The organism is Marinobacter daepoensis DSM 16072 (assembly GCF_000421165.1).
GTDB classification, from domain to species: Bacteria; Pseudomonadota; Gammaproteobacteria; order Pseudomonadales; family Oleiphilaceae; genus Marinobacter; species Marinobacter daepoensis.
In genome coordinates this window covers 286711-344026 of sequence record NZ_ATWI01000012.1, presented here as the reverse complement: position 1 = coordinate 344026, position 57316 = coordinate 286711, and the positions used below count along the sequence as shown (strand labels likewise).

Below are 57316 nucleotides of genomic sequence, written 5' to 3'. Positions count from 1 at the left end.
TAGTACAGCGCCGTCCGCCCACGATCCCGTTCCACTTCGTGCTGGAAACTCTCAAATGCCGTGTAGACACGGGGTTCACCACGACCGGAACGGCCTTCCAGCCAGCCCTCTACCTGCTCAATACTGAACACTTCATAGTGCTCCGGGCAGCGACTTGACGGGGATATGCGGTACTCGGTCTGGCGCCCGTTCAAATCGACCGGCTCACCTTCATGGCTGAACAGGTTGACCGCCGGAGTGCAGTACAATTGCAGGGAATCCCGGGTGACCCGGGTGTCCGGCGGAAGAATGCGGTTAAAGTGAAAACGCAGGCTGATCTCATCCGCCTGAACCGCCGGCAGCCTGGTTTTCAACCCTGTGATATCGACAAACCGGAAGGCCTCCGGAAAACTCAGGTACTCTTGAATAATCCGGTAACCGGCATAGGCATTCTTAGGGTAAGGCAAAATTGCCTCGTCGGCGGCAAACCCAACCGGGGTCAGAAGCGACGACGGCAGATTGAACACGCTGTCGCCCACCACCAGTTCCACCCGGCTGAGGTAATGATTGAGCCATAAATAAAGGGTTTCAGCGGTATGGTTGTCACCACCGAGGTAAAAGCGCAGGCTCTCTAGCCCGATGGCATTTAACGGTTGGTCGGTATGCAGTGCCAGGTCAACCGTCACGGATGAAACTTCCCGGGAATGCTCGGCACTGGCTTCCGCCACACTGATGGGGAACACATCCACCGCACGACAGGTGCGGAACCGGCATTGGGTCTGACGGCTGGAATCGCCCAGTGGGCGGCTCTTGATCTCCGTATGACGATCCACCACCTGGCGCTCACTGATGGCATGCAGCTGCGGATCAAATCGCATGATGGTGCAACTCGGCACCGGCCGAAGGTAATTGGGCCAGAGCATGTTCAGCAGCGAATGCGTCAGCTCCGGAAACTCATCCTCAACCTTTTCCCGCAGTTTGCCCGTCAGAAAGGCAAAGCCCTCGAGCAGGCGTTCAACATCCGGGTCGGTGCTTTGTTCAGACAGAAAGCGGGTGAGTTGCGGGTGTGCTTCGGCAAATTCCCTGCCCTGCAACCGGAGAAAACTCAACTCGTCCCTGTAAAAGCGATTCAACTTCATCGTTACTGCACCAGTCTGGCCCCGAGTAAGGGTGTGGTAGGCCTCACTCTATTCCTTGCCTTCAGGCTACTACCCATGACACTAGATCACGCGGTAGTACCGCTTATCATCCAAAACCAGGTCTATGGTCGTCCGATCATCGCTTCCCGCAACGTTCAGGTACACCGTCACCTGGAACTTCAATTGCAACGGATCCGGGCCTGGTGGCATGGCAACCACATCCACCCGCTTTACCCGCGGTTCAAACTTCTCGATACACTGACGGATCGCCCCGCGAATCTGGATACTCAGATCATGGGTACCCAGGGTGGCGTCGTTGAAATCCAGCAAGCCAAGGTCCGGTGCACTGCTGCTGTTGCCCGGATGGGCATTCAGCAGCCGTACCAGGTGGCGCTTGATGGACTCCACCACATGGGTGAACTCCCCCATGCTCTGACCAACCGGGGCAGCCGCCTGTTCGAGTCGCTCAAACAGGCTGCCGGTGTTGCGAACTCCGTCAGTGCCGAGGCCACTTGCCACGGATTAATCCTTGTCCAGCCGGCCAACCAGCGAGAGTTCAAAGTTGGCGCCCATGTACTTGAAGTGCGGGCGCACAGCCAGTGAGACCTGGTACCAACCCGGATCACCTTCCACATCGGAAACTTCTACTTTCGCGGCACGCAAGGGGCGGCGACTGCGAACATCTGCGGGCGGGTTCTCCTGATCAGCCACGTACTGGCGAATCCAGGTGTTCAGCTCCCGTTCCAGATCCTGGCGCTCTTTCCAGGAGCCGATTTGCTCACGCTGCAGCACTTTGATGTAGTGGGCCAGTCGGTTCACGATCATCATATACGGCAACTGGGTGCCCAGTTTGTAGTTGGTCTCCGCTTCCTTGCCTTCCTTGGTGTTCGGGAACTGCTTGGGCTTCTGCACCGAATTGGCAGAGAAGAACGCGGCGTTGTCACTGCCCTTGCGCATGGTGAGAGCAATGAACCCCTCTTCCGCCAGCTCGTATTCCCGGCGGTCGGTAATCAGCACCTCGGTCGGAATCTTGGCTTCCAGCTGGCCAAAGGACTCAAAGGTATGTACCGGCAGATCGTCCACCGAACCACCGCTCTGGGGGCCGATAATGTTCGGGCACCAGCGATACTTGGCGAAGCTCTCGGTCAGGCGCGTGGCCAGCAAATAGGATGTGTTGCCCCACAAATAATGCTCGTGGTCACCCGATACGTCTTCCTTGTAGTTGAAGCTGCGCACCGGATTCTCGGTAGGATCATAAGGCACCCGCAGCAGGAACCGGGGCGCGGTCAGACCCAGATAGCGGGCGTCTTCTGATTCACGCAGGGAGCGCCACTTGGCGTATTTCGGGCCTTCGAAAACGGCACTCAGCTCCTTGATGGCCGGCAACTCCTGATAGCTGTCGACACCAAAGAAAGACGGCGCAACGGAGGACAGGAAAGGCGCGTGAGACATGGCACCTACCGATGACACATACTGCAGCAGCTTCATATCCGGCGTAGACGGGCTGAAGGCGTAGTTGCCAACAATCGCGCCTACCGGCTCACCGCCAAACTGACCATACTCGGCCGCATAGATGTGCTTGTAGAAGCCTGTCTGGGTTACGTCCGGAGCAAACTCAAAGTCTTCCAGCAATTCCTGCTTGGTGGCGTGCAGGATATCCACTTTGATGTTCTCGCGGAAATCGGTGCGATCCACCATCAGTTTCAGGCCGCGCCAGGACGATTCCAGCTCCTGCAGCTGGGGAGCGTGCAGGATTTCATCCATCTGGGCGCTGATCTTGCGGTCAAGCTCGACCACCATCTGGTCAACCAGGGCCTTATTGACCGGCTGGCCTTTTTCGTCGCTCTTGAGCAAATTGGCAATAAACGTCGCAACCCCTTTGCGGGCGACATCGTACCCTTCGTCGGCCGGAGCCATACGGCTGTTGGCCATGACCTGGTCAAGCAGAGAGCCTTCTGCAACGGATTCGGAGGCAGCAGATTGCTGCACAGCAGTATCAGACATACCACATCCCTTCAGTACGTGATTGATAATTGGTATTGGTTACCGGATTCCGGTGGTGCGATTACTCGCCGCTGTCAGTCGCCAGTTCAAGTTCAGCCAGCAGTTTCTCCCGGGCATCGTCGTTATCCAGCAGCTCCTGCAGCTTGGATCGGAACGACGGCACGTTGCCCAGAGGGCCCTTGAGGGCAACCAGGGCTTCACGCAGCTCAATCAGCTTCTTGAGCTCGGGGACCTGGCGGGCAACACTGTCTGGAGAGAAATCATCAAGCCCCTGGAACTCCAGATTGACGGGGAGGTCGTCTGCACCGTCTTCAAGCTTGTTGGATACGCTGGTAGACAGCGTCAGGCCGGATTCCTTCATAACAGAACGAAAGTTGTTCTTGTCTACGGAAATGGCCTTGCGGTCTTCGATTGGCGTTTCTTCGGCATGCCCCTTGAAATCGCCAACCACAAACATCTTCAGTGGCAGTTCGGTTTCGGCCTGCTGATCGCCAGTGGCGGGGACATATTTGATATTGATGCGCTCTTTCGGCGCGACGGAACCGTCTTTGGCAGACATGGCGTGCTCCCTGTGCAAGTCATTTGCAGTTATATCGATCCTTGGTGCCTGCCCTCCTGGCAGACAACGGGTCAAACTCTACACAGGTCACCCTGTGTTCTCAAGCAAAAAATGGCCAGCATTAGCCCAAAGTGTGTACTCGGGCAAACTTTTGCCAGCTTGCCACCCCCACCCGCCTCACCGCAGTTTCGGTCAATGACGGGCGTCTGGGCCGGTTATATACTGCCGCAACCCTATGAAGGAAAGCACCACAAACACTATGGAGACACAACATGAGTGACCTGAAGAACAGATTTGAAGACGCGGTAAGCTATATTCAGACCGCCGAGGGGGATTTCAAACCCTCCAACGAACTGAAGCTGGAATTCTACGCCCTCTACAAGCAAGCCACGGAAGGTGATGTCAACGGCAAGCGCCCCGGTATGATGGACTTCGTCGGCCGCGCCAAATTCGACGCCTGGGACAAACTCAAAGGCCTGTCCAGCGATGAGGCCATGCAACAGTACATCGACAAACTTGAATCCCTGAAGTAATACCCCGCCCCGCTGCCGGCACCCTGGCAGCGGGGATCGCGTCCCTACCGCTCTTTGCGCCGTTCAAACGTTTGTCATATCATGCGCGCACCATAACAAGAACAAGTTCTCAAGCGAGTACACCGAATGGATATTACCGAGGCTCTGGAGCAGTCACGCCCAGGCATGATTGGCCAGGTACAGGCCGCCATCCGAAAACGTCAACTGAATCAGCGGGCCGAGCAAACCTACCTCCACTGGATCAGCCGTTTTGTTCTGTTCCACGATATGAAAGACCCGGACAACCTGGCCGAGGAAGATCAGAAAGCGTTTCTGACTTACCTGAGTGAGAAAATCAGCGTGTCCCGGGCCCGACTGAACCAGGCCACGCAGGCACTCTCCTTTTTTTACGAAGACGTGCTTGGCAAACCGGCAGCGGCGGACCCTGCCGCTGCCTGACAGAGCACAGCATCAGCGGCCGGTAAGATTAGTGTTCAGGGTGTCGTAGGTGCGATTCTCCGGAGGCCGGATCACGTAATTGTTACCGTGGGTCTGGCCCGGGATCACCTTGGGATTGCTGAAGCGAATGTCGACAGGAATCTCCGAGCGCCCCAGGTCTGTGCGGCTGTCTCTTGGCTGAAGCGCAAGCGGATCCAGATAAAAATCGTCATCCGTGGCCTGCTGAACAGGCACACCAGCCGCCGGGGCAGCCAATCCCCCCTCGATGACCGTATTGGCCAAAGCCTCTTCTTCGATGGAACGGAACGGTATGGTTTCAAGGGTCGACCGGGCTTCGTATTCAAAAGCCTCATCCTCACCGCTCTGCGCAATCGCCGATGGCGATGTTACGATTGACAGCATAAACAGCAACGATATCGCCCTGTTTGGTTGCCCGACGGTCTGTTGACTGACATTCATGGCACGTACCCTGACCTGATAGTCCATTACCCTTTCGGGTGACAATTTTTGATCAGTCTATCGCCAAACATGACGCTTTACCCAAGAAGAAGCCAGTTTTGTGACACTACTCACTTGTCGTTCGGGGCCTTCTGATAACGAATACCGGTGATCACCACCTGCTTCCAGTCTTCCGGGGTTTTCACCGATACATCATCATCCAGATGTTTACCGATGAGCGCCCTGGCCAGCGGCGAGTTAACACTGATATACCCCTTTTCAAGATCAAATTCGTCCGCCCCAACGATTCGGTACTCCTGCTCCTCGCCGTCCTCATCCTCGATTCGGACCCAGGCACCGAAGAACACTCGACTCTGATCGTCTGGCAGACGGTCGACAACCGAGACCTCATCAAGACGCTTGCTGAGAAAGCGAACGCGGCGGTCAATCTCCCGCAACTGTTTCTTGCCGTAGATATACTCGGCATTCTCAGAACGATCACCGAGAGCCGCAGCCTCACGCACCGCCTGTGTTACCTCTGGGCGCTTCTCTTTCCATAAATAGTGAAGCTCCTCCCTCAGAGCCTGCTCGCCCTCGGGTGTGATATAACGCGGCCGGTTGCTACCGGTAACAGTACGGTTGGTCATCGGCATCCTGATTACTGGCTTTGGATTCGGAACAGGCAAAAAAAAACCCCGTGTTCAACGGGGTATAAGGCTAGCGCTGTGCTGGAGGGGGAAGCAAGCAGATTGTCTGCCCGCTTCCGCATCTACACCCTCTATTCTGCATACCGACCATTACCTGCCTGTGGCCACCCGATTACCTTTTAGCAAGGGAGGCAACGGACTGTTTAGGTTGAACACTCTAGTAGAGCAGGATAGCGTTGCGAACAATGAAGCCTGACCCTTTTTACGGAGACACTCGGATGAACACCAAGAAACTGATGAATCTGGCATTGGAGAGTGTAGACAGTCTCGGATTTCAGTTGGACCAGATGGGTATTACCAACCGTCTTAACCGGCACAATCTGGCTGCTTTCCTGATGACCGAGCAGAAACGTCTTGAAGGAGAGTGGGACAGCCTCCAGGCAAAGGCAGATCGCCGGCGTGTCCAGCTTGATCAGTTCAGCCAGCTGATTGAATCCAGAGCGGGCGCCCTGCTTGGCCCGGTTCGCAACCGGCTCAACCGGCTACGCACCAGCCAGTAAACTCAGGCAGAGCCAGTTTCTGCAGCAGGCCGACCGTCTTCTGCAGAATGCCCCCCGTCGGGCTGAGCGGCCTTGATCCGTTTCTTGATGCCAGTGTACGCTGGCATCCGGACCGTCAAGGTCAGCCCCGGCAACTCTTCGCCTTCATGCGTATCACTCAGCAGTATCTGCCCCTGGTGTATTTCGGCCACGGCGTTCACAAGACTGAGGCCCAACCCATTGCCCGGCAGGGATCGACTCTTACCAACCCGGTAGAATCTCTGGAACACCTGATCTTTCTCGTCGTCGGGGATCCCGATACCGGAATCCTGCACTTCAAACAGCGCGTCGGTTCCTTCCCGGCGAACCACCACATTGATAGCCCCCTGCTCAGGGGTGTACTTGATCGCGTTGTCGATCAGGTTACTGATCATCTGGAACAACAGATCGCGATCCCCCTCAATCTGCACGCCGGGTTCCAGAGCCTGCGAGAAGGACTGCTCCTTATCTTCAGACAGCGCCTCATACAATTCACAGGCATCGCTGACCAACTCGTCCAGCGACAACACCTTCATATCTGCGGAATTCCCCCGGGTTTCAAGGCGCGCGATCCTCAACAGCGCGTTGAATGTGGCCAGCAGTTGATCCGCTTCCGCCACTGCCTGCCCGACATGGTCCCGGGCCTCATCGTTATCAACCGTGATCAGTGTATTTTCGAGCTGGTTTCTCAGCCGGGTCAACGGGGTTCTGAGGTCGTGGGCGATGCTGTCGGAAACGTGCCGGATCCCTTCCATCAGATAAACAATCCGGTCCAGCATCTGATTCAGGTTATCCGCCAACTGATCAAAATCGTCTTCCGTGCCTCGCGTAGGAATTCGTAACGAGAGGTGGCCATTCATGATGCGGCGGGAGGTGTTGTTGATCACCTCAATACGGCGGGTGGTGCTTCGGCTCATCAGAAAGCCGCCCAGCAGGGCCAGAGCCAGGGTAATACCCATACCCCAGTTTATCGCGGTCTCAATCACCCGTTTGAGGTTGGTGAGATCGTCCACATCACGCCCCACCAGCAGGCGCAGCCCTCCCTGCACTTCAAAGATCCGGGCACGGGCCAGACGTTCCGGCCCCTGCCAGCCCACTGCGGGATTCAGAGTGAAATTTATCCAGCCACCATCCGACGAACGGGTACCCTCCGGCCAGGTTTCGACGTTCCCGGCCAGTTTCAGAAAATCATCCGTGGTCAGCAGATAGATCGACTTGGCATTCGGATCCCTAGCCACCCGTTCCCGAATGATGGTAATCAAACCATTGACGCCACGGCTGCGGTATTGCTCCGCCAGCCCGGCAATTTCCGCCTCAATGGTCTCGTCGGTCTGGGCGGTCATGAAGCCGGCTGTACGCCAGTAGATAAATGCCAACAGCAGAAACACCGAGGTGGCAAACACCACCATATACAGCAGGGCAAGCTGGAAAGACGATGTTCTGAGCTGACTAAGCAGTTTCACGTAACATGTATCCCGCCCCCCGCACTGTCTGCAGCAGGGGTGTATCGAATTCCTTGTCGATCTTGGCACGCAGACGACTGATGTGCACGTCGATCACGTTTGTCTGGGGGTCAAAGTGGTAGTCCCACACTTTTTCCAGCAGCATGGTGCGGGTCACCACCTGCCCGGCATTGCGCATCAGGTACTCCAGCAACCGGAATTCCCTGGGCTGAACGTCGATACTCTGGCCAGCACGTTTAACGGTGCGGGCCAGCAGATCCATTTCCAGATCCGCCACTTTCAGGACCGTTTCTGTTTCTGCCGCCTGACGGTTACGTCGGATCAGGGACTCAATCCGGGCCAGCAGTTCGGTGAATGAGAACGGCTTGGTCAGATAATCGTCGCCACCGCCCCGAAGCCCTTCGACCCGGTCATCCACATCACCCAAGGCGCTGAGGATCAGCACCGGCGTCTGATTACCCGTGGCCCTCACGGTCTTGATGATAGAGAGTCCATCCATACCCGGCAGCATCCGGTCGACAATCATGATGTCGTATTCTTCACTGGCAGCCATCATCATGCCTTCCTTGCCGTCGGCCGCATGATCCACCACGAAGTCGGATTCCTTCAGTCCCTTAAGCAGATAATTTGCTACATCCCGATCGTCTTCGATTACCAGCGCTTTCACCGGTGCTCCTCCTGATAGCGGAAAACATTAACAACTAGGGTACGAAGAACACCCGGTACCGGCCAGTTACGATCTTGTAAGAGGGTGTCGCCTATGGCGACGGTCATCTCTGCTCCTGAAACCACGCCAGAGTTTGCTCTGTCAGGCCGGAGGGCCGGTATTCTGCGCTCACCCAGCCAGCATAGCCCAAGGCATCGATGGCGGAGAAAACATTCAAAAAGTTAATTTCCCCAGTGCCCGGCTCCTGTCGTCCCGGATTATCAGCAAACTGGATGTGGCCAATCCAGGGCATCAGACACTCCAGGCTCCGAATAAGATCCCCTTCCATGATCTGCATATGGTACACATCGTATTGCAGACGGACGTTATCGGCATCCACCGACTCGATCAAGCTCATCACCTTGCCGCTGGTGTCCAGCACAAAGCCCGGCATATCCACGCGCGAGTTAATCGCTTCCAGGCACAGGGTCAGACCCTCCCGGGCCAACTGCTCTGCCGCGTACCGAACGTTTTCCACCAGCGTTTCCCAGGCATCCTCCTCGCGGAGCGTCGCCGGTTTCAAACCAGCCAGACAATTCACCTGGCGACAGCCAGACAATTCACCTGGCGACAGCCAAGGGCTCGGGCATAACGAATCCCCTGCTCAACCCCGGCCCGAAATTCCTCCACCCTTTCCGGCAGGCAGGCAATGCCCCGCTCACCAACATCCCAGTCACCCGGAGGCAAGTTGAACAGAACCTGCTCCAGACCGTTAGCCCGCAACTGCACGGCCAGCTCCTCAGCCGGCCATTCGTAGGGGAACAGGTACTCAACGGCAGTAAATCCTGCATTTCTAGCTCTGGAAAAGCGCTCCAGAAACGGCACGTCCGTAAACAACATGCTCAGGTTGGCAGCAAAACGCGGCATGGCAGCTAACTCCCCGCTTTTTCCTGTTTTGGCCCCCGACCCAGGGACCCCATCAACGTACTGTTCAGGTGCTCAAGTTCCAGCAACAACCCGCTGTGATCCACGTCGCTATGGCCATTAGCCACCAGGGCCAGATACTCATTATGAACCTGCTGGGCCAAAGGCAGCGTTAACCCTTCCGAGCGGGCTTCATCCAGAATCATGCGAAGATCCTTGAGCTGAATCCGGGCCGGAGCGCCCGGCGCGAAATCCCGCTCAATCATACGCTGGCCATGCAACTCCAGAATCCGGCTGCCAGCAAAGCCACCCATCAGCGCCTCCCGGACCGCTGCCGGATCGGCCCCGCCTTTCGCCGCCAGCAGCAACGCTTCAGACACCGCCCCAATGGTGATCCCCACAATCGCCTGATTGGCCAGTTTAGCGAGCTGTCCGGCTCCTACAGGCCCAATACGCGTGCATTTGCCCAAAGCGCTGAACACCGGCACAGCCCGCTCGATATCCGCCTCCGAGCCACCCGCCATGATACTCAACCGGGCTTCAGCAGCCCCAACTGTGCCCCCGGAAACTGGCGCATCCACATAACCCACGCCACGCTCTTCAGCCAGCCCCCCATGGCGCCGAGCCACCGAAGGCTGCACGGAACTCATATCTATCACCAATGCCCCCGCCTTCACTGCGGCCAGAGCCCCCTGAATTACCAGCACATCGTCCACCACCTGGCCGTTTTCCAGCATGGTGATCACAATATCAGCCTCCGCCACCGCCTCGGCTGGCGTCCTGGCGATCATCGCTTCGCTGGCAAAAGGCTCGCATTTGCTGGCGGTACGGTTCCAGAGAGTCATGGAAAAGCCGGCGTCCAGAAGGTTACGGGTCATCGGTGCGCCCATCAGGCCGATGCCGAGAAAAGCAATACGAGGAGAATGTGCAGACATTTTGGGGAATCCCACTCAGAAGCCCGGTGAAGGGATTGGGGTAGCCTTTCCCTTCTTCCCAGCCACGTGAATTAAATGATTTGGGAGATTATACAAACAAAAACGCCACCAACCGCGAACGGTGGTGGCGTTTTTGTTTCCAGGCTGTTGGGAAAACCTCAGGCGGCCTCTGCCATCTGTGCCCGGATCTTTTTCATGGCGTTTTTCTCAAGCTGGCGGATCCGCTCAGCAGATACGCCGTACTTATCGGCCAGCTCATGCAGCGTCGACTTGCTTTCCGTCAACCAACGCTCACGCAGAATATCCTGGCTGCGCTCATCCAATTGTTCCAATGCCTGCATCAGACGGCCATTGGAGTCTTCAGTCCAGTCTGCGTTCTCCAACTGCACTGCGGGGTCACTCCGACGATCTTCCAGGTAGTAAGCCGGAGCCTGATAAGCGTTGTCGTCATCGTCGTCCATCGGGCCATCAAAGGCGGTATCCTGAGAGGCCAGGCGCCCTTCCATCTCCCGGACCACGTGTGGCTCAACACCCAGGTCGCTGGCCACGGCCTTCAGTTCATCGTGGTTCAGCCAGGCGAGTTTTTTCTTCTGGCTTCGCAGATTGAAGAACAGCTTACGCTGCGCCTTGGTTGTAGCCACCTTCACAATCCGCCAGTTACGCAGAATAAATTCGTGAATCTCGGCTTTAATCCAGTGCACAGCGAAAGAGACCAGACGCACACCGTACTCCGGATTAAAGCGTTTGACGGCTTTCATAAGGCCGACGTTGCCTTCCTGAATAAGGTCAGCCTGAGCCAGACCATACCCGGAATAGCTGCGAGCAATGTGGATAACAAACCGGAGGTGCGATAGCACCAGCTGACGCGCGGCTTCCACATCGCCTTGGTAATGCAGCCGCTCAGCCAGTTCCCGTTCTTCATCAACGGAAAGAACCGGAATGCGGCTTGCCGCCTGAATATACGACTCGAGATTCGCACCCGGAACCAGTCTGTCAACCAGCTGTAAACTCGTACCCATGCTTTAACCTCCGAACCTGACGGTCTCCAAATATAGCAATTGTCAGTATGACCGCCAAGCACTCAATAAGTTCCCGAATTCCCCAGTAAAACGTTACAAATCATACATCTGGGAAAATAGTCGTTGCTTGACTGGCTCTCAAACTACGCCAAGCCAAGCTTTTTCTTCCATACGGTTTTTCCGTGATCCGGATCAACCTCCTGCAATATCACCCGGCTCTATGTCATCCAGATGACGCTTCACCGCAACCCAGGCGCCCAGCCAGCCTAACAGCATCGCCACGATTATCAATGCCAGAGCGCCATCCACCCCGGGGCCCTGCAAGGTGAATTCACTGCGATACAACCCGGCCAAGCGCTCAATTGGGCCACTCAGCCACCAGAGGGATATCTGAATCAACAGCCAGGCGACGATACCTCCACCCAGGCCAAACCAGGCGCCAGTGTACAGGAACGGGCGACGTACAAAGGCATCCGTTCCACCAACCAGCTTCGCCACCAGAATCTCATCACGCCGGCTTTCAATGGCCAGACGCACGGTGTTACCAATCACCAGAATAACCGCGCCCCCCAAGAGCAGCGCAAGGGCCCAAACGGCACGGGCCAGTATGTCAGTCATGGCATTGAGTCGCTGCAGCCAGCCAAGGTCCACCTGAACCTGATCAACGCCCCGCAGTTTTTCAACAAACGTTACCAGTGCCTGAACACCATCCGCCGAACGGGCGCCGTCCTCCGGGGTCACCAGCAGAGTATGCGGCAGCGGGTTCTCTTCCAGGAAATCCAGAGCTTCATTGAGCCCGGAACTTGCCCGGAATTCCTCCAGGGCCTGGTCACGCTCCACCAACTGTACCGTCATCACCCGCCCATCAGCCCCGATTTCACGGGCCACGTTCCGGGCATCCGACAATGGCAGGTCCAAATCCAGATATGCGGTAATCCTTGCCGTACTCTCCCAACCGGCGCTCACGCCCTGCAGGCTGCTCAGCAGTAGCAACAGGGCGACTGGCAGGGCCAGGGCAACGCCCATAACAGCCCAGGTCATAGCACTGGCCACTGGGGAGGCCCACAGCCGTTGCATGGAGTCACGGGCGACTTTCCGGTGATGCCCCAGATAACTCCGGGCCTGGTCGCCCATCACGGAGCGGGCGCGGTTTGCACCCCGCTGCCCATCCGGTTTTTGCCGAGAGTCAGTGGCCACTCACACCTCCACCTGCAACCAGTTCGCCCTGATTCAGCGTCAAGGTGCGTCGGTTCATCGCATGAATCAGGGCGATATCGTGAGTCGCCACCAACACCGTAACCCCGACCTGACTGAACTGCGTGAACAGATGCATGATATCGGCAGACAACTCCGGGTCCAGGTTTCCGGTTGGCTCATCCGCCAGCAATACCGGAGGCTTGTTGACCACAGCCCTGGCAATCCCCACTCGCTGCTGCTCACCACCGGAAAGCTGCATGGGGTTCATTTTTTCCTTACTAAGCAGCCCCACCTTGTCCAGTGCGGCCCGAACACGGCGACCTGTGTCTTCCGGCGACGCCCCCATAACTTCCAGAGGCATGGCCACGTTGTCAAACACGGTTCGGTCAAACAGCAATTGGTGGTTCTGGAAGACCACCCCAATATGGCGCCGGATATAAGGTATCTGCCGGCGCGGCAAGCTGTTCAGTTTTTGTCCACCAACAATGACCTCGCCAGCGGTCGGGCGCTCCATCACCATCACCAGCTTCAGCAAGGTACTTTTTCCGGCCCCCGAATGGCCTGTCAGAAAAGCCAGTTCCCCGCGATCCAGGTGAAAATTCACATGCCTCAAGGCTGTGTGGTCGCTGTCGTAGCGTTTGGTTACCTGACGAAACTCGATCATCCGGGTACGATCTCCGTGTTATCGGGGTCAGTCTTCGAACAACGCGTCCACAAACGTTTCTGCATCGAAACTGCGCAGGTCTTCAGCCTGTTCGCCCACACCAATGAAGCGAATGGGCAACTGCAACTGACGAGCGATGGCAAAAACAATACCCCCTTTCGCCGTGCCATCCAGTTTCGTCAGCGTGATACCGGAAACCCCCACCGCCTGTTGGAACACCTGAGCCTGGCTCAGTGCATTCTGACCAGTGCCTGCATCCAGTACCAGCATGACTTCGTGAGGAGCAGAGTCATCCAGTTTTTTCATGACCCGCACCACTTTGGACAACTCATTCATCAGGTTGTCTTTGTTTTGCAGACGGCCGGCGGTATCGGCAATCAACACATCAACGCCACGAGACTGGGCGGACTGGATGGCATCAAAAATCACCGACGCACTGTCCGCGCCGGTATGCTGAGCCACCACCGGAACGTTGTTACGCTCCCCCCAGACCTGCAACTGTTCAACCGCCGCAGCCCGGAACGTGTCGCCCGCAGCAAGCATGACCGACTTGCCTTCGCTCTGGAATTTCTTGGTGAGCTTCCCGATGGTGGTGGTCTTGCCCACGCCGTTTACCCCCACCATCAAAATCACATAGGGCTGTTTGCCCGCAGCAACCTCCAACGGTTTGCTCACGTTCCTGAGCAGGCCATGCAGCTCATCACGGAGCGCCTGGCGCAGGGCCGCGCCATCTTTCAGTTGATTGCGCTCAAGCTTGTCCGTCAGGGCCTCGATAATTTCAGAGGTGGCCGTAACACCCACGTCGGCCATCAGCAAGGTGGTTTCAATCTCTTCCAGCAGATCTTCGTCGATTTTCTTACCAACGGAGAAAAGGTCCGCCAGCCCACCGGTCAGGCTGGCCCGGGTTTTACCCAGCCCCTGCTTGATCCGCTCAAAGACACTGACCCGGGACTCTGGCTCTGGCTCTGGCTCTGGCTCTGGCTCTGGCTCTGGCTCTGGCTCTGGCTCTGGCACAGTTTCTGCCACCACGTCCGGCTCGGGAAGGGGTTCCGCCGTCTCCGGTGCTGGCACGGCTTCGGGGGACTCAGCCTCCACGACAGGTTCTTCGGCCAGGTTTTCCGGTTTCGACTCAACCGGGGCAGGCCCTCTGGCCACGTCCGGTTTTTGTTGCGGGACCGGGTCAGGCCTCGGCGCTCGCTTGCGATTGCCAGCAATATCCAGCACAAAAAACAGAACAAGAAGGGCCAACAGGCCGACTGAAATCCACTCTGCCGTCATAATCTATCCATCTTTCTGAGAAGGGCGGGCGCTGGCCTCGGGCTCCGGAGCCCGAGGCTCGCCAAAACAAAGCGCACATTCTAGCAGACTGACGGGCGCAAGTGATGGGCTCAGGATTACCCGATGCGAGGGTTTCCGGTACCATAGCCGGAATTTCCAAACATCCGCACATTCCGGAGCCTGGCCCGCATGGCGCGAAGACCTTCAACCCGCCGAAAACCCACCGTCACCAACCGCACCGGGAAGAACGGCAGCACGGGCGAATTACGGATCATCGGGGGCGACTGGCGTAGCCGGAAACTGATGTTCCCGGATGCGGGCGGGGTGAGACCCAGCCCGGCACGTACCCGCGAGACCCTGTTCAACTGGCTTAATTTTCAGATAGCAGGCAGCCACTGCCTCGACCTGTTTTCCGGCTCCGGCGCTCTGGGCCTGGAAGCCCTGTCAAGGGGTGCCGCCCAGGCAACACTCGTCGACCACACCCCCGCTCTGGCAAAGGCCTTGCGAGACAACCTGAACCTGCTCAGAGCCTCCAACGGTGAAGTCATCTGTCAGGACGTCGAGACATTTCTGGCCAGCTCAGAAGGAACAAGCTTCGACATCGTCTTTATGGACCCACCGTTCCGGCAAGGCTGGCTGGAGAGGCTCATACCACTGCTGGATCAGCAGCACTGGGTAAAGCCTGGCGGCTGGATTTACCTTGAGCACGAGAGCGAGCGGAGCCTTCCTGCGGTACCGGCCCACTGGCACCTGCATCGCCAGAAATCGGCAGGTCAGGTGAGCTATTGTTTATTCAGGGTTCTGGAAGCGCAAAAGCAGGAAGCCGGCGAATAGCCGGCTTCCTGTAGTGATCGAAGGGGGGGGGTCAACCTGCCGGGCGCAAGGAATAAGCGCGCAGATGGGCGGCAAACTCCTCCAGATAGCGAATACCACTGGCCTCCGCTTCCCGGCACCACTCCATCAAGGCCTGCAGCTTCTCCTGAGGCTTAAGCCCACGCTGGCGCCAGAGCGCCTGCAGCTCGTGGCTCTTCTCATAAATCAGCCGTAACATTTCATGGCGCTCCAGCACCGTATCCAAGTGCTCCTTTTCCCTCGGCTTGATCAGGCTGACCTCACGTGACAGCAACTGCCGAAGCTTGCGATAACGCGGACGGATCTCATCGTCCATAAGAGCCTTTTGCTGTTTAAGCACCGGCTCCATAACCCGCTTGCGGTACTGGCGCATGATCACAAAACGGTTATTGGCAATGGCCTGCACCGTTTCCACGTCCACATCCTGCTTACCGGGCACGTAGTGCGCAATCGGGCGATAACCCTTGGGCGTGGCAAGACCAAACAGCTGGAACAACCGAATATAGCCCCAACCAATATCCACCTCGTACCAGCGACGGGACAGCTTGGCAGAGTTCGGATAGGTGTGGTGGTTATTGTGCAATTCCTCTCCGCCAATCAGGATGCCCAACGGAGAAATGTTGCGGGCATTATCGGCACATTCAAAATTCCGATACCCCAGATAATGGCCAATGCCATTCACCACACCGGCCGCCCAGACCGGAATCCACATCATCTGCACCGCCCAGATCCAGATACCGTGCACCCCGAACAGCACCAGATCAATCACGGCCATCAAGGCAATCCCCAAAGCCTTGTACCGGCTATAGACATTCCGTTCCACCCAGTCTTCCGGGGTGCGCTGACCATAACGCTCCAGCGTTTCCGGCGTCGCCGACGCGGCATACAACTCGGCGCCTTCAAACAGGACCTTACGAATTCCCAGAACGACCGGGCTGTGGGGATCCTCTTCGGTCTCACACTTGGCGTGATGCTTGCGATGGATAGCCGTCCATTCTTTCGTATTCTGGGCCGTGGTCAGCCAGAGCCAGAACCTGAAAAAATGCTTGAGCGCCGGATGCAGATCCAGCGCGTTATGGGCCGAATGACGGTGCAGATAGAGCGTGACGCTGACAATGGTGATGTGGGTCATGGCCAGAGTAACCGCTATCAGCTGCCATACGGACAGGTCCAGAAGACCGTTAAACCACATAAAAAATCCTCGAACTCAATGAACTTCGAAAGGCGATACTGCGAAAGGGATGTCGCTGGCACTCGAAGGGGTGATCGTTGACCTCAACTCTAGCTTACAGGTGTACGCCCGGACAACCGGGTTTGTCGGCTTTTTTGTTACCGATTACACTGTTCCGACCTGAAATCTGTCCATTGGCGGAACCAACGTGCCCGAATTACCCGAAGTTGAAACCACGCGTCAGGGCATTGCCCCTCACTGTGAAGGACAGACCATCCGACAAGTGGTCGTTCGCAACCCCAGGCTTCGCTGGCCAGTACCGGATGACCTGCCCCAGCAACTGGAAGGCCAGACCATCCAGACCGTTGAGCGCCGGGCAAAATACCTGTTCCTGCACCTGGATACCGGTTCGGTCATCGTTCATCTGGGCATGTCCGGAAGCCTGAGAGTGATTACCGACGACAGCGCGCCAATGCGCCACGACCACGTTGAGATCTTCCTTGATAACCACCGGAGCCTGCGCTTTAACGATCCCCGGCGTTTCGGATGCTGGCTGTGGACAACCGACTGGAGCCAGCACCCGCTGATCAGCCAACTGGGCCCCGAGCCGCTATCCGGTGACTTCAATGGCGCCTGGCTGTTCCGCCTGTCCCGTCAGAAACAGACCCCGATCAAGTCCTTCATCATGGACAATCATGTGGTCGTGGGAGTGGGCAACATCTACGCTAACGAAGCTCTGTTCAAAGCCGGAATACACCCCAAACGCAAGGCGGGCCGGATCAGTCTGGACCGCTATCACAGACTCGCCGATGCCATCCGGGAAACCCTCCAGGCGGCCATTCTGATGGGAGGCACCACGCTGAGAGACTTTGTGAACAGCGAGGGCAAGCCCGGGTACTTCGCCCAGTCACTTCTGGTGTACGGCAAAGGCGGCACCCTCTGCCCGGACTGCAACACCAGCCTGAAAGACATCCGCATGAACAACAGGTCCACGGTGTATTGCCCCCGATGCCAGCGATGAGATTCCGCCCTGGCTCACACTTTTAAACGAAAAACCGTTTGAAATTCAGGCAATATGATTCATAGTTAACACAGCATTAGCACCCGGTCACCCCGGCCAGCGCAACCACCTTGGTTCGCAACAGCAGAGACAGGCAAGCCCTAGCCAGCCGGGCTGATACGTTCAGGAGACAATCACATGACCCGCAAGATTTCCCATATTCTGGTAGCCACCGTTGCAGCCTGCCTGCTGGCCTTTTCATCGCTGGGCCATGCCCGCGCTGTAGACGAAAGCCCGTCGGCCATTGCCATGGCGACAGATGCCATCCTGCTGCGCCCCGCGCTGCTGGCCACCACCATCGTAGGCAGCGCCGTGTATCTGGTCTCCCTGCCGTTCTCCGCCCTGGGCGGCAATGCCGGTGAGGCCGGTGAAGTCCTGGTCGTCGGCCCGGCCAAAGCCACCTTTGTACGCTGCCTCGGCTGTACCCGCACCGGACGCAAGTCCGAAACCGTGGAACAGTCGGATAACTGATCAGCACTGTCCGTAAAATCCCGGCTTGCCAGCGGCCGGAATCTGAGGCAGCCTGAAGAAAATTCTTCAGGCTGCTTTGTTTATGGTGGATTGGTCAACCCTTGAGACGGTGTTCCTCGACATGGACGGGACACTGCTGGACCTGCATTTCGACAACCACTTCTGGCTTGAACATCTGCCCAGGCGCTATGCCGAGCAGTTCGACCTGCACCCCGCGGAGGCCAGAGACTACCTGATTCCGATGATTATGGCGGAGCGGGGATCACTGAACTGGTACTGCACGGACTACTGGAGCGAAAGACTGTCTCTGGACATCACCGGCCTGAAAGCCGAGGTGGGGGACCGCATTGGCTATCGCCCCCATGTAACCGACTTTCTCGCCTCCCTGCGCCAGGCCGGATTACGCTCGGTGATCGTCACGAACTGCCACCCGGACCCCCTTGCCCTGAAACTGCAGAAGACCGGGCTGGAAAAGCATGTTGATGGCATCATTTCCAGTCACGATCTGGGAAAACCCAAAGAAGATACCGACTTCTGGAAAGACCTGGGGCAGCGCGCGCCCTACCGGCACGAATCCACTCTGATGGTGGACGACAGCTTCCCGGTACTGGAAAGCGCACGGGCCGCTGGCATTGCCCAGTGCCTGGCCATCCTGTCTCCCGACAGCCAGCAACCGGCCCGCGACGGCCACACCGACATTCCTGGCATTCACCACTTCGATGAAGTTCTGCCCGATCTGCACACACGCCAGGCACTGCCATCAAACCGATGAGGCGGGTATAATCGAGACTGGTGTGGCACATGCCCGACAGGTGAGGAGATATGACGGCTGCGAACACTGACGATCAGAAAGTCCGGCTCGACAAATGGCTGTGGGCTGCCAGGTTCTATAAAACCCGCTCGCTGGCCAAAGAAGCGATTGAAGGGGGCAAGGTGCACTACAACAGCCAACGGACCAAACCCGGCAAAGTAGTCGAGACGGGGGCCAGGCTGACCCTGCGTCTGGGCTGGCAGGAAAAAATCGTGATTGTCGACGACATCAGTGATCGCCGCCGCGGCGCTCCGGAGGCCCAGAAGCTGTATCACGAAACCGACGACAGCGTAAAACGACGGGAAGACCTGGCCTGGCAAAGAAAAACCATGCAGGCGGCCCAGCTTCCTCCCGCGCGACGCCCCAGCAAGAAAGACCGTCGCGACATCCAGCGGTTCCGCAACCAGAACGGCCTGTAGCCGGCGGCCATCAACCACCAGAACACCTTACATTACCTAATTCCTGCAATCCCAGCCGGATCACAGAACAGCCCCAGGAGACATCATGGCATCCCGAGATCAGTTTCAGCGCTTCCTTTTTGAACACAGCCAGGTGCGGGGTGCCTGGGTACAGCTGGGCGACAGCTTTAGCGAGATTGCCCGCCAGGCGCCCTACCCGGATTCCGTCCGCGAACTGCTGGGTGAATCCCTGGTCGCCAGCGTGCTGATGAGCAGCTCGCTGAAATTCAAAGGCACCCTGTCACTGCAGGCTGCCGGCGAAGGCGCCCTGAACACACTGATGGCCGAGTGCAGCCATGACCGCAACATCCGCGGTCTCGCCCGCTTTGACGCAGACGCCGTCAGTGGAGAAACCCTGCACGAACTGCTGGGCAAGAGCCGGATGGCCATCACCATCACCCCGGATCAGGGCCAGCGCTATCAGGGTGTGGTGCCCCGGGAATCTGAAACCCTGGCAGGGTGCCTGAAAGAATACTTTGAGCGCTCGGAACAGCTCGCTACCACCCTGTTCCTGTTTGCCAATGACGACACCGCCGCCGGGCTGATGCTCCAGCGATTACCCGGGCATACCGAAGAAGATGACGAACTCTGGAATCGCATCAACCACCTGGCCGCAACCGTCGAGGCCGGGGAACTGCTCGGTCTGGACAGCGAAACCCTGCTGCACCGCCTGTTTCATGAAGAAACCGTGCGACTGTTTGAGCCCGAACCCGTGGCGTTCCGCTGCAGCTGCTCCCGCGAACGGACACTCGCCGCTCTGGAGGCCATCGGTAAGGACGAGTGTTACAGCATTCTGGAAGAGCAAGACAGCATCAACATGGACTGCCAGTTCTGTCATGCAAACTATCGCTTCAATAGAAATGACATTGATCATCTTTTCACCGGGCATACGTTACACTAACTGATCACCAGATTTGCCTGGAAGCCAAGCCTCTCAAGGCTTCCAGGGCAGTCGTTTTTTATGGGCGTCTCTGGCATAATAGCGCGCCTGAATTGACCCGATTGTTCAGTTTTCCGTCAATTTTCAGGGAGGCGGTCTGGGCAATCACGAAGACATCCCGAGGGCGAGGTCGAAGTGAGCAACACTTATCAAGATCTGAGTACAGCACGACTGGTCGAGCTGGCATTAGCAAGGAACGAAGGCCAGTTGGCTTCCAACGGTTCGCTGGTGGTTACCACCGGTGAGCGCACCGGTCGGTCTCCGATGGACCGTTTTATCGTCGAGGAGCCCAGCACCGCCGACGACATTCACTGGGGTCCGATCAACCGCCCATTCGACGCTGAAAAGTTCGACGCCCTCTGGGACCGTGTTGAAGCCTACATTGCTGAAAAAGACCGCTTCGTATCCCACGTTCACGTTGGCTCTGATCCCGAGCACTATCTGCCGGTAAAAATGACCACCGAGACCGCCTGGCAGAACCTGTTTGGCCGTAATCTGTTCATTCGCCCGGAAGGCTTCAACCCGGCCGACAAGCAGGAATGGCAAATCCTTAACGCCGCCAACTTCGAGTGTGTGCCTGAGCGCGACGGCACCAACTCCAATGGATGCGTCATCATCAACTTTGCCAAACGCAAGGTTCTGCTGGCAGGTATGCACTATGCCGGCGAAATGAAAAAAGCCATGTTCTCTGTGCAGAACTTCCTGTTGCCAGAGAAAGATGTTCTGCCCATGCATTGCTCGGCCAACGTCAGCGAAACCGGTGAAACCTGCCTGTTCTTTGGCCTGTCCGGCACCGGCAAAACAACCCTCTCCGCAGACCCGCACCGCTTCCTGATTGGTGACGACGAACACGGCTGGGGCCCTGGCACAGTCTTCAACATTGAAGGTGGCTGCTACGCCAAGTGCATCGATCTGAGCCAGAAGAACGAACCAATCATCTGGGACGCCATCCGTTTCGGCGCGATCGTCGAGAACGTCATGATCGATCAGGAGAGTCGTGAGCCGGATTACGCCGACGTATCCCTGACGGAGAACTCCCGTTGCGCCTACCCGCTGGAACACGTGGAGAAGCGCGTTCTGGAAAACCGCGCAGGCGAGCCGTCACACATCATCTTCCTGACCTGTGACATGACCGGCGTTCTGCCTCCGGTGTCGATCCTGAGCCGTGAAGCTGCCGCCTATCACTTCCTGAGCGGCTACACCGCACTGGTCGGATCAACCGAGATGGGCTCATCTTCGAAACTGAAGTCTACCTTCTCTACCTGCTTCGGCGCGCCCTTCTTCCCTCGTCCGGCCGGCGTCTACGCCGAGCTTCTGATGAAGCGCATTGACGAGTTCGGCAGCAAGGTCTTCCTGGTCAACACCGGATGGACCGGTGGTCCATACGGCGAAGGCAAACGCTTCAGCATCCCGACGACCCGGGGCATCATTGCCGCCATCCAGAACGGCGACCTGGACGACGCAGACACCGAACATCTGGATGCCCTGAACCTGGACGTGCCCAAGCATGTCCCGGGCGTAGACACCGAACTGCTGAACCCGCGCAACACCTGGGTCAGCCCGGACTACTACGACGGCAAAGCTCAGGAGCTGATTGTCCAGTTCGTTGAGAATTTCAAGAAATTCGACGTGGCCGATGCCATTGTTGAAGCCGGCCCCAAGCTTGGCTAACGCCGACGCCTGAGCCTGAAAAAAGCGCCTTGCGAAAGCCTGGCGCTTTTTTTGTATCTGGCAGATTACCGAAGGACCAAAGGGAAGCCCAACACGCCCCTCACCCGTTTGCGTAGAACAGCAATGGCACAAACGCCACCAGAATCAAAGAGATCCCCATCGCTATCAGCGGCATAATGATCCGTTCATGGCGTTGATAAAACGTTCCGGACTCCTGCTGTGCGGCCAGAACCTCGGCCTCCCCAACCACCTGCCGGGTCAGAAGGTGGTTCAGTGCAACCGGAGGGCTCAAATAGCCGAGTTCAAAGGCCACCAGCGTGACCATCCAGAAGTGGATCGGATGAATACCACTTGCGTAGGCGATGGTTGCCACTGTTGCCGTCACCAGAATAACGGCGCCGAACGCGTCCATGATCATCCCCAGAATCACCAGAATGCCCACCATCAGCAACATCGCCGACCAGGGGCTGTCAAACGCCTGAGGAAAAGCCTCCATAATGTGCGAACGCTCAATCACCCCGCCAATGCTGACCGAGAGCCCCAGCAACAGAAGCAAAGCCCCAATCTCAGCGGTGGTGTCATTGGTCGCCCCCCGGACACTACGTTCCAGGCCCTGATGACAAATCTCACCAGAGCCCCGGCCACGCCATGCTTTCAGGCTGACGTGCTCATACACCAGAATGGCCAGCATAATCACCGGCAACAGCCGGGGCGCAGAGAACTCATCCATTCTCACGTCCAGGGCAAACCGGTAGATCAGCACAACAACGGCAATGACCACCACATAAGGAATCAAAGGCCGTAAGGCCAGGACCGATGCAGGAAAAGCCTCGGCAGCCGGAGCCAGATCAAACCGGCTCTGCCGGTTGACCGTTAGCGCAACCAACGCAAACATGGTGGCCGTCAGCACAAACACCCAGATTCCCCAGCCAAACAACTCGTCAGTGGTAACCTCCCGGTTCAGGTAAGCAATCACCACCACAAGCAGGCAGGGCCGCAACACCACCCCCAAAGAACCAGACATGGCCGTGGCGGCCAAGGCCAGGTGACGGCGAGCGCCTGCTGCTCGCAGTTCACTGTAGATCACTGCACCCGCGGCAATGACAAAGATGCCCGATGCTCCGGTGTAAGCCGTGGGGACCGCCGCCACCAGGACCGCAACCACCGCCAGCATTTCTGGAGGCATCCGCCAGGGCCGGAAAATGTTGAACACCAACGTTGCCAGTCTCGTCTGTTTCAGCATCATGCCAACCCAGACGTACAGCCCCACGTTCAGGAACATGTCCGCCAGTTCCATCATCTTGCCAAGATAGATGCCTATGCCGGAAGAGTGGCCAATCAAGGCGAAGTACGTCCCGGAAATCAGACACATCACGGTATAAAGCGGGACCGACAGAAAAGCCTGGTTCAGGTTTCCACCAGCCGGAAGGGTTTCCGGGACGCGGAACAGCCGGTAGAGGCTCGCCAGAGTCAGACAGGCAAAACCGATAATCCAGAAGTTGTGAAGCAACAGCTCCTCACCTGAAACAGCGGTGCTGCTGGCCAGACTGGACTGCCGGAAGATCAGCGACGACCCCAGCAACATCGCATTGGCAATGCTCTGCAGAGTGTGGGACACCACATAATCCAGCCTGGTCTCCATGGCTCGCATGGCGATGTGGTGCCGGGTGAGGGTCGCCGTCACCGCGCATAACATCACCAGAATCACCAGAATATAGCGCTGCGCCTTAAGCCCAAAAGCTATCAGGTCGGCCACGAACAACTCCACCGCCCGATAAACCTTCACTCCAGGCGTGAGCTTGTCTTGCAGGCTATCATAACTGACGTGAGCAGCCCGACAATCGGCCACCGAGCGCTCAATCGCCAGGCGCACTTCTCGGGGATCTTTTTCGTGAGCCCCCAACAGGGCCGCCATCGGATCATTCTCCGGTGACGAGTCCGCGAGCTCGCGGACCACTTCCGCCTCAATGTCCCGGTCAGGATTGCACTCCGGCTTTACCGGATCCATTCGGAGCTTGTAATAGCCCCCCCAGAGCTGCTCACCACCTCGCAGCATCTGGTTGTGGATATCACTGCTGGTTGAAAACAACACCACAGCCAACAGCAAGAGACAGGCTGGCAGCGATGAGAACCACTCCAGACCACTGCGACGAAAACCACCCTGGGTCATAACGGCTTACTCGGGTTGATGGCTTACAAGAGATCGTCGAGACTCATGGTCTCTACAGGTTCGCGCTGATCGTCCCAAAATGCGCCAAACTGCCCCATCGGCGTCCGATGGCCGGTATGCTCCACCCACAGGCGGTCTGCGATGGCCACCAGCATGTTGGTAGCCATCGCATCAACGAACTGCCATTCTTGGCTGGCCTCATCGGCTTCCAGCGACTCGGCATGGCTCCGGATGACGGATTTCACAAAAGCATCATCATTCTTATTCAACGCAGCAATGGCCTGGAACACATGTCCGAGCCGAACCCCGGATTGCTCCCCCTGCTCCGCCGCAAGAGCCAGCCGCTCAAACGCATCCTCTCCCGCCGGCTGAGTACCAGGGATCATGGCCCAGACCGTCGCACGCAGGCCCATCGGAGCCCCCCACCACTTCTTGTTGTCCAGGCATTGAGTCGCCCGTCCCACAACAGAACCGGTATTGAACGGCACGCCAACCGAGGACGTCGACTGAATCTGGGCATTGAGCGCCTGCAGGCCCGACAACAGGCCTGCCATGTACATGAACTCATCCATGTCGTCGTCGAAGTCCGGGCACTCACTGGTATCCGGATTACCATAATGCGCATTGTGATGCTGCCACCCTTTCAGATAGCGCCGAGCCGCCAGTGCATGAGCACGCTTCTGTCGTATAAAGGCATCCTCAGCCGCTTCCGGCTCCAATGAGTACATGGCGGCCAGGCCGGCAAGCTCATGCTCTCTTGCCTGCTCCTCGGCACAACTGCCAGACGACAGATAGAGCATGATGGCCAACTGGTCCGGCTCATCGGTGACACGTCCAAATGACATTAGCAACGGGGCCGTCGCCTCACTCATGGAGCACCCCATGGCAAGGTCGTCCGATTCCATCAGGTAAGGCACGGTATGATTACGGGAGAACCCCTGCATGACATCGCCGGTGGTCTTGTAGATCATGTGGTTAACGGCACCACAACCACTGAGCAGAGCACCGGCAGCCAGCGCCCCCAAAACCCCGCGAACACCAGCCCCGGTTAACGGGCGTTTCCAGAAACCGTTCATACCTTTCAACCCTTTTCTTCTTGTGTTTTATTCAGACAACCGGGCCGTTAACCCCTATTGTTACGGCTTGTAACCTTCATTCATTATGACCAACTCCCTTTTCGCTTTATGAGACCGGCCCCGCAAATGACGCCCTGGAGAACACATCGTTACGCAAGAAGGTTTGCAGATTTACCGCAAAGCCACTATAGATTGCTTCAGCCACCGGGTTCGCCGGGGCAATCCTCAACAACAATCAGAACAAACCGTCAGGAGTATCCAATGCGCAAACCTGAACTCGCCGCTGCCATTGCCGACAAGACCGGGCTCACCCGGGAAAAGGCCGGAGAAGTGATCAATGCATTTACCGATCAGGTGTCGGCCGCCGCCGCCCGTGGTGAGGACATCTCACTGATTGGCTTCGGCACCTTTAACATCCGTCATCGGGAAGCCCGCAGCGGCCGCAACCCTCAGACTGGCGCAAGCATCCGGATTCCCGCCAGTAAGACCGTGGGGTTCAAACCGGGAAAAGCCCTGAAAGACGCCATCGGCTGATCGTGCCAGGCCCGCCCCGTGCGGGCCGATTGACTCATATCAGGAGGCGCACTCGGCACGCGAACCATCCACCCGGCAACGAATGGCCTTCATCAACTTGATCGCACGCTCGTCGTACACGCCATCGTCCAGCAATGACAGCCGAACCTGGCGCAGCATCTTGTCGTACTCGGCCACATCCTCTCCTGGCGGGTGCATCCAAACCTCTTGGGGAATCCCCGCCTCGGCCTCCGCGATGATCTCGTAGGCCTGATCAATCCGCTTAATGGCTTCATCCCGCACCATCTGCCCGGCATCCTCTGGGAAACGGTCGCGATGAATAATGACCTGGAAATTCATATACGCCAGCGCATACTTGAAGACTCCCCCAGCCTCGCGGACCCCCTTGTAGAGTTCCAGAGGCTGATAAGCCACCGCTGGCGCGTAGGCCAGATCCACGCTCCCATTATTGAACTTTCCGGCGAAGTTGGCCGAGTTGGAACCAACGACCGAGGCTCCCACATGGCGCACCATGCGCACAGACGCCGTGTCGTAATCGAGCGTGGCAATGCGTTTGCCCTGAAGCTTTTCAACAGAATCAATCGCCCGGTCACGGGTATGCAGATAAATCGCGCCCCCCGGGAAAACGCCAGCGACCTCGTAAGGACCATCAATCAGGAACGGACGAGCTTTGGCCTGGCTCAGGGTGTTGTAAAGCAGACGCATTTCCTCTTCACCCGGGACCGCCCCCATGGCTTCCAGGCTGCCTGTAAACTTATTGAATTCGCGGGCTCTGGTGCCCGTCAGGAGGACCGCATCGCACTGACCGGCCTTGAAATCTTCAGCGGCGACTTTTTCATCGGTGTAGGCGCGCAGATTCAGTTTGATGCCACGCTTCAGCGCCACGGGTTGAAACTCCCGGGTAATGGCGAACAACGGACCATTGGCACCAACGGGGTCAAACACACAGAAACTGCGGTCAAGGATATCGCCCTGGGCATGCGCCAGAGATGAGGCTAGCAGACTGCCACACAGGGCGGCCGCCAGAGCGAGCCGGCGGCGGAAACGGGCTGTATTCACGGGAAGGCTCCTGAGTTTTTATTGTCTGGCCGGTCACATCCGGCTGGCCGGCATACGTTATGCTGGCCTGACCGTAATGGACCGGGCCATAGAATACGTTGGCTCAGGTGCCTGACATCAAGAGATTTTCAGCAAAACCGGTGGATTCTGTGATGGCGTTGACAGAGGCCCGGCTACCTCTGCCTCATTTTCTCAGAGCACAACCTCTGACGCTCGCCACGCTTCCCGCCCTTCCACCAGCGTCAGCTTCACGACACCGGGCAGAGACCTATCCATCACCGGGGCGTGCAGACCTGCCGAAACCAGCGTCTGCGACGAAGGCAACCACCGGCTCCGGGGATCGAAAACACAAAGATCCGCCAGCGCCCCCTTCTGAAGCGCAAAGTGACGACCCAGAACCCGGGCCGGGCCCGTCGTTAATGCCGCCAGCAACCCGGAAAGCTCCAGCTCCCCCCGGTCAACCAGTTCCAGCCCCAGTGACAAGACGCTTTCAATGCTCGACAGCCCCGGCTCCGTGGCCGGCAGGGGCGCCTGTTTTGCCGCCGAGTCGTGGGGTTGATGCTGACTGACGATCGCATCAAGGATTCCGGCCCGGACACCAGCCACCAGCGCCTGTCGATCCGATTCACTGCGAAGGGGCGGACGAACATGGAAACGGCTGTCGAAGCCTGACAAGGCTTCCTCGGTAAAGGCCAACTGATGCATCGCGACGTCGGCTGTCACACTCACCCCGCGCTGCCGGGCTTCCGCCAGCATGTCCACACTCCGGGCGCAGGAAAGCTGACTCAGATGGAGACGCACACCGGTTTCTTCGGCCAGCAACAGCATTTCCATCACGGCAGCGGTCTCCGCCACCTCGGGAATCCCGAGCAATCCGAGGCGTGTGGCCACCTGACCGTCGTGAGCATAACCATCGGCAGCCAGGGCCGAGTTTTCCGGGCTGAACATCACAGTCAGTCCGAAGGTCTGGGCGTAGGCCATGCAGCGCCTAAGAATTCTGGCATTGCGCACTCCACGGGAACCATTCCCCACTGCGACGCAGCCCGCCGCACTCAGCCCGGCCATATCACTGAGCAGCTCACCTTCCAGGCCCCGTGTGATAGCGCCTATCGGGAGTACCCGGACGGCACCACGAGACGCCGCCCCATCCAGAATCAGGTTGGTGACGGCACCGGAATCGATGACCGGCGACGTTTCCGGTGAGGCGCATACGGTCGTGAAACCACCATGAGCCGCCGCCCGGGTTTCGGAGGCAATATTCCCTTTCTGGCCGTTGCCCGGCTCCCGGAGGTTACAGCACAGGTCGATAAAACCGGGTGCAATGACATGGCCATCAGCGTTCATTTCCGAGCCCGCCTCGGCTTCCTGAACGCTTGCACCGATCTCATCAATCCGACCGTTCCGGATCAACAGGCCGGGATTGGCTACCAGCCCGCGCTCCGGGTCAAACAACTGGCCACCCGTTAGTTTCAGGCCATTGTCATTATGGATATCCACCTGGCTCATGCCTGCTCCTCCTGCTGCTTCTGCTGACGCTCAGCCATCTGTCCACCCATGGCCATGGACATCACCGCCATCCGGATAGCAATGCCATTGGTCACCTGACTGAGAATGACGGACTGAGGCCCATCAGCCACCGCGGATTCAATTTCAACCCCCCGGTTGATTGGCCCCGGATGCATCACAATACAGCCGGGGTTTGCCAAAGCCAGCTTGTCCTGGTTCAGGCCATACTGTCGGTAAAACTCGCGCTCACTGGGCAGCAAGGCCCCTTCCATACGTTCTTTCTGAAGCCTCAGCATGATGACCACATCCAGATCTTTCATGCCCCGGGCCATATCGTATTCGACGGTGCATCCAAGATCTTCAACGTCCCGGGGCAGCAGGGTACCGGGCGCAATCACCCTGACCTCTTCCGCACCCAGCACATTCAACGCACGAATCTGGGAGCGAGCCACACGCGAGTGCAATACATCGCCGACAATGGCGACTTTCAGCCCGGCAAACCGGCCTTTGTGCTGACGAATGGTCAGCATGTCGAGCATGGCCTGCGTCGGGTGCGCATGACGCCCGTCACCGGCGTTAATAATGGCCACCCCCGGCGTCACACTTTCCGCGATAAAATGAGGCGCGCCACTTTGGGAATGACGAACCACGAACATATCGGAGGCCATCGCCTCCAGATTCAGCAGGGTATCGGACAGCGATTCGCCCTTGGACGTGGCGGACGTGGAAATATCAAGGTTCAGGACGTCTGCAGACAGTCGCTTGGCGGCCAGTTCGAATGTGCTTCGAGTGCGGGTGCTGGACTCAAAAAACAGGTTGACGACCGTCCGGCCTCGGAGCAAAGGCACCTTTTTGATGCGCCGCTCACCCACCTCGATAAACGAATCGGCGGTATCGAGGATGTCCGTAAGCAGCGCCTGGCTCAGGCCATCCAGTGTCAGGAAATGCCGCAACTGACCATCCCGGGTCAGCTGCAAGTGGTTCGGGGAAGGGTCGTTCGCGGTCATGGCTCGCCTGTTATCAGTTGGGAAGGTTTACTGCCCGGATTCCTGTAGTTCGATGCGCAATGGCTCGGGGCCACGCAGTTTTACTCGTTGATGGGCCTCCAGGGTCAGAGCCCGGCCAACCACATCCGGCTGGATCGGCAGCTCTCTGGCCCCCATATCGATCAGCGTGGCCAGTATGATACTGGCCGGCCGGCCATAGTCGAATATTTCGTTCATTGCAGCCCGGATGGTTCGGCCACTCATGATCACATCATCAATCAGGATGATGTCCCGGCCCTCGGTATCGAAGGGCAGACTTGAGGGTGTCACCCTGGGATTCAGGCCAATGCGACTGAAATCGTCCCGATAGAACGAAATATCCAGCTCGCCATAGGGTTGTTCAATGCCCAGGCGCTTGCCCAGAGCGTCGGCCAGCCAGACCCCCCCGGTACGGATACCAATCAGCAACGGGGACTCTACTCCACGCTCGCTCAGAATGCGGCGCAGACCAGATTCCAGAGCGTCCAGCAGTTCATCTATTTCAAGCAATGCGGTCATCACAGCCTCATTTATCAGGTCGGCCGGCCTGCTCCCGGCACCAGGTTTCCAATATCAGAACAGCCGCTCGATCATCCACACCATGACGACCAAAATCCCGGCTACCACCGCCCGCCAAAACCTCGCCCTTGGCTTCAAAGCTGGTGAGACGCTCATCCACCATCTCCACGGCAACGTGGTAACGGCCGTGCAACCGCTTCCCGAACTTACGGGCCCGGGCGCACATATCATTTTCGGTATCGTCCATATTCAGCGGCAACCCCACCAGCACGACATCCGGCTGCCACTCCTTCAGCAGTTGCTCAATCCGGGCCCAGTCGGGTATGCCATCCCGCGCAGACAGCATCGCCAGGGGTTGCCCGGTGCCCAGCATTTCCTGGCCGGAGGCCACCCCGATACGCCGGGTGCCAAAATCGAACGCCAGTATACGGCGGTTGCTTTCTTCAGGCATGGCCCACCGAGTCACTGAGCTGGTTCAGATCAATCCCCATCAGGCGTAGCACCGCCTCGTAACGCTGCCCGGCCGGCGTCCGGAACAGGATATCGGTGCTGGCCGGGCACGTCAGCCAGGCGTTGCTGCCCAGCTCCTCCTCCAACTGCCCCTCTCCCCAGCCGGAATACCCCAGGGCCACCAGAAAAGACGCTGGCCCCTCATCCCGGCCAATACTTTCAAGCACATCCCGGGACGTGGTTAACAGCACATCGTCGGTCACCTGAGCCGTGTTTTGCCACTGCCGGTCCGGAGAATGCAGGACGAACCCCCGCTCCGGTTGCACAGGACCGCCGGTATAAACCGGCAGGTCCAGTTCGCCGCCGTGCAGGTCGAGCTGCTCAAGAATCTCCCCAAGATGAATGTCCAGCGGCTGGTTAATCATGAGCCCCAGTGCACCCTCTTCAGAATGCTCACACAGATAGATCACCCCGCCATGGAAACGGGGGTCCGCAAGCCAGGGCGATGCCACCAGAAAGTGATGTCTCAGCGTCTCTGCCGCGTTCTTTTCCGTCATCATCCGGATGTCAGCCCCCGTCGCTGGAATGACCAGGTGCGTATGATTTCCAGCTCATCCACTTCCGCCCCCATGTCTTCCGGGAAGGGTGCAAATGGCGACGCCAGACGCACGATTCGAATCGCAGCATCATCCAGTACCGTACTGCCCGAGGACTGGAGGATGGCCACCTCCTTGATTGTGCCATCTTTCTTCAGGGAAACCAGCATTCGCAGGGTTCCGTGAATACCGGCCTGGCGGGCTTCCGTCGGGTAATTAATATTGCCAACCCGGGTAACCTTGCTGACCCAGTTCTGCACATACCAGGCATTGCTGGATTTCAGGGTGGAAGCCGCCGTCACCCTCATCACCCGGGGCTTTCGGGCGTAGGCTCGTTGCTGGGCATCGAAACGGGCCTCCAGGCTGGCGATCTCCAGGCTGCGCTCCATCAGGCTCTTTTTCTCACCTTGCGGTAAGGCCTCGTCCAGAGGCTCAGCCCGCTCCTCTGGCTGACGCACCTGTCGCTCAGCCTGACGCCGTGTGTGTACCTGAGCCCGATCCTGCTGAGGCTCTGGCCGAGTCGTGGTCTGGGGTACCGGCTGCACCTGAGCCGTATCCGGCTGACTGATTTCTGAAGGGGCTGGCGAGGTCATTTCCATGGCTTCCTCTTCCGACCCGCTGCCTTTCTGGTTGGTCTGCGCCAGGAAATCCGCTTTGTCCGGCGCATCCTGATCATCAAACTGAGACAGGGTGATTTCCATGGTCTGGGCGGAAGACCGGGGCGACTCCGGAGCAAAGGTAATACCCAGCACCACAATGGCGTGAACAGCCAATGCCATAAACAGGGTGAAGGAAAACCGATCGAAGTCGCTTACCTGGGTTGCCATGACGGTTTCTGAATCTCCTCTCACGTTCAACGGCTACAGCCGTCTTCAGGCCCTGGCCAGGCGACGCTCAATCGCATCCATCAGCAGGCCGGCAATGTCAATGCCAAAGGCGGCATCCAGCTCGCGAATGCAGGTTGGGCTGGTGACATTGATTTCGGTGAGGTAGTCACCGATTACGTCCAAACCTACAAACATCAGGCCTTTTTCTTTGATGACCGGCGCCACCCGCGCGCAGATCTGGCGATCACGTTCCGTCAGCTCCCGGCCCTCGCCGCGCCCACCTGCTGCCAGGTTGCCGCGATTCTCGCCCTGAGACGGTATGCGCGCAAGCGCGTAGGGCACCGGCTCACCATCAATCAGCAGAATGCGCTTGTCACCGTCGGTGATTTCCGGAATGAACTTCTGCGCCATGGCCTGATGCGCACCGTAGTTGGTCAACGTCTCAATAATCACGCCCAGGTTGGCATCGTTTTCCTTGACCCGGAATATTGATCGCCCGCCCATGCCATCAACCGGCTTCATAATAATGTCACCGTGTTCAGCGTAGAAATCCCGGAAACGCTGAGCGGACCGGGTGACAATCAACGGTGGCGTCAGGTCTTCAAACTGAGTGGCGAACAGCTTTTCATTGCAGTCCCTCAGAGTCGCAGCCGGGTTCACCACCAGAGCACCCTGCTGCTCAGCCGCTTCCAGAATGTATGTCGCCATCAGGAATTCCCGGTCCACCGGTGGGTCCTGACGCATCAGGATAACGTCCAGGTCTCCCAGCGCCCGGTCCTGACTGGCGCCAAAGCTGTACCAGTTGTCCGGGTCCATATGCACCGTCAGCCCACGGGTGTGGGCTCGGGCCTGTCCACCGGCGAGGTACAGGTCCGGCAGTTCCATGTACTCAATTTCCCAGCCACGCGTCTGAGCGGCGTGCAGCATGGCCAGAGAACTGTCTTTCTTGAATTGAATATCCTGTATGGGATCCATCACGATCCCCAGCCGGACTGTCATAGCGTCTCCTGGAACTGTCGGTATGAAAACACGAACCGGTCAGCAGAGCGAACCGGTTATTAAGTGCTATGCTGAGAGCTCAGATGGTATTGTACCCGAGCCGCGAATGCATCCGGAGAAATCCTCAGATCAATCCGTGACGGCTGCGACAGAAGTACATTTGGTCACAAACAAATACTTTTTATCCGGGCATGGATACTCTATAACTGATCGGGGTTTATAGAAGAACCTTAACGTTTATGTTAAAACCCCGTTTGAAAATAACGACAGTCGCTAGAGCGCAAAGGCAGTTGGACAATGGATGACAACTTCGAGAACCTGAAGATCATGGTGATTGACGACAGCAAAACCATTCGTCGCACCGCAGAAACCCTTCTCAAGAAGGTTGGCTGTGAGGTTATCACGGCAACTGACGGCTTTGACGCTCTGGCCAAAATTGCCGACTCCCAGCCGAACATCATTTTTGTGGACATTATGATGCCCCGCCTGGACGGCTACCAGACCTGCGCACTGATCAAGAACAATTCCTCTTTCAAGAAGACGCCGGTTATCATGCTTTCGAGCAAAGACGGTCTTTTCGACAAGGCAAAAGGCCGGATCGTAGGCTCGGACCAGTATCTGACCAAACCGTTCAGCAAAGACGAACTGCTCAACACCATCCGCCAGTATATGCCCCAGGCGGAACAGTAACTCCTGCTGACACACAGAACCATCGAGGAAACCATGGCCCGCATTCTGATTGTTGACGACTCGCCAACCGAAGTGAAGAAAATTTCCACCATTCTGGAAAAACACAAACACGAAGTGCTGACCGCAGATAATGGCGCTGATGGCGTCGCCAAGGCCCGTGCAGAAACCCCGGATCTGGTGTTGATGGATGTGGTCATGCCCGGCCTGAATGGTTTTCAGGCAACCCGTCAACTGACTCGCGCTCCGGAAACCGCCTCCATCCCGGTTGTGATCGTCACAACCAAGGACCAGGAGACCGACCGTGTGTGGGGAACCCGCCAGGGTGCCAAGGGTTATCTGGTCAAACCAGTTAACGAAGACGATCTGATCAAAACAATCAACAGTCTGATTGCCTGATCCCTAATCTTGGAGTACGCATGTCCGCCCAGGCCGCCCCTTTTGCCGTTCTGACGGATATCGCCCAGCGCAGCCGGTCCATGGCCGCCGGCCTGCCTGAACAACAGGAAGCCGTCGAGCTGTGGAACGGCATCGGTTTCATTCTCGCGGGGGAACGCTACGTTGCCCCCATGGGAGAAGTGACCGAGATCCTTCACGTGCCCCGATTCACTCACGTTCCGGGGGTTAGGTCATTCCTGATGGGCGCTGCCAACGTTCGTGGCCGCCTCCTGCCCCTGGTCGATATGGCCACCTTCTTCGATGTGCCTCGCTCTTCCCGCAGCCTGCGCGAGCGACGGGTACTGGTGGTCGAACAGGGAGATGTGTTCAGCGGGCTGGTAGTCGACAGCGTGCTGGGCATGCAGTATTTCGCCAAAGACAGTTTCAGGGCAAGCCCGGACAGGGTGCCCGAGAGCGTTCGTCCGTTTGTGAACGGCGGTTACGAGCGTAATGAGGAGGTCTGGAAAGTATTCTCCGCCACCGATCTGGTGGAAGATGAACGCTTTCTTGATGTCGCACAGTGGTAAGGGTGATGGCACTGGCAGGAACATCACCCTGACCCTCTGCAACCCGCTACACATACTTGCCATTTCCAGAAGAAAGAGGCCGGGAGCCAGAAAATGAAAAACAGAGCCGGAAGACTCAGTATGGGACAGGGAGGCAACAAACTGGTTGCCGGTCTGATCGCTGCGCTGATCGCACTTACCGTCCTGCTTGTTGTGGTACTGTTCATCCTTAACAAGGACAGCCAGCACGACCAGCAGTACATCGCCAACACCGCGGAAATGCGCGTACTCTCGCAGGAGATCGCGAAGAACGCGACTGAGGCTGCCGGCGGCACCGCCGAAGCCTTTGACCAGTTGCGTCGTTCGCGTGACGAGTTCCAGCAGCTCTGGACCACCGTCACCGAGGGCAACCCTGACACCGGCCTCCCGCCCAGCACACTGGCACAGCAAAGCGGTGTACAGGAACACTGGAATACCGTTCGCGAAAATGCTGACAGCATTCTCTCTACCCGCGAAGCGGTACTCGGCCTGCACGAAGTTGCCCGGACCCTGAACGAAACCATTCCCCAGCTGCAGGTGGAGTACGACGACATCGTACAGATCCTGCTGGACAACGATGCACCGGCCGAGCAGATTTCCCTGGCCCAGCGTCAGGCCCTGCTGGCAGAGCGGATCGTCCGCTCGGTCAACAACGTACTCTCCGGTGATGAAGACGCCGTTATCGCAGCCGACCGTTTTGGTCGTGACGCCAGCCTGTTCGGCCGGGTTCTTGACGGCCAGCTCAACGGCAATCCCGCGATGGGCATCTCCCGCGTAGCGGATGAAGATGCTATCTATGGTTTGGAAGCCGTTGATGAGCTGTTCCAGTTCGTTTCCCAGAACGTAGACGCGATCCTTGAAGCCTCTCCCGACCTCTTCAAGGTTCGTACTGCCGCCAGCGACATCTTCCAGAACTCCGAAAATCTGTTGGCCCAGCTGTCGAACCTGGCAAACGGTTTTGCAACCCAGTCCAGCTCACGCCTGATCAGCCCGACCCTGGCCTTTGCGATTCTCGCCGCCATGGTCGCGATTGTTGTCTTTATCGGTCTTGCCCTGTACCGGGATGCCCAGGAGCGCCTGAGTACCACCCAGGAACAGAACGAGCAGAACCAGAACGCGATCCTGCGACTGCTGGACGAACTGGCCGACCTGGCCGACGGTGACCTGACCACGGAGGCCACGGTAACCGAAGACTTCACCGGTGCCATCGCCGACTCCATCAACTACGCGATCGACCAGATGCGTGGACTGGTACAAGCCATTCGGGGAACCGCCGTGCGGGTCGCTTCCGCCGCCCAGGAAACTCAGGCTACCGCCATGCACCTGGCCGATGCGTCCGAGCACCAGGCCCAGGAAATTGCCGGCGCCTCCGCCGCGGTCAACGAGATGGCGGTGTCCATCGACCAGGTATCGTCCAACGCCGCTGAATCCTCTGCGGTTGCGGAGCGGTCGGTTGCGATCGCGAAGAAAGGCGCGGAAGTGGTACAGAACACCATCCGAGGCATGGACAACATCCGGGAGCAGATCCAGGAAACTTCCAAGCGGATCAAGCGTCTGGGTGAATCTTCCCAGGAAATCGGTGACATCGTATCCCTGATCAACGACATTGCCGACCAGACCAACATTCTGTCCCTGAACGCGGCGATTCAGGCCTCTATGGCCGGCGACGCTGGCCGGGGCTTTGCGGTGGTTGCGGACGAAGTTCAGCGCCTGGCAGAACGTTCCTCTGCGGCCACCAAACAGATTGAAGCGCTGGTTAAGACGATCCAGTCTGACACCAACGAAGCGGTTATCTCCATGGAACACACCACCGCCGAGGTGGTCCGGGGAGCCCGCCTGGCTCAGGACGCGGGTATCGCCCTCGAGGAAATCGAGAACGTATCCATGTCTCTGGCGGAACTGATCCAGAACATCTCCAACGCGGCCCGCCAGCAGTCGTCCTCTGCCGCGCACATTTCCAACACCATGAACGTTATCCAGGAAATCACCTCTCAGACTTCCTCTGGTACCAACGCCACTGCGAAGTCTATCGGTAATCTGGCAGAAATGGCGTCCGAGCTTCGGTCCTCCGTTGCCGGCTTCACCCTGCCGGATGAGGACACGGCCAACCAGGAACAAGAGGAAGACAGCGACGTACCGGTGGTCAGTTGATCACCGGCCCGGGGCAGATGACGGTCTATGGCGCATACGCATAACCAACTGTCACCCGCCGAAGGCATCTGGTCTCTGCGCCGACTTCCGGACATGGATGAGGCGCAGTTCAACCAGTGGCAGACTTTGCTGGAGCACCGTACAGGCATGACCCTGACCGCTGAGCGACGTTCGTTTCTGGAAACCAATCTGGGTATCCGGATGCGGGAAATCGGTTGCGGCAGCTATCAGGCCTACTACGAGAAAATCGTATCTGGCCCGGATGCTGTCAGGGAATGGTCAACGCTGGTGGACCGGCTGACCGTTCAGGAAACCCGGTTTTTCCGGGACCCGGACGCCTTCCGGCTGGTGGCAGACTATGTGCGGACCCGCCCTCGCGAACAGTTCAGGAAACGGGCACTTGAGGCCTGGAGTGTGGGCTGCTCTACCGGAGAAGAGCCATACACCCTGGCAATGATCCTGAACGAGGGCATCGCTCAGTTGGGCCTGCAACCGCTCTTTGGCGTGACCGGCTCGGACATCAGCCAGCCGGCCATCGAAAAGGCGCGCCTTGGCCGCTTCAATGCCCGCAAGTTGCTGGGAATGGATGAAAATCTGAAAGCCCGGTATTTCCGGCCCTCGGAACGGAATACCGTAGAAATTGTGAACAGCATCCGTGACCGGGTGTGCTTTACCAGGCTCAATGTTCTGGATCTGGACAAAGCCCCTATGCACGGGATGAACATCATCTTCTGCCAGAACCTGCTGATCTATTTCCGTCGCTGGCGCAGACGGGAGATTGTCAAACGGCTCGCAGAGCGTCTGGCACCGGGGGGGTTACTGGTGCTTGGCCAGGGTGAACTGACCGACTGGCAGCCACCTGGCCTGCAGAGGGTTCCCTCGGAACATGTACTGGCGTGGATCAAACGCCAGTCCGACGAAGAATAACCGGAGTGGTTATGGGCAATCACCATGACAGCATCGCCCTCGACTGGGTTCGGGGAGAAATACAAGACACACTGACCCAGGGCCAGCATGCACTTGAGGCCTATGTCGAGAATCGCGACGACATTGCGCGCCTGCGCTTCTGCCTGAACTACCTCCACCAGGTACACGGTACCCTTCAGATGGTGGAGCTTTACGGTGCAGCCTTGCTCACCGAAGAGACGGAGAAGCTGACCCAGGCCATTCTCAACGACACCGTCACAAACGTTGACGATGCCCTGAATGTGCTGATGCAGGCAATCCTGCAGCTACCTCAGTATCTGGAACATATCGGCAGCAGTAGCGATGATTTCCCCATGGTCCTGCTGCCTTTGCTGAACGATCTCCGGGCAGCCCGGGGCGAGTCTCTGCTGTCGGATACGTCTCTGTTCAAACCAGACCTGTCTCCGTCACGGCTCAATGTCAGCGGCAAGACATCAGACCGGTTGCACGACCCGAAAGTACTGGGACACCTCCGCAAGCTGCGCCAGATGTATCAGTTCGCCCTTGCCGGCGTCGTGCGCGAAGCCGATCTTGACGCCCACTTCGATTACATGCAGAAAGTGATCCAGCGTCTGATACGGCTGTGCCAGAACACACCGCGAGGCGAGCTCTGGAAAGTTGCCAGCGCCTTTGTGGAAACCCTCCAGGCCCGGGCAAACCCCGTCAATACCGCCGTTAAATCCCTGCTCAGGGAGCTGGATTCGGAAATCCGCCGGCTGACGGACGAACACGCCGATATCCTCCGGCAACCCGTGCCGGAGGCCCTGTTCAAACACTTGCTGTATTACGTGGCCCGGGCCCGGGATCTGGACCGCCCTCAGGTTAAGGCCCTGCGCGACGCCTATCAGTTAGACAACGCACTCCCTTCCGAAGACGACGTTGATGCTGCACGATCCCGCGTTTCGGGCCCGGGTCGGGACGCGATTCACTCCGTGGTCAGCGCGCTCAACGAAGAACTGGCGCGTCTGAAGGACCAGCTCGACCTTTTTGTCCGGGCGGAGCTGCGCCAGAACACCGAGCTGGACGAGCTGCTGCCGGGCCTTCGGCAGGTGGCCAACACTCTCGCCGTCCTCGGTCTTGGGATTCCCCGCAAAGTGGTGACCGACCAGATTGAACTGGTCGAGAAACTCTGCAATCAGTCTGACCCCGCAGACGATGGCACACTGATGGACATCGCTGGCGCTCTGCTTTACGTCGAAGCCAGCCTGGCCGGACTAGACAGTGACCGGCGCCCGGAACAGTCGTCCGGCTCCGCAGAAGAAGCATCCGCCATCCGCATGGGTTCACGCGAATTCGGGGAAGCCAGCGAAGCCCTGATTCGTGAATCCCGAAACACGCTGGAGCAGGTGAAATCTGCCATCGTCAATTTCATCGCCTCCCAGTGGGACACGCGTGAAATCGACCATGTGCCGGGATTGCTGCACAGTATCCGGGGAGGTCTGAGCCTCGTACCGCTGGAGCGCGTGTCAGACATGCTCGCATCAGCCGAGCGCTACGTAACCGATGTACTGCTCGGCAGCCAGCAGGTTCCGGACTGGAAACAGCTGGACACGCTGGCAGACGCCGTAACCAGCATCGAGTACTACCTCGAACGGCTGGCCGACGGCATCAGCGACAATGACGCGATTCTCAGGGTTGCAGAAAACAGCCTGACCAGCCTGGGCTTCCCGGTCGGCGAAGAGCCCACCTGGAATCTGACGCAGCCTAAAGAGCCATCCGTTGATGTCCCGGTCGTTGAGGAAACCATCGACGACCTCGTCGTTCCCGAACAGGAAACCAAAACTTCGGACACCGAACTGGTGGACGACGAAATCCTGGAAATCTTCGTCGAGGAAGCAGAAGAAGTCCTGCAGACCATTCACGAGTTCTACCCGCGGCTTCGTCAGAATCACGACGACCGGGAGTCCCTGACCGAAGTACGACGAGCCTTTCATACCCTCAAGGGCAGTGGGCGCCTGGTCGGCGCCACCAGTATTGGCGAGCTGGCCTGGTCCGTTGAGAACCTGCTCAACCGCGTCATTGATCAGACCATCAAACCGACCGATGACATGTTCACCTTGATAGACCAGGTGAACGACCGCATCCCATCACTGATTGAGGAGTTCCGCAGGGGTGAGCCCGGCGGCGACGTGGACGAGCTGATCGGGCGTGCCGAAGCACTTGCAACAACCCGCCGCGCGGACACGGACACGGACGCGAACACGGCCGAACAGCCTCTCGAAGACGAAGTGTCCCTCAGCGTTGAAATCCCGTTAGAAAGCCGCCCTGACGATGCCGACGTTATCGAGCCTCCAGTGGTTGTCGAAACAACGGCCCAGGAAGACGACAGCGATGACCTCATCGACGACGAAATCCTGGAAATCTTCATTGAAGAGGCGGGCGAGGTTCTCGACACCATTCGCGAATACCTCCCCATGCTGTTACGCCAGCATGATGACCGCAGCGCCCTGGCTGAAGTCCGCAGAGCATTTCATACCCTGAAAGGCAGTGGCCGGATGGTAGGCGCGGACGTGATTGGCGAACTGGCCTGGTCCGTCGAAAACATGCTGAACCGTGTCATCGACGGCAGCGTTTTCATGAACGACGACATTGCCCAGTTGCTTCAGGATGTAACCGACGCCGTACCAGCGCTGGTAGACGACTTTGAGCAGCGACAAGCGCCTGGCCAGGACACCTCCGTCATGGAAGCCCGCGCCAACGCACTGGCCAATGGCGAAATTCCTGATGCGACCACCATGCCCCTGATGGAGGGTGACTCAGAGACCCAGGAAGACGCCACTCAAGAAGCAAGCCTTGAATACGCGCCTCTCGACGGTGACGACGATGTCGACCCGGTCCTGCTGGATATTTTTGAGAACGAAACCGAGACTCACCTTCAGACCATCAAAGAATACCTGCAGGCCGTTGGCGACAAAGCGACCGCAGCCTACACCGACGACCTGTCAAGAGCGCTGCACACGCTTAAAGGCAGCGCAAATACGGCTGGCATAACACCGATGGCCGCGGTGATCACTCCGCTGGAGCGCTTCATCAAAGAATCCCGCGGACAGAACAAAAAGGCCGACCGCGAGGTACTGGCCCTGATGGCAGACGCCGTCGGTTTCCTGACGGAAGGCCTGGCCCAGATCCGCGAGAACCCCCAGGCGCCGCTGGCCGGTGCTGAGGAATATCTGGAACGCCTTCAGTGGATCAGCGATCAGACACTGGCCACGCACACCAACACGGACCAAGAACAGCCTGCGCAAAAGGCCTCGGCACCGCTGATTCAACTGTTCCTCAGCGAAGGACTGGACATCGTTCTGGACGCTGAAAGCATTCTGGATCGCTGGTCGGAAAATCCTCAGCAAGATAAAGACCTGGAGACCCTTCGGGCCGAAGTCGAACAGCTGACCCGGGGCGCCAACGATGCCGGCCTGCCCGATGTTTCTCATCTTGCTGCCGCTCTGACCCGAACCTACAGCGCGATTTCAGAACAGGGTCTGCCACCCGGCGAAGAAGTCTTCCAGACCCTCCACGCTGCTCATGAACAACTGATCAACATGATGGATCAGGTTGCGGCCGGCCTGTCGACAGACCCGAGCCAGGATCTGATTGAGGAACTGGAGGCGCTGACAAGCGCAACCACCGCCCTGCCTTCGGGACCGGATGAGTTTGAGCAGCAGTTCACCGATGATCTTGAAGAGATTGATCTTCGCCTCGAACTGGACGAACTTGATCAGCCTCAGGACAACCCGGAAGGCGAGGACACTCCCCCCTTGCCCGAAACCTCAGAAGACGACGACCAGGGTCTGGACGATGAACTGGCAGAGATCTTCCTGGAAGAAGCCCGGGACCTGATTGACAGCACGGCGGAGTCACTCCATAGCTGGAGTGAAGACACCGCCAACCTGGACCTCCTGCGGTTGCTTCAGCGCGATCTGCATACGCTGAAAGGCGGCGCACGACTGGCCGACATTCCAGCCATTGGGGACCTGTCTCACGAACTGGAAAACCTGTTTGAAGGTCTGACCGAGCAGAAGCTCTCAATCAACGAAGCGCTGTCAGATCTCCTGTTCCGGTGTCATGACCGGCTTGCCGGTATGGTCGAGGCTCTTGAAGCCAGCGAACCACCGCGCCCGGCGCCGGATCTGATTGCCGAAGTTCAAGAATACATGGACAGTGCACGGGGCACCCGCCCGGTTACCGACGTCCCGGTGGAGGAAGATCCGGACGCAGACGACGATACGCTGCCGCTCCCCGGGCTTGAACTGGTCATCGAAGAATCAACCGACGCCCCGGAAGCCGACACGGAAGATGAACCTCAGGCCACCGACCTGTCTCATCTGGACCCAGAACTGGTGGGTATCTTCCTGGAAGAAGCCTACGACCTGATTAACTCCACCGGCAGCGCTCTGCACACCTGGAGTGAAGACCCCTCCAATCGCGGCGTGGCGGCAGAACTGCAGCGAGACGTTCACACCCTCAAAGGGGGTGCCCGCATGGCCGGCGTCGAAGCCATCGGCGATCTTACCCATGTACTGGAGGATCTGTTCGAGAAAGTCGCTGAAGGGCAGCTCGACGCCAGCGGTGAGATGACCGATCTGCTTTTCGCCTGTCATGATCGCCTGGCCCAGATGGTCGAGCAGGTTGCGACCCAGAAGCCGTGCCCGCCGGCCGAAGCGCTGGTTGATCAGGTCACGTCGATCCTGCGCGGGGATGGCACCCCCTCGGCGGCAACGCAGCCCTCGGAGCCAGACGCCCCCGAGGCACGGGAAGTTGTCGAAGATCGCCAGCAACGCTTTGCCGATGACGACCTAGTGGGCATTTTCCTCGATGAAGGCCTTGAAATACACGAAGCCATCGTCGAGTGCCTGGATCAGTGGCGCGAGGAACCCGAAGAGCTCGCAGGGATTACCCGACTCCAGCAGGAGCTGCACACCCTGAAAGGAGGGGCACGGCTGTCCGATGTCGATCCGATCGCTGACCTGGCCGAAACCTGGGCCGATGCACTCGATCAGCTGATCGCGGGCCAGCGGGACCAGAAGGCCATGCTGGCTCTGAGCGACCGGGCCGCCACCGGCCTGAAGGCCATGCTGGATACACTTGAGGAAAGTCACCAGCCAGAAAGTGATGATGCCCTCCTGGCGTCGCTGCGCTCCGGTGCCCAGGCGCCATTTGCCAGTGCCGAAGCCGCATCGCCGGTGGCCACCGAAACCGAATCGGTCGACCCGGAAGTGCTGGAGATCTTCCTTGAAGAAGCAGGGGAGCTCATGGATCAGCTGGAACAGCTGCTTGATGACTGGCGCCGGGAACCGGGCAATGAGCATTTCAACCGGGAAGCTCAACGCGCACTTCACACCCTCAAAGGGGGCGCTCGCCTGTCACAGCTGGCCGAACTAGGCGACCAGGCTCACGCCTTTGAAACGCACCTGATCGACCTTGGCGGTAATGCTCCGACAGACGAACAGTGGCAGGCAATCACCAACGATCACGATGCCATCATTGCGCTGGTCGCCCATGTCCGGACACGCTTTGAATCCGGCGCAGCGGTGGTGGCCGGGCAACCCGGGGCAACCCCGGAAACACCGGCTCAGGAACCGATGCCGGAGCCCAGGACTGCCTCCGCGGCCGAGGGGGCATCACAACCCTCACCAGCGGAAGAGGCCAAGCCGGCCGCCAAGGCGCCGTCACAGGCTCGCAAGAAGCCCAGCGACGCACAGCGTGCTGCCCAGGAATCCATTCGGGTCTCTGCACCGCTGCTTGATGAGCTGGTCAACCTCGCGGGCGAGACCAGTATCACCCGGGGCCGACTGGAACAGCAGTCCAGCGACTTCAGCTACACGCTGGACGAAATGGCAGCCACCATCGAGCGCCTCCGGGAACAGTTGCGCCGGATGGATATCGAGACCGAAGCACAGATTCTGTTCCGGGCCGAGCAGGAGCATGGCCCCGACTACGGTGACGATTTCGATCCGCTTGAGATGGACCGTTACTCCTCCATCCAGCAGCTCTCCCGGGCCCTGAGCGAATCCACATCAGACCTTGCTGACTTGCGCGAGACCCTGTCTGAGCGGGTTCGCGATACCGAGACCCTGCTGGTCCAGCAGTCCAGGATCAACACGGAGCTCCAGGAAGGCCTGATGAAGACCCGGATGATTCCGTTCTCGTCCATGGTGCCCCGTCTGCGCCGTATTGTGCGCCAGATCAGCGGCGAGCTTGGCAAGAAAGTCGATTTCGACGTTCGTAATGCCGAAGGCGAGATGGACCGGAATATACTGGAACGCATGGTCGCACCGCTGGAGCATATGCTCCGAAACGCGCTGGACCACGGTATTGAAACACCGGAAGACCGCAAGAAGGCGGGCAAACCCGCCACTGGCGAAGTCACCCTGTCACTGACCCGTGAGGGCGGCGATGTGGTGCTGAGAATGATGGACGACGGCAAAGGGATTCCAGCCGAAGTGATCCGTGACAAGGCCATCCGCCAGCGACTGATGCGGGCAGATGAAGACCTTTCCGAACGGGAAATCCTGCAGTTTATCCTGCAGCCCGGTTTCTCCACCGCCCAGCAGGTCACCCAGATTTCCGGCCGTGGCGTTGGTATGGACGTGGTCGGCAGTGAAATCAAACAGCTTGGCGGTAGCCTGGATATTGATTCCACGCTGGGGCGCGGCACCACCTTTACCGTGCGCCTGCCGTTCACCGTCTCGGTCAACCGTGCCCTGATGGTTTCCACCGGCGAGGACTTCTATGCCATTCCGCTCAATACCATTGAGGGCATCGTCCGGGTCAGCACCTACGAGCTGGAGGAATACTACAAACCCGATGCCCCCATGTACGAGTATGCCGGCCAGGAATACCGCCTGCAGTATCTGGGCAGCTTGCTCAACAGCGATCATCAACCCAAACTGCAAGGCCAGGCCCTGCCGCTACCGGTAATCCTGGTACGTGGTGCAGAGCAACCCATGGCGCTGCAGGTCGACCAGCTTATGGGCAGCCGGGAAATCGTGGTTAAATCGCTGGGACCACAGTTTAGTTCGGTCCGTGGTGTCTCCGGGGCCACCATCCTCGGTGATGGTAACGTGGTTGTGATTCTCGATCTGCCTGCCATGATCCGCTCCGACATCCTGTCTGAGCGCCAACGTCTGGCCAACCTTGAAAAGGCACGGGACAACGCCCGTTACGAAGAGAAAGCCACCACCGTTATGGTGGTGGACGACTCAGTCACCGTGCGCAAGGTTACCTCGCGCCTGCTGGAACGAAATGGCATGGAAGTGGTCACTGCCAAAGACGGTCTGGACGCCGTTGCCCAGCTTCAGGATCACCGCCCGGACATCATTCTGCTCGATATCGAGATGCCCCGGATGGATGGTTTCGAAGTCGCCAGCTTTGTACGGCATGACGACAACCTGAAGGAAACACCGATCTGCATGATCACCTCCCGGACGGGCGAGAAACACCGGGAACGGGCACTGGCCATCGGTGTCAACGAGTATCTGGGCAAGCCGTTCCAGGAAACCGAGCTGCTTGACACCATCAAGCGGCTGACCGGAAACCGGTGATGACCGGCCCGAACGGTCGGTCCGGCGTCGGGATTGTGTCCGACGTGGTCCTGCAGCGGCATCGCCTGCAGGCCGCCACCGGAAAGTTTGGCCTTGAGGTCAGATTTTCCGGTGACCCGGACCGCCTGATGGGATATCCCTCCTTTCCGGAGGCCGCGCTCTGGCTGGTCACTCTGGAAGACGAGGCGGACCATCCGGCGCTGTTCGAGCACTTGCTCGACAATACCGAAGCGCCGGTCCTGTTTGGTCTCGACCAGGCACCAAAGCCCGGCACAACCGAGTATTTTCGCTGGGAACGGCGCCTGCTCGACAAACTGGAAAAGCAGCTTGGCCATCTGGAACAACTGGACACAGCCAACGACATAGAAGAACTGGAACAAACCGCCCCGGATGCCGTACCGCCCCCCGCACTGCCCCACTGGATTACGCCGGCGGCGCCGGGTTCGGTGGCAGAAGAAATCTGGATTCTCGGGGCATCACTGGGCGGGCCTGCGGCGGTCAAAACCTTTCTTGACCACTTGCCTCCGGGGCTTCCGATCGGTTTTATCTACGCCCAGCACATTGATGGTCACTTCACAGAGGTACTGACCCGGGTGCTCGGCCGCCATGCCCATTACACCCTGAAACGGGCAGAAGAAGGCTACCGGGTTCGCAATGGGGATGTCGTCCTGATGCCGGTTGAACGGGAATGGTTACTGGATGAGCAGGGGCAGCTCACCGAACAGAATCATCCCTGGCCAGGCCCTTATGGTCCATCCATCGACCAGGTTTTACTGAACGTGGCCGATCACTACGGCAAACACTGCCACGCCATTCTGTTTTCCGGCATGGGTAACGATGGCGCCATTGCCGCCCCCATGCTGAAAGCCTATGGCAGTCAGATCTGGGTTCAGGAGAGCCACAGCTGCGGCAACAGTTCCATGCCAGACTCCGTCGCTGCCACGGGGTGCTCGAGTTTTTGCGGCACCCCGGAACAACTGGCCCGGGAACTGGTAAAAATTATTGAGAATAACTGCCTGCTCAAGGGTCGGCAAAAACGGGATTCCGCCTGAGGTAACAAGCATGAGTGAGAACAGCCAATCCCTGTCCTGCGTTATGATACCGGTCTCTGATCGTCAGCTTCTGCTGCCCAACGTCTCGATTGCCGAGGTGGTGGATTTCACCAGCACCGATGCCGGCACCAACACACCAGACTGGCTGGTAGGCTATCTGGACTGGCGAGGCCTGACCTTGCCGGTGATTTCCTACGACGCCGCCAATGGCAACGCCCTGACCGTTCCCGGTGATAACCGCGGCCGGATCATCATTCTGAATACCATCGGGCCTCATCATCAGAGCACCCCATTCATGGCGATGGTAACTCAGGGTATCCCCAGTCAGGCCCGCCTGACCCAGGATCAGATTCGTCAACTGGAAGGCGAGGCCGGGCCTGCCGACCTGATGCAGGTGGACGTGGATGGAGAGCCCGCCTGGATCCCCAACCTCGAGTACCTCGAATCTCTGACCACCGAGCTCCGTCACTAACCCTGTGCCCGGCATGGCATGAGCGTCCGCAAATGTTATAATGTTTCAAACTTTGCAGGACCCACACCATGCCGGAACACGCACTTCCCTATCGCCCCCATAATCATCAGGCCTGTGTGACCCAGGCGCTTGCCGACGCCCGTTCAATCTGCCGCCAGGCCAACGCCCGGCTGACACCGATCCGGGAACGTGTTCTGGAACTGATCTGGCAATCCCATAAGCCTCTGGGAGCCTATGACATTCTGGCCAAGCTGGGTTCCGACGGTCACAGCTCCGCGCCCCCAACCGTGTACCGGGCGCTGGATTTCCTGCTTCAGTATGGTTTGATTCACCGCATCGCTTCACTGAATGCCTTTGTCGGCTGCGCTCATGCCGGAGAGCGACACCGGGGCACCTTCCTGATCTGCCGCACCTGCGGAACCGTGCTTGAACTCACCATGCCAGATCTGATGCAGGCCATTGAAACCGCCGCCCGCACCGAGGCTTTCCAACCGGATGACGTAACCCTGGAAGTAGCCGGGCTCTGCCCACAGTGCCAGGGAGATCATCACCATGACTGAGGCGCTGGTTCAGCTGGACCAGGTAACGGTGGCCTTTGGTGACCGGCCGGTGGTCGATCAGGTTAACCTCAGCGTGAGCCGGGGTGACATCCTGACCATCATCGGGCCCAACGGCGCCGGCAAAACCACACTGATCAAAACCATCCTGGGTATCCAGCGCGCCACCAGCGGCCAGGTCTCGGTCGCGTCCGGGCTGGTGATTGGCTACGTCCCCCAACATCTGACCCTGGAACCAACCCTGCCCCTGAGCGTCCGGCGTTTCATGCTGCTGAGCGGACGCGGTCTGGCAGACTGCCGGGCCGCGCTGGCGCGCACCGGCGTTGCGCATCTGCTGGATGCCTCCGTACACCACCTGTCCGGTGGAGAAAAGCAACGCCTGCTGCTGGCCCGGGCCCTGGCCCGGAAGCCAGACCTGCTGGTGCTGGATGAACCAGCTCAGGGCGTCGATCTCAATGGACAGGCTTCCCTCTACGATCTGATTCGCGAGCTTCGCGAAGAACTGAACTGCGGGGTCATCATGATCTCCCATGATCTGCATCTGGTGATGGCCGCAACCGACCGGGTGATCTGCCTCAATCAACACATCTGTTGCAGTGGTTTCCCGGAAGACATCTCAAAAGATCCGGCCTTTGTGGAGACCTTTGGTCATCAGGTCGCAGAATCCCTGGCGGTGTATCACCATCATCACAATCATCGCCACGATCTGCACGGTGATGTCGTTCCAACAGCCGAGGCACACGGAGGTTGCAACCATGACCATCCTTGATTCCGTGCTCGGCGACTTCTTCTGGCGAGCCATGCTCGGTGGTCTGGGCGTTGCATTGGTTGCCGGCCCGCTGGGTTGTTTTGTGGTCTGGCGCCGGCTTGCCTATTTCGGAGACACTCTGGCTCACTCGGCTCTGCTGGGCATTGCACTGAGTTTTCTGATCAGTGTGCCTCTGAATCTGGGAGTGGTGATTACCTGCGTCCTGATTGCTCTGGCTTTGGTTCTGCTGTCTCGCACTCGAACCCTGGCCAGCGATACCCTGCTTGGCATACTGGCGCACAGTGCCTTGGCCATCGGACTGGTCACGCTGAGTTTTATGCCAGATGTGCGCGTGGATCTCACCGGGTTACTGTTCGGGGACCTGCTCGCCATGACCCGCCAGGACCTGTTGTGGATCTATGGCGGGGCCGCGTTCGTCCTGGGGCTGCTGGCTCTTCTCTGGCGAGGCCTGTTGATGAGCACCATTCATGAGGAACTGGCTCGGGTCGAAGGCATTCCCGTGGAACGGCTGCGCCTTGCCCTGATGCTGATGTTCTCGCTGGTAATTGCCGTGGCCATGAAAATCGTCGGCGTCCTGCTGATCACGGCCTTGCTGATCATTCCGGCCGCAACCGCGCGACGCCTGGCCCACAACCCCGAACACATGACCGTACTCGCGGTTGGTTTCGGAGTTCTGGCCGTCTCTGGCGGTTTGACCCTGTCCTGGCATCTCGACACGCCAGCGGGGCCTTCCGTTGTCGTGACGGCATTTCTGATTTTCCTTCTGGTGTATGGCGGTGCTCGCCAAAGCCGGCTCTGACCCGTCTCCGCTTTTCGTTCACCCATTGCTGGTCTAAAGTTAGGCGAAGACCAGACCAGTAATGGCCCAACGGGAGCACATCTGCATGGACGGCGACCTTCCGGAAAGAAATCCCCCCCCGCGCATCCGGTTATGGCCCGGCTTGTGGGCTCCCTTGATCATCCTTATCTTCGGAGCCCTGAGCACCCTGGCCCTGTCTGAGCGGGTAACCTGGGAGATCTCAGCACTGGCCCGGCAAACGTACCAGGCCGAACACCAGGCTCTGGCGGCGGGCATCGCTGCCCACGTAAAAGGTGCGAGCGGAAGCGATCTGCCAGCGGGGTTCTCATCCGCCCTGGCGTCTGAGTTACCCGACGGGATGAAGGTGCGAATTGACACCCTTGCCAGACACACCAAGCAGGCTCTGATCGAGTTGGGGCAACTCTCTTCGCCTCTGGAATCGCTCTCGCGTCGGACGGAGCTGTCATTACCGGGACGACACTGGATGATCACCACCACCCCGGATGCCAGCCTGATCAGGCACCCGGTACAGGAAGCCCGCTGGCTGATCCTGACCGCCGGAGCCAGCCTCACCTCGCTGGCTGCACTGCTAGCGCTGGCAGGCTGCTTCCGACTGCACGGCGCCAGAACCCGGGATCAAAAACAACAGGCGGCATTGCATCGGAACCATCAGCAAATCACCAACCTTCAGGTGGAGAAATCTGCATTGCGGCAAGCCCTGAACGACAGTGAAACCCGCAGCCGGGATCTGGTCAGCTTGTGCGGCGCACTGATTGCCGAGCTGGATGATTCCGGGCGCATTGGTTTTGTTTCTCCCCAGGTCGCCGATCTGCTCGGACACGCGCCGTCGGATCTGACCAACCAGCCGTTTGAACACCTGATTGCCCCCGAAGACGTCGGGCGATTCCGGGAGTGCCTGGAAGGGGCCCGCCAGGAAGGGCATCCGGCACGTATCGACCTGACGTTGTCCGCAAAAAATGACACCGACACGGTCTCGGCCTGCCTGCGCCTGAAAACCATGAAAGACCCGATCCACGGGATCACCGGTTTTCGTCTCAGCGCGACGCCAACTCTGTCGCTGACCTGAGGCGATCCGGCCAGCCGCCTAGAGCGGCTGAACCCGCTCCAGCAACCGGCCATTGTCGGCGAGTTCCATGAATTCATCACCCAGGCGCTCACTCTCCGCGATGGCGGCGCGCCAGGCTTTTTCACGCCCGGCATCGTCCCCCACATATCGCTCAAAATCTTTCCGGTCGGGCAGTTTGCCATCCGGCAGGGTTGCCAGGTAATCCGCCGAAGGCGACACCAAAAGCACATCCTGAAGCTGATGGGCATCCCCTTTCCGCCAAGGCAACGTCTTGTCGAACCAACCGGGGACAACCCGGTCCGTAAAGTGGGGATAAAGGACAATACCCGGCTGCTCGTAGGGCAGATCGAGGTGGTAATCCAGAAGGCCACCATCGCGGTATACACCCTCCGGAGCTCCGGGCAGATTCCGGACCCCGGACATGATCAGCGGAATCGACGCTGATGCGAGCAGCGCTGGCAGCAGATTGTCACGGCTCAGTGGCACGTCGTGACTGGGGAAGTCTCGAAGTTCTGAGAGCGGCGCCCGACCCCGGACATCGTGCACGATACCACGCTCCATAAAACGGCCCAGATGCCTGCGGCTCAGCATGTTAGCGCTGATCGCTCGCATCAATCCCAGACTCAAGCGGGCACGGGTGTCGTGCTGTAGCAGCCCGAGACTCCGGACCACAACAATGTTCAGCCGATACCAGGGATGATCAAGCAGATACTCTTCCTTTCCCCCAAGCAATTCTTCAAGGAACTGAACACTTTTACGGGATATCTCAGCAGCGCTGACACCTTTGGTAAAGCGCTGGCGAGTATACAGTTCCGCCAGCGTGGTCAGTTGAGCTTTGGGATCGTCCGACGAGGCGATGGCAGCGAACCGCCAGCTGCCAATGGACGATCCTATCAGTGCCCGCTCCTGTGGCGCCCGGGGCAGCCAGTCACCGAATATGGCTTTATCCAGGCCACTGATTCCCAGCGCTTTAGGGCCACCCGCTGCACCCGGAATCACGTGAATATCGTCCGGTGTCAGCGGTTTTTGCTGCAGTCGTTCCAGTGCCCGGCGCCCGGCCCGGATGGTCAGTGCCGGCATCCGGCGGTGAATGGCTGTCATTGCGATCTCCCCTGAAACCCGCGGCGAGTGTATCCGACCCGGGGCCCGCCAGCCAACTGAACAGAATTCATGACGCCCATGGCATTTTTGAATGACCCGGTGTTCTGAAGCTTTTGCGCGCCGGGGCGTGGTCCAGGTTTTTGCTTTCGCAGCCGGGACTCCATGCTAGACTTTAGCCATCAAATACAAATGGAAACATGCCAGTTATGAACAGCGGGAGCAGGCTGTGAATCTTTTTGCCTCACCAAATACTCTGGCAACCAACCCGACCCTGGCCGTTCTCGGGTTCAAGAGACAGTTGGTTTACCATCTCCATATCTGGGCGTTTATCGCGGTAGCACCGCTGGTGATGGTTCAGTGGAAACACGGCAATGTACTGCTTGCAGCCCTTCTCACCCTGTTCTGCGCCAACGCGGCACTGGTCATCGGCTTTCTCCGGTATCGCCGCACCTATTTTCTGAAGGGCCGCCTGTTTCCCATTCTTGCGGTGGTCTGCGCGGCCTATTCCACCACCCTCAACGGCCATGCCGGGCTTTACTGGGCTTACCCGGCAGCCATTGCCCTGTTCTTCCTGCTGCGTCTTCGCGAGGCCATCTTCTGCAATATTGTCTTTGTGTCAGTGATGGCCGTGGTGTCATTTATTAAATTTCCCGAAGCGGATTTCTGGCGCATCACCTTTTCGCTGGGCCTGAGCTGTCTGTTTGCGATGATCTTTGCCTGGCTGGTCCGCCGCCTGCAGACCGAGCTCACCCGCCTTGCCACCACCGACCCCCTGACCGGCTGCCTTAACCGCTCACAGCTGGCCGACATTCTCAACAGTCAGATCCAGATGCGCGAACGCTATGAGCGAGTCTCCAGTCTGGTGCTGATTGATCTGGATTACTTCAAGACCATCAACGACCGCTGGGGACACCTGGCCGGCGATAAAGTGCTGAGAGAAATGGCTCTGCGCCTGAGGAAGCGATTGCGGGAGAGCGATCAGCTGTTTCGGATCGGCGGGGAGGAGTTCATGGTCGTCCTTCCCGAAACCCGGCAGAAAGATGCAGACACGCTGGCCCACCAACTGCTGACCAGCATCAGTGCCCGCCCCTTTCTGGACGAAATTCACCTGACCGCCAGCGCCAGCGTCACCGAAGTGTCGCAGGGGGAAACCTGGTCGGTCTGGCTGAACCGTGCAGACCAGTCGCTGTACGAGGCAAAATCCCGTGGACGGAATCAGGTGGTCAATGCCCCGCGGCTGACCGGCAAGCCTGAGCCCGGCACCCCACAACCATTAACTGACAGGCCGACCGACGACACCACACCTGCCTGAACAGCGACGGCCGCCCAAAACCTCAACAATTCCGGGCTTTCCGGAAGGCCCGGTAGGCAGAAAATACGTCCCAGGGCTGCTCAAAGTGGGGGTAATGGCCGACATTGCGCAGACACACCACGTCGGGGTCAGGAATCAGCTCTCGATAACGTCGGGCCATGGCTACCCCGGACACCGGATCGGCGCTGCCAGAAATCAGCCGCATCGGCTGACTCGCGTTCTGCAGTGCACCCACCCACCGGTTCCGGTGGCAGCGGCGTTCTTCCATAAACTGGATCAGGCGATGCAGCACCCCCCGGCCATTGTTGTAATTCAGCAAGTGCCAGAAGTCTTCCATTTCCTGCCTGCCAGGCGGATTTCGCGGACCGAACAGGCGGCGAAAGTTCCTCTCAAAGACCGGGCGGCTGAGCCCTCGCCCGATCAGACCACCGAAGGGACTGCGCAGCACTTTCTGGATAAACAACGGATGGTGAACCTCCGGAAACAGGCCACCGTTAAGCAGGCAAACGCTGTCAATGCCGAACGACAGGGAGCCTTCCTGCTCCCGCGCCAGCAACTCCTGCACCACCGTCGTTCCGTAGTCGTGCCCGAGCAGGTGCACCTGTTTTAGCCCCAGGCCTTCGATCCAGCCCTGAATCAGATCCGCCTGGTCCTCAATACTGTAGGGGTAATGCAAAGGTTTGTCGGAAAAACCAAAGCCCAGCATATCCAGCGTCAGCAGATGGTGCTCCCTCTCCAGCATCGGCCAGAGGCGGCTCCAGTCCCAACTGGCGGTCGGAAATCCGTGCAGCAACACCAACGGAACGCCCTGCCCACCCATACGGCTGAACATGGCATGGCCTTCGTAACTGAACCACTTGCCGGCCTGCTGCCAGGCCTCCAGTGAAAACGTTTCCTGACGACCAGACATCGCCACGTCTGAACCTGGTATCACCTGTTCCATGTGTATCCCATGCTCCTCTCCGAACCCTTCCACTTTAGTTCAAAGCAACCCCCAGAGCCACAGACCAGAGCACAGATCTGGGGTGGTCCTTTTCCACAAGCTGTGCGTAAACCATGGAGATGACCAGCAAATTACCTTAAGCTTTGGCCTTTGTCAGACACCCCACACCGGAATAGATTATGTCTTTACCCCTTGATGATCTGGCCGATCATTACCGCACCATAATTCAGGGCCTGGGTGAGAACCCGGAACGAGAAGGCTTGCTGGACACGCCGATGCGCGCCGCAAAAGCCATGCAGTTCCTTACCCGTGGCTACCAGCAAGATCTGAACGAACTGGTGAACAACGCCGTGTTTGAGTCGGCCATGGATGAAATGGTGGTGATTCAGGATATCGAGCTGTACAGCATGTGTGAGCATCACATGTTGCCGTTCATAGGCAAATGCCACATCGCCTACCTGCCCCAGGGCAAGGTGCTTGGGCTCTCCAAATTCGCCCGCATTGTCGATATGTATGCCCGTCGGCTGCAGATTCAGGAAAACCTGACCCGTCAGATTGCCGAAGCCATCGAGAGCGTAACCCATGCCAAAGGTGTCGCCGTAGTCATCGAAGCCCAGCACATGTGCATGATGATGCGAGGTGTCGAGAAACAGAATTCGCGCATGAAAACCTCCATGATGCTGGGACAGTTCCGCAAGTCCCAGGCCACGCGAAGCGAGTTTCTGAACCTGATTTCAAGCAATCGTTAACCCTCAGGCTGATACCACGGAGTCTATATGGCAAACGCTCAGAAGCCTCTGGCCCGCGTCCAGATAAAGAATCTCTTGCTGCGGGCCTACATCGGCATCAAGGAAGAGGAAATTAATAATCAGCAGGATGTGGTGATTAACGTTTGCCTGACTTACGACGCCTCCGAAGCCATTGAGCGCAACGAGATTTCGTCAGCATTGAACTATCGCACCATCACCAAACAGATCATCGCCCATGTCGATGGCCAGCGCTTTGCCCTGCTAGAACGCCTGACCCATGAAGTCCTGACCATCGTCATGGAACACCGGGCCGTAAGGTGGGCCGAGGTGGAAATCGACAAGCCCCATGCGCTACGTTATGCCGAATCGGTTTCCGTCACCCTGGAAGCTCAGCGCGACTAGATTAAGGACCTTACCATCATGCCCAACAGCACCCCTGAACAGATCCGGGACATTCTGGAATCTGTCCGTACCATCGCCCTGGTCGGGGCCAGCGAGAAGGCCAATCGCCCTTCCCACGAGGTGATGGAGTACCTTCAGCAGCAGGGATACCGGGTGATTCCGGTCAACCCGCGCCTGGCCGGACAGCAGGTTCTGGGAGAAACCGTCTACCCGGACCTGGCATCCTTGCCAGAGCCGGTCGACATGGCCGAACTCTTTCTTGCCCCGGAACGAACCGATGCGGTGATTGACCAGGTGATTGAGCACAATATCCCGGTTCTCTGGATGCAGGTTGGCGTCATCAACGAGCCCGGCGCAGAACGCGCCAGGGCCGCAGGCCTGTCCGTGGTGATGGATCGCTGCCCGAAGCGGGAGATCCCCGGGCTGGGTCTTCGAACTCCTGCACATCGCTGATGCCCTGCCGGGCCATACCCCCGGCGGACTATTCAGACCAGAATTGAGCACAATCAATAGGCAAATCACAGACTTCCAGCAATACCTGTTACCAAAAACGATATACTGCGATACTCTTCCAACAATAAACAAAAAAATGGCGGGGTCATGTGGTTCCGACGTAAACCAGACAAACTCAGCGCTGCCAACAGACGCAGCGAACAACCCGGTCAGCGGGCATCACCTCTTGCAGGGACACTGAAGCGGGTCCGTCTGCCGGTGGACCTCATCCGTCCGGGTATGAAGGTGGTCAAGCTGGATCGCCCCTGGACCGAGGTACCTGTGTTGTTTCAGGGGTTCACGCTGCACAGTGACGACGAAGCCCGAATTCTTCGACAATACTGCGACTGGGTCGTGGTTGAAGATGAAGCGGAACGACTGGCGCCCATCCTGGCCTCACTCCCAGCACTGAAGCAAAAAACCTCTCAGCCGCTCACCGAAACGCGCCCTCTGGAACAAGAATTGCACCGCGCGGCGGACGCCTGGAACCGCACTCACAAATTCATTGAAAAAGTCATTCGCGATATTGAGCAACACAATGAACTGGAACTGGCGTCTGCCAGGCCCTTGATCCAGTCTTGTGCGGAGAGTGTCAAAGCCAATGCCAGCGCCATGTTCTGGATGGCCCGCATCAAGACCCGGGACGCCTATACCGCCGAACACTCTCTTCGGGTGGCGGTTTTCACCATGGCCTTTGCCCGGTTTCTGGGGCTGCCGGAAGAAGACCTGGAAGTGGTCGGTATGTGTGGCCTCCTGCACGATATCGGCAAACTCCGGGTGCCCGGGGAGATTCTCAACAAGCCCGGGCCGCTATCGCCGTCTGAACACGCCGTGATGCGTGAACACACCACACTCGGGCACACGATGCTGAAACAGGATTCCAGCCTCGACCCGATTATCAGCGACGTTACCCTTCATCACCACGAACGCATAGATGGCCGCGGCTACCCCCACCAGCTCCCCGAATGGCAAATCAGCCGCTATGCCCGAATGATTGCCATTGTTGATGCCTACGACGCCATGACAAGCGACCGCTGCTACCGTAACGGGATGTCGCCGGCGGAAGCCGTCCGCATTCTCTTCAAGAACCGCGGCCACCAGTTCGACACCAGCATGGTCGAAGCCTTTATCCGGATGGTCGGCATCTACCCTCCGGGCAGCCTCGTGGAGCTCAGCACCGGCGAAGTCGCGCTTGTGGTCAGCTCACATCCGGCACGCAAGCTCACACCAAAAGTGGAGATTCTTCTGGATGCCAACAAGCATCCGGTCCCCCCCCGGGTGCTCGACCTCGGTGATCAGAGGCTTCCAGACTCGCCAGCCCGGACCATTTCGGCCCCACTACCCGATGGAGCCTACGGAATTTCCCTGCAGGGCCGGATTTCACAGCTCATGGCTAAAACCGTTGCAGATCGCTCATAATCAGGCGGAACCTGCCGTTAAACCAGGCATCCTCAACCCACCCACACCGGAGCATTATGTGGAGAAGCCTGAGACCGCCATCAGACTGATTATCCGGGCACTAATGAGCCCGGTGTTCCCGATTCTGATCTTTCTGGTGTTCCTGGGGACCGCAGCCGGGTTGAGGATGGGGCTGATCCAGCAAAACACCTATCAGATTCAGACAAACCTGAACAACGAAGCCCACGCGCTGGCCAACAACCTTGAACGGGAATTCATGGTGCATCTGGACGCCCTTGGCCGAATGGCCATGCGGATGCATTCAGCCCCGACCCTGAACGAGACCCAGTGGCGGAACGACGCACGTAATTACCTGAAAGACTTCGGTGTTTACCAGGCGATCGAATGGGTAGACAGAACCTTCGTCATTCGCTGGCTGGAACCTTGGGGAGGCAACCACGAAGTGGTCGGCTTCAACGTTGCGTTCAATGATGAGCGGCGAAAAGCGCTGGCACTCGCAGTCGCATCAGGCCAGTACAATATCTCCGGGATCATTCACCTCAGACAGGGCAGCGAAGGCCTGGTGATCTACCACCCGATTGGCCGGGCCTCGGAAAACAATGGCTTGATCGCCGGCGTCTTTCGCCTTGATGTGCTGGCCAAACAGATGCTCACCGCCAGGGTACTTGATCACTTTCAGGTAGCCATCACGCAGCGTGACGGAAAAAATCACCTTCTGAGCACCTCCTCAGACATTGCCCACGCCTTTCAGCATACCGTGCCAATTAACCTCCCCTCTCTGGACTGGGCTCTGACGGTCACGCCAACCGAAGCCTGGGTCCGCAACCAACGTAGCCACTGGCCGGCCATGACGTTCACCAGCCTGCTCCTGATGGGACTACTGACCAGCCTGACCGCCCTTCTGGTGCAACTGATCCTGAAACGCAACCGGGCCCTTTTGAAAACCCGGCGTGAGCTTGAACAGGAAATCGATCAGAGGAAGGCCATGCAGATAAATCTGGAACGGCTGGAATCTACCGACACCCTGACCGGGCTGGCCAACCGTCGGTTCTTCATGGAGGACCTGGCCCACACCATCAACATTGCCGATCGCCAGATGCGCCAGATCGCCTTGGTTATGCTGGATCTTGACCGGTTTCAGATGCTCAACGATTCGCTCGGGCACCAGTTCGGCGACGAACTGCTGATCAAAGTATCT

Annotated in this window: 55 protein-coding genes and 1 pseudogene (2 of these 56 running past the window's edge); 29 read left to right on the top strand and 27 right to left on the bottom strand. The window is 58.4% G+C overall.

The window, feature by feature from the left end; all coding sequences use genetic code 11:
- From tssF to tssB, 4 genes are all read right to left on the bottom strand, one after another.
- On the bottom strand, nt 1-1118 hold the 5' portion of the coding sequence (tssF, locus tag K325_RS0115495) for a type VI secretion system baseplate subunit TssF (protein WP_029655176.1). It extends 655 nt beyond the left edge of the window; 1118 of the gene's 1773 nt are visible here — the first part of the coding sequence; its start codon is at nt 1116-1118; its stop codon lies off the left edge, out of view.
- Between the two features lie 81 nt (nt 1119-1199).
- Nucleotides 1200-1637, bottom strand: a complete 438-nt coding sequence (gene tssE, locus K325_RS0115490; protein WP_029655175.1) for a type VI secretion system baseplate subunit TssE — start codon at nt 1635-1637, stop codon at nt 1200-1202.
- A gap of 3 nt (nt 1638-1640) precedes the next feature.
- Complete coding sequence (tssC, locus tag K325_RS0115485; RefSeq protein ID WP_029655174.1) at nt 1641-3122, bottom strand: type VI secretion system contractile sheath large subunit; 1482 nt, start codon at nt 3120-3122, stop codon at nt 1641-1643.
- A gap of 61 nt (nt 3123-3183) precedes the next feature.
- Nucleotides 3184-3681, bottom strand: coding sequence for a type VI secretion system contractile sheath small subunit (gene tssB / locus K325_RS0115480; protein ID WP_029655173.1), 498 nt, complete (start codon nt 3679-3681; stop codon nt 3184-3186).
- Between the two features lie 272 nt (nt 3682-3953).
- Here tssB and K325_RS0115475 point away from each other — a divergent pair, with 272 nt between their 5' ends.
- Together K325_RS0115475 and K325_RS0115470 are read left to right on the top strand one after the other, a co-directional pair.
- Nucleotides 3954-4214 (top strand): acyl-CoA-binding protein, encoded by a 261-nt coding sequence (locus K325_RS0115475; RefSeq protein WP_029655172.1) that lies wholly within the window; start codon nt 3954-3956, stop codon nt 4212-4214.
- Nucleotides 4215-4340: 126 nt separating this feature from the next.
- Nucleotides 4341-4652 (top strand): site-specific integrase, encoded by a 312-nt coding sequence (locus tag K325_RS0115470; RefSeq protein ID WP_029655171.1) that lies wholly within the window; start codon nt 4341-4343, stop codon nt 4650-4652.
- Between the two features lie 12 nt (nt 4653-4664).
- Here K325_RS0115470 and K325_RS0115465 read toward each other — a convergent pair whose 3' ends face one another.
- Complete coding sequence (locus tag K325_RS0115465; protein WP_029655170.1) at nt 4665-5111, bottom strand: hypothetical protein; 447 nt, start codon at nt 5109-5111, stop codon at nt 4665-4667.
- 110 nt (nt 5112-5221) lie between these two features.
- Nucleotides 5222-5737: a transcription elongation factor GreB gene (greB, locus tag K325_RS0115460; RefSeq protein WP_029655169.1), complete on the bottom strand. Its 516-nt coding sequence runs from the start codon at nt 5735-5737 to the stop codon at nt 5222-5224.
- 278 nt (nt 5738-6015) lie between these two features.
- On the opposite strand from greB, the gene K325_RS0115455 reads away from it, so the two are divergent.
- Nucleotides 6016-6297: a hypothetical protein gene (locus K325_RS0115455; protein ID WP_029655168.1), complete on the top strand. Its 282-nt coding sequence runs from the start codon at nt 6016-6018 to the stop codon at nt 6295-6297.
- A 2-nt stretch (nt 6298-6299) separates the two neighbouring features.
- Here K325_RS0115455 and K325_RS0115450 read toward each other — a convergent pair whose 3' ends face one another.
- The 8 genes and pseudogenes from K325_RS0115450 to ftsY form a co-directional block, all read right to left on the bottom strand.
- Nucleotides 6300-7778 (bottom strand): HAMP domain-containing sensor histidine kinase, encoded by a 1479-nt coding sequence (locus K325_RS0115450; RefSeq protein WP_029655167.1) that lies wholly within the window; start codon nt 7776-7778, stop codon nt 6300-6302.
- On the bottom strand, nt 7765-8445 hold the full coding sequence (locus K325_RS0115445) for a winged helix-turn-helix domain-containing protein (RefSeq protein ID WP_029655166.1): 681 nt from the start codon (nt 8443-8445) through the stop codon (nt 7765-7767). Before K325_RS0115445 ends, K325_RS0115450 begins: the two co-directional genes overlap by 14 nt.
- A gap of 103 nt (nt 8446-8548) precedes the next feature.
- Nucleotides 8549-9351, bottom strand: a pseudogene (hyi, locus tag K325_RS18120) (hydroxypyruvate isomerase).
- Between the two features lie 5 nt (nt 9352-9356).
- Nucleotides 9357-10283, bottom strand: a complete 927-nt coding sequence (locus tag K325_RS0115430) for an NAD(P)-dependent oxidoreductase (RefSeq protein WP_029655165.1) — start codon at nt 10281-10283, stop codon at nt 9357-9359.
- A gap of 158 nt (nt 10284-10441) precedes the next feature.
- Nucleotides 10442-11302, bottom strand: a complete 861-nt coding sequence (gene rpoH / locus K325_RS0115425; RefSeq protein ID WP_029655164.1) for an RNA polymerase sigma factor RpoH — start codon at nt 11300-11302, stop codon at nt 10442-10444.
- A gap of 192 nt (nt 11303-11494) precedes the next feature.
- Nucleotides 11495-12499: a permease-like cell division protein FtsX gene (gene ftsX, locus K325_RS0115420; RefSeq protein WP_029655163.1), complete on the bottom strand. Its 1005-nt coding sequence runs from the start codon at nt 12497-12499 to the stop codon at nt 11495-11497.
- Entirely contained in the window at nt 12489-13163 is a 675-nt protein-coding gene (gene ftsE, locus K325_RS0115415) for a cell division ATP-binding protein FtsE (protein ID WP_029655162.1), read from the bottom strand. Before ftsE ends, ftsX begins: the two co-directional genes overlap by 11 nt.
- Before the next feature lie 27 nt (nt 13164-13190).
- Complete coding sequence (ftsY, locus tag K325_RS0115410; protein ID WP_029655161.1) at nt 13191-14441, bottom strand: signal recognition particle-docking protein FtsY; 1251 nt, start codon at nt 14439-14441, stop codon at nt 13191-13193.
- A 189-nt stretch (nt 14442-14630) separates the two neighbouring features.
- On the opposite strand from ftsY, the gene rsmD reads away from it, so the two are divergent.
- Complete coding sequence (rsmD, locus tag K325_RS0115405) at nt 14631-15275, top strand: 16S rRNA (guanine(966)-N(2))-methyltransferase RsmD (RefSeq protein WP_029655160.1); 645 nt, start codon at nt 14631-14633, stop codon at nt 15273-15275.
- Nucleotides 15276-15306: 31 nt separating this feature from the next.
- On the opposite strand, the gene K325_RS0115400 is transcribed toward rsmD, so the two are convergent.
- Nucleotides 15307-16485: a DesA family fatty acid desaturase gene (locus tag K325_RS0115400; RefSeq protein WP_029655159.1), complete on the bottom strand. Its 1179-nt coding sequence runs from the start codon at nt 16483-16485 to the stop codon at nt 15307-15309.
- Nucleotides 16486-16672: 187 nt separating this feature from the next.
- Between K325_RS0115400 and mutM the strand changes: the two genes are divergently transcribed.
- The 6 genes from mutM (at nt 16673) to K325_RS0115370 (ending at nt 21875) form a co-directional block, all read left to right on the top strand.
- On the top strand, nt 16673-17485 hold the full coding sequence (gene mutM / locus K325_RS0115395) for a bifunctional DNA-formamidopyrimidine glycosylase/DNA-(apurinic or apyrimidinic site) lyase (protein ID WP_029655158.1): 813 nt from the start codon (nt 16673-16675) through the stop codon (nt 17483-17485).
- A gap of 177 nt (nt 17486-17662) precedes the next feature.
- Entirely contained in the window at nt 17663-17995 is a 333-nt protein-coding gene (locus tag K325_RS0115390; protein ID WP_029655157.1) for a hypothetical protein, read from the top strand.
- 82 nt (nt 17996-18077) lie between these two features.
- Nucleotides 18078-18767 (top strand): GMP/IMP nucleotidase, encoded by a 690-nt coding sequence (gene yrfG / locus K325_RS0115385; RefSeq protein ID WP_029655156.1) that lies wholly within the window; start codon nt 18078-18080, stop codon nt 18765-18767.
- Between the two features lie 50 nt (nt 18768-18817).
- On the top strand, nt 18818-19225 hold the full coding sequence (hslR, locus tag K325_RS0115380; RefSeq protein WP_029655155.1) for a ribosome-associated heat shock protein Hsp15: 408 nt from the start codon (nt 18818-18820) through the stop codon (nt 19223-19225).
- Nucleotides 19226-19310: 85 nt separating this feature from the next.
- Nucleotides 19311-20165, top strand: a complete 855-nt coding sequence (gene hslO / locus K325_RS0115375; RefSeq protein WP_029655154.1) for an Hsp33 family molecular chaperone HslO — start codon at nt 19311-19313, stop codon at nt 20163-20165.
- Between the two features lie 174 nt (nt 20166-20339).
- Complete coding sequence (locus K325_RS0115370; protein ID WP_029655153.1) at nt 20340-21875, top strand: phosphoenolpyruvate carboxykinase; 1536 nt, start codon at nt 20340-20342, stop codon at nt 21873-21875.
- A gap of 100 nt (nt 21876-21975) precedes the next feature.
- On the opposite strand, the gene K325_RS0115365 is transcribed toward K325_RS0115370, so the two are convergent.
- Together K325_RS0115365 and K325_RS0115360 are read right to left on the bottom strand one after the other, a co-directional pair.
- A complete protein-coding gene (locus K325_RS0115365; protein WP_029655152.1) occupies nt 21976-24045 on the bottom strand; it encodes a TRAP transporter large permease subunit in 2070 nt (689 codons plus the stop codon).
- 23 nt (nt 24046-24068) lie between these two features.
- Nucleotides 24069-25121 carry a hypothetical protein gene (locus K325_RS0115360; RefSeq protein ID WP_029655151.1) on the bottom strand — a complete coding sequence of 351 codons (1053 nt, stop codon included), beginning with the start codon at nt 25119-25121 and terminating at the stop codon, nt 24069-24071.
- Between the two features lie 261 nt (nt 25122-25382).
- Here K325_RS0115360 and K325_RS0115355 point away from each other — a divergent pair, with 261 nt between their 5' ends.
- Nucleotides 25383-25655 (top strand): HU family DNA-binding protein, encoded by a 273-nt coding sequence (locus K325_RS0115355; RefSeq protein ID WP_029655150.1) that lies wholly within the window; start codon nt 25383-25385, stop codon nt 25653-25655.
- 39 nt (nt 25656-25694) lie between these two features.
- Here K325_RS0115355 and K325_RS0115350 read toward each other — a convergent pair whose 3' ends face one another.
- From K325_RS0115350 to gshB, 8 genes are all read right to left on the bottom strand, one after another.
- On the bottom strand, nt 25695-26714 hold the full coding sequence (locus tag K325_RS0115350) for a putative solute-binding protein (protein WP_029655149.1): 1020 nt from the start codon (nt 26712-26714) through the stop codon (nt 25695-25697).
- A gap of 192 nt (nt 26715-26906) precedes the next feature.
- Nucleotides 26907-28220, bottom strand: a complete 1314-nt coding sequence (locus tag K325_RS0115345; RefSeq protein WP_029655148.1) for a dihydroorotase — start codon at nt 28218-28220, stop codon at nt 26907-26909.
- Entirely contained in the window at nt 28217-29227 is a 1011-nt protein-coding gene (locus K325_RS0115340) for an aspartate carbamoyltransferase catalytic subunit (protein ID WP_029655147.1), read from the bottom strand. Before K325_RS0115340 ends, K325_RS0115345 begins: the two co-directional genes overlap by 4 nt.
- Before the next feature lie 27 nt (nt 29228-29254).
- Entirely contained in the window at nt 29255-29764 is a 510-nt protein-coding gene (pyrR, locus tag K325_RS0115335) for a bifunctional pyr operon transcriptional regulator/uracil phosphoribosyltransferase PyrR (RefSeq protein WP_029655146.1), read from the bottom strand.
- Between the two features lie 7 nt (nt 29765-29771).
- Entirely contained in the window at nt 29772-30215 is a 444-nt protein-coding gene (ruvX, locus tag K325_RS0115330; protein ID WP_029655145.1) for a Holliday junction resolvase RuvX, read from the bottom strand.
- On the bottom strand, nt 30208-30774 hold the full coding sequence (locus K325_RS0115325) for a YqgE/AlgH family protein (RefSeq protein ID WP_029655144.1): 567 nt from the start codon (nt 30772-30774) through the stop codon (nt 30208-30210). The genes ruvX and K325_RS0115325 overlap by 8 nt, the downstream gene beginning before the upstream one ends.
- Nucleotides 30771-31637 carry a TonB family protein gene (locus K325_RS0115320; protein ID WP_029655143.1) on the bottom strand — a complete coding sequence of 289 codons (867 nt, stop codon included), beginning with the start codon at nt 31635-31637 and terminating at the stop codon, nt 30771-30773. Before K325_RS0115320 ends, K325_RS0115325 begins: the two co-directional genes overlap by 4 nt.
- Before the next feature lie 45 nt (nt 31638-31682).
- Nucleotides 31683-32636 (bottom strand): glutathione synthase, encoded by a 954-nt coding sequence (gene gshB, locus K325_RS0115315; protein WP_029655142.1) that lies wholly within the window; start codon nt 32634-32636, stop codon nt 31683-31685.
- Between the two features lie 297 nt (nt 32637-32933).
- On the opposite strand from gshB, the gene pilG reads away from it, so the two are divergent.
- The 12 genes from pilG to K325_RS0115255 all read left to right on the top strand — a co-directional run bounded on the left by pilG (nt 32934) and on the right by K325_RS0115255 (nt 49700).
- On the top strand, nt 32934-33326 hold the full coding sequence (gene pilG / locus K325_RS0115310) for a twitching motility response regulator PilG (RefSeq protein WP_029655141.1): 393 nt from the start codon (nt 32934-32936) through the stop codon (nt 33324-33326).
- Nucleotides 33327-33359: 33 nt separating this feature from the next.
- Nucleotides 33360-33722 carry a twitching motility response regulator PilH gene (pilH, locus tag K325_RS0115305; RefSeq protein WP_011787171.1) on the top strand — a complete coding sequence of 121 codons (363 nt, stop codon included), beginning with the start codon at nt 33360-33362 and terminating at the stop codon, nt 33720-33722.
- Nucleotides 33723-33742: 20 nt separating this feature from the next.
- On the top strand, nt 33743-34288 hold the full coding sequence (locus K325_RS0115300; protein ID WP_029655140.1) for a chemotaxis protein CheW: 546 nt from the start codon (nt 33743-33745) through the stop codon (nt 34286-34288).
- A 93-nt stretch (nt 34289-34381) separates the two neighbouring features.
- Nucleotides 34382-36457, top strand: a complete 2076-nt coding sequence (locus K325_RS0115295) for a methyl-accepting chemotaxis protein (RefSeq protein WP_029655139.1) — start codon at nt 34382-34384, stop codon at nt 36455-36457.
- Between the two features lie 27 nt (nt 36458-36484).
- Nucleotides 36485-37384: a CheR family methyltransferase gene (locus K325_RS0115290; RefSeq protein WP_029655138.1), complete on the top strand. Its 900-nt coding sequence runs from the start codon at nt 36485-36487 to the stop codon at nt 37382-37384.
- 11 nt (nt 37385-37395) lie between these two features.
- Complete coding sequence (locus K325_RS0115285) at nt 37396-44964, top strand: Hpt domain-containing protein (protein WP_029655137.1); 7569 nt, start codon at nt 37396-37398, stop codon at nt 44962-44964.
- Nucleotides 44964-46016 carry a chemotaxis protein CheB gene (locus tag K325_RS0115280; protein ID WP_029655136.1) on the top strand — a complete coding sequence of 351 codons (1053 nt, stop codon included), beginning with the start codon at nt 44964-44966 and terminating at the stop codon, nt 46014-46016. The genes K325_RS0115285 and K325_RS0115280 overlap by 1 nt, the downstream gene beginning before the upstream one ends.
- A gap of 10 nt (nt 46017-46026) precedes the next feature.
- Nucleotides 46027-46488, top strand: a complete 462-nt coding sequence (locus tag K325_RS0115275; RefSeq protein WP_029655135.1) for a chemotaxis protein CheW — start codon at nt 46027-46029, stop codon at nt 46486-46488.
- A gap of 68 nt (nt 46489-46556) precedes the next feature.
- Nucleotides 46557-47048, top strand: coding sequence for a Fur family transcriptional regulator (locus tag K325_RS0115270; protein WP_029655134.1), 492 nt, complete (start codon nt 46557-46559; stop codon nt 47046-47048).
- Nucleotides 47041-47814, top strand: coding sequence for a zinc ABC transporter ATP-binding protein ZnuC (znuC, locus tag K325_RS0115265; RefSeq protein ID WP_029655133.1), 774 nt, complete (start codon nt 47041-47043; stop codon nt 47812-47814). The genes K325_RS0115270 and znuC overlap by 8 nt, the downstream gene beginning before the upstream one ends.
- Nucleotides 47801-48613 carry a zinc ABC transporter permease subunit ZnuB gene (znuB, locus tag K325_RS0115260; RefSeq protein ID WP_029655132.1) on the top strand — a complete coding sequence of 271 codons (813 nt, stop codon included), beginning with the start codon at nt 47801-47803 and terminating at the stop codon, nt 48611-48613. Before znuC ends, znuB begins: the two co-directional genes overlap by 14 nt.
- Nucleotides 48614-48698: 85 nt before the next feature.
- Nucleotides 48699-49700 (top strand): PAS domain-containing protein, encoded by a 1002-nt coding sequence (locus K325_RS0115255; RefSeq protein WP_029655131.1) that lies wholly within the window; start codon nt 48699-48701, stop codon nt 49698-49700.
- An 18-nt stretch (nt 49701-49718) separates the two neighbouring features.
- On the opposite strand, the gene K325_RS0115250 is transcribed toward K325_RS0115255, so the two are convergent.
- Complete coding sequence (locus K325_RS0115250; protein WP_029655130.1) at nt 49719-50801, bottom strand: patatin-like phospholipase family protein; 1083 nt, start codon at nt 50799-50801, stop codon at nt 49719-49721.
- Nucleotides 50802-51027: 226 nt separating this feature from the next.
- On the opposite strand from K325_RS0115250, the gene K325_RS0115245 reads away from it, so the two are divergent.
- Nucleotides 51028-52113, top strand: coding sequence for a GGDEF domain-containing protein (locus K325_RS0115245; protein ID WP_029655129.1), 1086 nt, complete (start codon nt 51028-51030; stop codon nt 52111-52113).
- Nucleotides 52114-52135: 22 nt separating this feature from the next.
- Here the strand turns inward: K325_RS0115245 and K325_RS0115240 are convergent, their stop codons facing one another.
- Nucleotides 52136-53056, bottom strand: a complete 921-nt coding sequence (locus K325_RS0115240; protein WP_029655128.1) for an alpha/beta fold hydrolase — start codon at nt 53054-53056, stop codon at nt 52136-52138.
- A gap of 179 nt (nt 53057-53235) precedes the next feature.
- Here K325_RS0115240 and folE point away from each other — a divergent pair, with 179 nt between their 5' ends.
- From folE to K325_RS0115215, 5 genes are all read left to right on the top strand, one after another.
- Nucleotides 53236-53805: a GTP cyclohydrolase I FolE gene (gene folE, locus K325_RS0115235; RefSeq protein WP_029655127.1), complete on the top strand. Its 570-nt coding sequence runs from the start codon at nt 53236-53238 to the stop codon at nt 53803-53805.
- 27 nt (nt 53806-53832) lie between these two features.
- The gene (gene folX, locus K325_RS0115230; protein WP_029655126.1) at nt 53833-54207 is read left to right on the top strand and encodes a dihydroneopterin triphosphate 2'-epimerase; all 375 of its coding nucleotides are present in this window, start codon (nt 53833-53835) and stop codon (nt 54205-54207) included.
- 18 nt (nt 54208-54225) lie between these two features.
- A complete protein-coding gene (locus K325_RS0115225; protein WP_029655125.1) occupies nt 54226-54660 on the top strand; it encodes a CoA-binding protein in 435 nt (144 codons plus the stop codon).
- Nucleotides 54661-54807: 147 nt separating this feature from the next.
- Complete coding sequence (locus K325_RS0115220; RefSeq protein WP_029655124.1) at nt 54808-56118, top strand: HD-GYP domain-containing protein; 1311 nt, start codon at nt 54808-54810, stop codon at nt 56116-56118.
- 58 nt (nt 56119-56176) lie between these two features.
- Nucleotides 56177-57316, top strand: the 5' portion of a protein-coding gene (locus tag K325_RS0115215) for a putative bifunctional diguanylate cyclase/phosphodiesterase (protein WP_036193636.1). 1128 nt of this gene lie beyond the right edge of the window; only the first 1140 of its 2268 coding nucleotides appear in the window; it begins with the start codon at nt 56177-56179; its stop codon lies off the right edge, out of view.

What these genes read in the sequence shown, in the direction of transcription:
- hslR (WP_029655155.1), top strand. Translation starts at nt 18,818, where the DNA reads ATGACGGCTGCGAACACTGACGATCAGAAAGTCCGGCTCGACAAATGG.
- K325_RS0115280 (WP_029655136.1), top strand. Translation starts at nt 44,964, where the DNA reads ATGACCGGCCCGAACGGTCGGTCCGGCGTCGGGATTGTGTCCGACGTG.
- ruvX (WP_029655145.1), bottom strand. Translation starts at nt 30,215, where the DNA reads ATGCCTGAAGAAAGCAACCGCCGTATACTGGCGTTCGATTTTGGCACC.
- K325_RS0115275 (WP_029655135.1), top strand. Translation starts at nt 46,027, where the DNA reads ATGAGTGAGAACAGCCAATCCCTGTCCTGCGTTATGATACCGGTCTCT.
- ftsY (WP_029655161.1), bottom strand. Translation starts at nt 14,441, where the DNA reads ATGACGGCAGAGTGGATTTCAGTCGGCCTGTTGGCCCTTCTTGTTCTG.
- K325_RS0115290 (WP_029655138.1), top strand. Translation starts at nt 36,485, where the DNA reads ATGGCGCATACGCATAACCAACTGTCACCCGCCGAAGGCATCTGGTCT.
- K325_RS0115325 (WP_029655144.1), bottom strand. Translation starts at nt 30,774, where the DNA reads ATGATGACGGAAAAGAACGCGGCAGAGACGCTGAGACATCACTTTCTG.
- znuB (WP_029655132.1), top strand. Translation starts at nt 47,801, where the DNA reads ATGACCATCCTTGATTCCGTGCTCGGCGACTTCTTCTGGCGAGCCATG.
- K325_RS0115295 (WP_029655139.1), top strand. Translation starts at nt 34,382, where the DNA reads ATGAAAAACAGAGCCGGAAGACTCAGTATGGGACAGGGAGGCAACAAA.
- tssB (WP_029655173.1), bottom strand. Translation starts at nt 3,681, where the DNA reads ATGTCTGCCAAAGACGGTTCCGTCGCGCCGAAAGAGCGCATCAATATC.
- yrfG (WP_029655156.1), top strand. Translation starts at nt 18,078, where the DNA reads ATGGTGGATTGGTCAACCCTTGAGACGGTGTTCCTCGACATGGACGGG.
- K325_RS0115270 (WP_029655134.1), top strand. Translation starts at nt 46,557, where the DNA reads ATGCCGGAACACGCACTTCCCTATCGCCCCCATAATCATCAGGCCTGT.
- K325_RS0115390 (WP_029655157.1), top strand. Translation starts at nt 17,663, where the DNA reads ATGACCCGCAAGATTTCCCATATTCTGGTAGCCACCGTTGCAGCCTGC.
- K325_RS0115220 (WP_029655124.1), top strand. Translation starts at nt 54,808, where the DNA reads ATGTGGTTCCGACGTAAACCAGACAAACTCAGCGCTGCCAACAGACGC.
- pyrR (WP_029655146.1), bottom strand. Translation starts at nt 29,764, where the DNA reads ATGACCGCATTGCTTGAAATAGATGAACTGCTGGACGCTCTGGAATCT.
- ftsE (WP_029655162.1), bottom strand. Translation starts at nt 13,163, where the DNA reads ATGATCGAGTTTCGTCAGGTAACCAAACGCTACGACAGCGACCACACA.
- rpoH (WP_029655164.1), bottom strand. Translation starts at nt 11,302, where the DNA reads ATGGGTACGAGTTTACAGCTGGTTGACAGACTGGTTCCGGGTGCGAAT.
- K325_RS0115240 (WP_029655128.1), bottom strand. Translation starts at nt 53,056, where the DNA reads ATGGAACAGGTGATACCAGGTTCAGACGTGGCGATGTCTGGTCGTCAG.
- K325_RS0115255 (WP_029655131.1), top strand. Translation starts at nt 48,699, where the DNA reads ATGGACGGCGACCTTCCGGAAAGAAATCCCCCCCCGCGCATCCGGTTA.
- folE (WP_029655127.1), top strand. Translation starts at nt 53,236, where the DNA reads ATGTCTTTACCCCTTGATGATCTGGCCGATCATTACCGCACCATAATT.
- pilG (WP_029655141.1), top strand. Translation starts at nt 32,934, where the DNA reads ATGGATGACAACTTCGAGAACCTGAAGATCATGGTGATTGACGACAGC.
- K325_RS0115360 (WP_029655151.1), bottom strand. Translation starts at nt 25,121, where the DNA reads ATGAACGGTTTCTGGAAACGCCCGTTAACCGGGGCTGGTGTTCGCGGG.
- K325_RS0115340 (WP_029655147.1), bottom strand. Translation starts at nt 29,227, where the DNA reads ATGACCGCGAACGACCCTTCCCCGAACCACTTGCAGCTGACCCGGGAT.
- K325_RS0115455 (WP_029655168.1), top strand. Translation starts at nt 6,016, where the DNA reads ATGAACACCAAGAAACTGATGAATCTGGCATTGGAGAGTGTAGACAGT.
- K325_RS0115475 (WP_029655172.1), top strand. Translation starts at nt 3,954, where the DNA reads ATGAGTGACCTGAAGAACAGATTTGAAGACGCGGTAAGCTATATTCAG.
- znuC (WP_029655133.1), top strand. Translation starts at nt 47,041, where the DNA reads ATGACTGAGGCGCTGGTTCAGCTGGACCAGGTAACGGTGGCCTTTGGT.
- hslO (WP_029655154.1), top strand. Translation starts at nt 19,311, where the DNA reads ATGGCATCCCGAGATCAGTTTCAGCGCTTCCTTTTTGAACACAGCCAG.
- folX (WP_029655126.1), top strand. Translation starts at nt 53,833, where the DNA reads ATGGCAAACGCTCAGAAGCCTCTGGCCCGCGTCCAGATAAAGAATCTC.
- K325_RS0115225 (WP_029655125.1), top strand. Translation starts at nt 54,226, where the DNA reads ATGCCCAACAGCACCCCTGAACAGATCCGGGACATTCTGGAATCTGTC.
- K325_RS0115285 (WP_029655137.1), top strand. Translation starts at nt 37,396, where the DNA reads ATGGGCAATCACCATGACAGCATCGCCCTCGACTGGGTTCGGGGAGAA.
- K325_RS0115470 (WP_029655171.1), top strand. Translation starts at nt 4,341, where the DNA reads ATGGATATTACCGAGGCTCTGGAGCAGTCACGCCCAGGCATGATTGGC.
- K325_RS0115355 (WP_029655150.1), top strand. Translation starts at nt 25,383, where the DNA reads ATGCGCAAACCTGAACTCGCCGCTGCCATTGCCGACAAGACCGGGCTC.
- K325_RS0115320 (WP_029655143.1), bottom strand. Translation starts at nt 31,637, where the DNA reads ATGGCAACCCAGGTAAGCGACTTCGATCGGTTTTCCTTCACCCTGTTT.
- K325_RS0115430 (WP_029655165.1), bottom strand. Translation starts at nt 10,283, where the DNA reads ATGTCTGCACATTCTCCTCGTATTGCTTTTCTCGGCATCGGCCTGATG.
- greB (WP_029655169.1), bottom strand. Translation starts at nt 5,737, where the DNA reads ATGACCAACCGTACTGTTACCGGTAGCAACCGGCCGCGTTATATCACA.
- rsmD (WP_029655160.1), top strand. Translation starts at nt 14,631, where the DNA reads ATGGCGCGAAGACCTTCAACCCGCCGAAAACCCACCGTCACCAACCGC.
- K325_RS0115465 (WP_029655170.1), bottom strand. Translation starts at nt 5,111, where the DNA reads ATGAATGTCAGTCAACAGACCGTCGGGCAACCAAACAGGGCGATATCG.
- tssC (WP_029655174.1), bottom strand. Translation starts at nt 3,122, where the DNA reads ATGTCTGATACTGCTGTGCAGCAATCTGCTGCCTCCGAATCCGTTGCA.
- K325_RS0115300 (WP_029655140.1), top strand. Translation starts at nt 33,743, where the DNA reads ATGTCCGCCCAGGCCGCCCCTTTTGCCGTTCTGACGGATATCGCCCAG.
- pilH (WP_011787171.1), top strand. Translation starts at nt 33,360, where the DNA reads ATGGCCCGCATTCTGATTGTTGACGACTCGCCAACCGAAGTGAAGAAA.
- gshB (WP_029655142.1), bottom strand. Translation starts at nt 32,636, where the DNA reads ATGACAGTCCGGCTGGGGATCGTGATGGATCCCATACAGGATATTCAA.
- K325_RS0115365 (WP_029655152.1), bottom strand. Translation starts at nt 24,045, where the DNA reads ATGACCCAGGGTGGTTTTCGTCGCAGTGGTCTGGAGTGGTTCTCATCG.
- K325_RS0115400 (WP_029655159.1), bottom strand. Translation starts at nt 16,485, where the DNA reads ATGTGGTTTAACGGTCTTCTGGACCTGTCCGTATGGCAGCTGATAGCG.
- K325_RS0115345 (WP_029655148.1), bottom strand. Translation starts at nt 28,220, where the DNA reads ATGAGCCAGGTGGATATCCATAATGACAATGGCCTGAAACTAACGGGT.
- K325_RS0115250 (WP_029655130.1), bottom strand. Translation starts at nt 50,801, where the DNA reads ATGACAGCCATTCACCGCCGGATGCCGGCACTGACCATCCGGGCCGGG.